General features: G+C 39.2%; 43 protein-coding genes (1 of these 43 only partly in view). 36 read left to right on the top strand and 7 right to left on the bottom strand.

The window, feature by feature from the left end; genetic code table 11:
* The 5 genes from HGH91_RS05410 to HGH91_RS31585 all read left to right on the top strand — a co-directional run.
* Window positions 1-1,407 (top strand): right-handed parallel beta-helix repeat-containing protein (locus HGH91_RS05410; RefSeq protein WP_168737404.1); only part of this gene is annotated, 1,407 nt, incomplete at its 5' end.
* 455 nt (window positions 1,408-1,862) lie between these two features.
* Window positions 1,863-2,255: a hypothetical protein gene (locus tag HGH91_RS05405; protein WP_168737403.1), complete on the top strand. Its 393-nt coding sequence runs from the start codon at window positions 1,863-1,865 to the stop codon at window positions 2,253-2,255.
* Between the two features lie 804 nt (window positions 2,256-3,059).
* Entirely contained in the window at window positions 3,060-3,515 is a 456-nt protein-coding gene (locus tag HGH91_RS05395; RefSeq protein ID WP_168737401.1) for a hypothetical protein, read from the top strand.
* Between the two features lie 41 nt (window positions 3,516-3,556).
* Window positions 3,557-3,856: a helix-turn-helix domain-containing protein gene (locus HGH91_RS05390; RefSeq protein ID WP_168737400.1), complete on the top strand. Its 300-nt coding sequence runs from the start codon at window positions 3,557-3,559 to the stop codon at window positions 3,854-3,856.
* Window positions 3,857-4,429: 573 nt separating this feature from the next.
* Complete coding sequence (locus HGH91_RS31585; protein WP_168737399.1) at window positions 4,430-4,666, top strand: helix-turn-helix domain-containing protein; 237 nt, start codon at window positions 4,430-4,432, stop codon at window positions 4,664-4,666.
* Window positions 4,667-4,795: 129 nt separating this feature from the next.
* Here the strand turns inward: HGH91_RS31585 and HGH91_RS05380 are convergent, their stop codons facing one another.
* The 3 genes from HGH91_RS05380 to HGH91_RS05370 are packed head-to-tail and all read right to left on the bottom strand — an operon-like array spanning window position 4,796 to window position 10,605.
* Entirely contained in the window at window positions 4,796-6,139 is a 1,344-nt protein-coding gene (locus HGH91_RS05380) for a RagB/SusD family nutrient uptake outer membrane protein (protein ID WP_168737398.1), read from the bottom strand.
* Window positions 6,140-6,155: 16 nt separating this feature from the next.
* A complete protein-coding gene (locus HGH91_RS05375) occupies window positions 6,156-9,371 on the bottom strand; it encodes a SusC/RagA family TonB-linked outer membrane protein (protein WP_168737397.1) in 3,216 nt (1,071 codons plus the stop codon).
* Window positions 9,364-10,605, bottom strand: coding sequence for a TlpA family protein disulfide reductase (locus tag HGH91_RS05370; protein ID WP_168737396.1), 1,242 nt, complete (start codon window positions 10,603-10,605; stop codon window positions 9,364-9,366). Before HGH91_RS05370 ends, HGH91_RS05375 begins: the two co-directional genes overlap by 8 nt.
* A 619-nt stretch (window positions 10,606-11,224) precedes the next feature.
* Here HGH91_RS05370 and HGH91_RS05365 point away from each other — a divergent pair.
* The 25 genes from HGH91_RS05365 to HGH91_RS05245 all read left to right on the top strand — a co-directional run bounded on the left by HGH91_RS05365 (window position 11,225) and on the right by HGH91_RS05245 (window position 35,526).
* Window positions 11,225-11,551: a helix-turn-helix domain-containing protein gene (locus HGH91_RS05365; RefSeq protein ID WP_168737395.1), complete on the top strand. Its 327-nt coding sequence runs from the start codon at window positions 11,225-11,227 to the stop codon at window positions 11,549-11,551.
* 333 nt (window positions 11,552-11,884) lie between these two features.
* Window positions 11,885-12,187: a hypothetical protein gene (locus HGH91_RS05360; protein ID WP_168737394.1), complete on the top strand. Its 303-nt coding sequence runs from the start codon at window positions 11,885-11,887 to the stop codon at window positions 12,185-12,187.
* Between the two features lie 39 nt (window positions 12,188-12,226).
* Complete coding sequence (locus HGH91_RS05355; RefSeq protein WP_168737393.1) at window positions 12,227-12,553, top strand: hypothetical protein; 327 nt, start codon at window positions 12,227-12,229, stop codon at window positions 12,551-12,553.
* Window positions 12,554-12,758: 205 nt separating this feature from the next.
* A complete protein-coding gene (locus HGH91_RS05350) occupies window positions 12,759-13,289 on the top strand; it encodes a hypothetical protein (protein ID WP_168737392.1) in 531 nt (176 codons plus the stop codon).
* Window positions 13,290-14,020: 731 nt separating this feature from the next.
* Complete coding sequence (locus HGH91_RS05345) at window positions 14,021-14,866, top strand: RteC domain-containing protein (protein WP_168737391.1); 846 nt, start codon at window positions 14,021-14,023, stop codon at window positions 14,864-14,866.
* A gap of 95 nt (window positions 14,867-14,961) precedes the next feature.
* Entirely contained in the window at window positions 14,962-15,495 is a 534-nt protein-coding gene (locus HGH91_RS05340) for a hypothetical protein (RefSeq protein WP_168737390.1), read from the top strand.
* Between the two features lie 43 nt (window positions 15,496-15,538).
* The gene (locus tag HGH91_RS05335) at window positions 15,539-15,877 is read left to right on the top strand and encodes a DUF4134 domain-containing protein (protein WP_168737389.1); all 339 of its coding nucleotides are present in this window, start codon (window positions 15,539-15,541) and stop codon (window positions 15,875-15,877) included.
* Window positions 15,878-15,881: 4 nt separating this feature from the next.
* The gene (locus HGH91_RS05330) at window positions 15,882-16,571 is read left to right on the top strand and encodes a hypothetical protein (protein WP_168737388.1); all 690 of its coding nucleotides are present in this window, start codon (window positions 15,882-15,884) and stop codon (window positions 16,569-16,571) included.
* A gap of 65 nt (window positions 16,572-16,636) precedes the next feature.
* Entirely contained in the window at window positions 16,637-17,338 is a 702-nt protein-coding gene (locus HGH91_RS05325) for a hypothetical protein (RefSeq protein ID WP_168737387.1), read from the top strand.
* A gap of 8 nt (window positions 17,339-17,346) precedes the next feature.
* Entirely contained in the window at window positions 17,347-17,661 is a 315-nt protein-coding gene (locus HGH91_RS05320; RefSeq protein WP_168737386.1) for a DUF4133 domain-containing protein, read from the top strand.
* Between the two features lie 33 nt (window positions 17,662-17,694).
* The gene (locus tag HGH91_RS05315) at window positions 17,695-18,126 is read left to right on the top strand and encodes a DUF1896 family protein (RefSeq protein WP_168737385.1); all 432 of its coding nucleotides are present in this window, start codon (window positions 17,695-17,697) and stop codon (window positions 18,124-18,126) included.
* 21 nt (window positions 18,127-18,147) lie between these two features.
* Window positions 18,148-23,706, top strand: a complete 5,559-nt coding sequence (locus HGH91_RS05310) for a helicase-related protein (protein WP_168737384.1) — start codon at window positions 18,148-18,150, stop codon at window positions 23,704-23,706.
* A gap of 25 nt (window positions 23,707-23,731) precedes the next feature.
* Window positions 23,732-26,269: a TraG family conjugative transposon ATPase gene (locus HGH91_RS05305; RefSeq protein WP_247651652.1), complete on the top strand. Its 2,538-nt coding sequence runs from the start codon at window positions 23,732-23,734 to the stop codon at window positions 26,267-26,269.
* A gap of 14 nt (window positions 26,270-26,283) precedes the next feature.
* A complete protein-coding gene (locus HGH91_RS05300; protein ID WP_168737383.1) occupies window positions 26,284-26,955 on the top strand; it encodes a conjugal transfer protein TraI in 672 nt (223 codons plus the stop codon).
* A 25-nt stretch (window positions 26,956-26,980) separates the two neighbouring features.
* Window positions 26,981-27,625, top strand: a complete 645-nt coding sequence (locus HGH91_RS05295) for a hypothetical protein (RefSeq protein ID WP_168737382.1) — start codon at window positions 26,981-26,983, stop codon at window positions 27,623-27,625.
* 26 nt (window positions 27,626-27,651) lie between these two features.
* Window positions 27,652-28,311 (top strand): TerB family tellurite resistance protein, encoded by a 660-nt coding sequence (locus HGH91_RS05290; RefSeq protein WP_168737381.1) that lies wholly within the window; start codon window positions 27,652-27,654, stop codon window positions 28,309-28,311.
* A gap of 22 nt (window positions 28,312-28,333) precedes the next feature.
* Window positions 28,334-29,428, top strand: a complete 1,095-nt coding sequence (gene traJ / locus HGH91_RS05285; protein WP_168737380.1) for a conjugative transposon protein TraJ — start codon at window positions 28,334-28,336, stop codon at window positions 29,426-29,428.
* 33 nt (window positions 29,429-29,461) lie between these two features.
* Window positions 29,462-30,085 carry a conjugative transposon protein TraK gene (gene traK / locus HGH91_RS05280; protein ID WP_168737379.1) on the top strand — a complete coding sequence of 208 codons (624 nt, stop codon included), beginning with the start codon at window positions 29,462-29,464 and terminating at the stop codon, window positions 30,083-30,085.
* A complete protein-coding gene (locus HGH91_RS05275) occupies window positions 30,082-30,498 on the top strand; it encodes a hypothetical protein (RefSeq protein WP_168737378.1) in 417 nt (138 codons plus the stop codon). Before traK ends, HGH91_RS05275 begins: the two co-directional genes overlap by 4 nt.
* A 28-nt stretch (window positions 30,499-30,526) precedes the next feature.
* Window positions 30,527-31,762, top strand: a complete 1,236-nt coding sequence (gene traM / locus HGH91_RS05270) for a conjugative transposon protein TraM (RefSeq protein WP_168737377.1) — start codon at window positions 30,527-30,529, stop codon at window positions 31,760-31,762.
* Between the two features lie 17 nt (window positions 31,763-31,779).
* Entirely contained in the window at window positions 31,780-32,397 is a 618-nt protein-coding gene (locus HGH91_RS05265) for a hypothetical protein (protein ID WP_168737376.1), read from the top strand.
* A gap of 27 nt (window positions 32,398-32,424) precedes the next feature.
* Window positions 32,425-33,252, top strand: a complete 828-nt coding sequence (traN, locus tag HGH91_RS05260; protein WP_168737375.1) for a conjugative transposon protein TraN — start codon at window positions 32,425-32,427, stop codon at window positions 33,250-33,252.
* A gap of 6 nt (window positions 33,253-33,258) precedes the next feature.
* Window positions 33,259-33,771 (top strand): hypothetical protein, encoded by a 513-nt coding sequence (locus HGH91_RS05255; protein ID WP_168737374.1) that lies wholly within the window; start codon window positions 33,259-33,261, stop codon window positions 33,769-33,771.
* Window positions 33,772-33,790: 19 nt separating this feature from the next.
* Window positions 33,791-34,498, top strand: coding sequence for a hypothetical protein (locus tag HGH91_RS05250; RefSeq protein ID WP_168737373.1), 708 nt, complete (start codon window positions 33,791-33,793; stop codon window positions 34,496-34,498).
* An 11-nt stretch (window positions 34,499-34,509) separates the two neighbouring features.
* On the top strand, window positions 34,510-35,526 hold the full coding sequence (locus HGH91_RS05245) for a hypothetical protein (RefSeq protein ID WP_168737372.1): 1,017 nt from the start codon (window positions 34,510-34,512) through the stop codon (window positions 35,524-35,526).
* A 314-nt stretch (window positions 35,527-35,840) separates the two neighbouring features.
* Here the strand turns inward: HGH91_RS05245 and HGH91_RS05240 are convergent, their stop codons facing one another.
* On the bottom strand, window positions 35,841-36,905 hold the full coding sequence (locus HGH91_RS05240; RefSeq protein WP_168737371.1) for a hypothetical protein: 1,065 nt from the start codon (window positions 36,903-36,905) through the stop codon (window positions 35,841-35,843).
* A 654-nt stretch (window positions 36,906-37,559) separates the two neighbouring features.
* Between HGH91_RS05240 and HGH91_RS05235 the strand changes: the two genes are divergently transcribed.
* From HGH91_RS05235 to HGH91_RS05225, 3 genes are read left to right on the top strand one after another with little or no spacing between them, the layout of a single operon-like run.
* On the top strand, window positions 37,560-38,897 hold the full coding sequence (locus HGH91_RS05235; RefSeq protein WP_168737370.1) for an AAA family ATPase: 1,338 nt from the start codon (window positions 37,560-37,562) through the stop codon (window positions 38,895-38,897).
* Window positions 38,881-39,132: an RloB domain-containing protein gene (locus tag HGH91_RS05230; RefSeq protein WP_168737369.1), complete on the top strand. Its 252-nt coding sequence runs from the start codon at window positions 38,881-38,883 to the stop codon at window positions 39,130-39,132. Before HGH91_RS05235 ends, HGH91_RS05230 begins: the two co-directional genes overlap by 17 nt.
* Window positions 39,126-39,509 (top strand): RloB domain-containing protein, encoded by a 384-nt coding sequence (locus HGH91_RS05225; RefSeq protein ID WP_168737368.1) that lies wholly within the window; start codon window positions 39,126-39,128, stop codon window positions 39,507-39,509. The genes HGH91_RS05230 and HGH91_RS05225 overlap by 7 nt, the downstream gene beginning before the upstream one ends.
* A 362-nt stretch (window positions 39,510-39,871) precedes the next feature.
* On the opposite strand, the gene HGH91_RS05220 is transcribed toward HGH91_RS05225, so the two are convergent.
* The 3 genes from HGH91_RS05220 to HGH91_RS05210 all read right to left on the bottom strand — a co-directional run bounded on the left by HGH91_RS05220 (window position 39,872) and on the right by HGH91_RS05210 (window position 42,494).
* On the bottom strand, window positions 39,872-40,951 hold the full coding sequence (locus HGH91_RS05220; protein WP_168737367.1) for an NAD(P)H-dependent flavin oxidoreductase: 1,080 nt from the start codon (window positions 40,949-40,951) through the stop codon (window positions 39,872-39,874).
* A gap of 78 nt (window positions 40,952-41,029) precedes the next feature.
* A complete protein-coding gene (locus HGH91_RS05215) occupies window positions 41,030-41,827 on the bottom strand; it encodes a nuclear transport factor 2 family protein (RefSeq protein WP_168737366.1) in 798 nt (265 codons plus the stop codon).
* Window positions 41,828-41,906: 79 nt separating this feature from the next.
* A complete protein-coding gene (locus tag HGH91_RS05210; RefSeq protein ID WP_168737365.1) occupies window positions 41,907-42,494 on the bottom strand; it encodes a Crp/Fnr family transcriptional regulator in 588 nt (195 codons plus the stop codon).
* A 332-nt stretch (window positions 42,495-42,826) separates the two neighbouring features.
* On the opposite strand from HGH91_RS05210, the gene HGH91_RS05205 reads away from it, so the two are divergent.
* From HGH91_RS05205 to HGH91_RS05195, 3 genes are all read left to right on the top strand, one after another.
* Window positions 42,827-43,402 (top strand): RNA polymerase sigma factor, encoded by a 576-nt coding sequence (locus tag HGH91_RS05205; RefSeq protein WP_168737364.1) that lies wholly within the window; start codon window positions 42,827-42,829, stop codon window positions 43,400-43,402.
* 79 nt (window positions 43,403-43,481) lie between these two features.
* Entirely contained in the window at window positions 43,482-44,426 is a 945-nt protein-coding gene (locus HGH91_RS05200) for a FecR family protein (protein WP_168737363.1), read from the top strand.
* 79 nt (window positions 44,427-44,505) lie between these two features.
* Window positions 44,506-46,726, top strand: the 5' portion of a protein-coding gene (locus tag HGH91_RS05195) for a TonB-dependent receptor (RefSeq protein ID WP_168737362.1). It continues 1,277 nt past the right edge of the window; 2,221 of the gene's 3,498 nt are visible here — the first part of the coding sequence; the start codon lies at window positions 44,506-44,508; the stop codon falls past the right edge of the window.

Here is a 46,726-nt window from a genome sequence, read left to right as displayed (position 1 = left end):
ATTGTGGGATACAGCGACACCTTTCTGGATCTGAAGATAGACAAAAACGAATATCCGTACGAGATAAAGAACGATACACTTTACTTTACAGGAGAGGAATGGAGAAGTAAGATTGGCACCAATTACAACAATATCTTCAATGCAGGTAATAAAGACCTCGTATACGAGACCACCGATAATCCTCTGGGGGAAATTTGGAACGCCACGGCTGAATTGCGTGAGAATGGGTTGGTACGGCTGCATTTCCCGCTTGAAAGGAAGCCGGAGCGCGGAACGCTGATTGCCCTTTACCACGACTATTACATCACCGATGGTATACAGCTGATGCAGAGCAGCCGGCTGTGGCTGGAGAAAATCAACATTTACCATGCCCTGAGTGCTGGGGTCAGCGCTTCCGAATGTGAAGACATCACCCTGAAGCAGGTGAATATCATAGCCAATGAAAAGAAAAATCGTGTATTCAGTACCGTAGCCGACGCCACGCATTTTAGTGGTTGTAAAGGCCGCATTGTGATCGACGGATGCACGGTAACCGGCGCGGGCGATGATTTTGTCAATATACATAGTATGTATGCCCCGGTAGTCGAAGTATTGAGCGATCATGAAGTGCTGCTGGCGCAGCATGATAGGTACATAGGCTTTGAGCAGGGCGAAAAAGCCTGGCGTGTGGATACAGCTACCATGCAGCGCAGGCAGATTTTATCCGTGGTAGGGCAGGAGGATGAATTGGAAAACGACGATGTTACAGGACACCGGATTAAGTTCAACGAGAATATCACCGGTATACTCAAAATTGGAGATCTGCTGGAAAATATAGACAAGAACCCGGATGTGGAGATCACCAATTGCCGCGTGATGAAGCGCCACCGCGCAAGGGGGATACTGGTAACCAGTCCAGGCAAAGTACGTATATCCAATAACTACTTCAATACTGCGGGCTCAGCCATCCTCATTGAAGGCGACCGGACCGTGTATTATGAATCAGGTGCAGTGAGGGATGTAGCTATTGAAAACAATGACTTTGAGAACAGTTTTACCTCCCGCTGGGGAGAAGGAGTTATTTCCATTACACCTTCTATTATTCCGAAAGATTCAGCCTCTCCGGCATATCATCACAACATCCGTATCACCGGGAACACCTTCAGGCATTTCGACCATGCGTTGCTGTACGCCCGTTCCGTAGATACACTGGTGTTTTCATCTAACAGAATGATATATACGAATACGTATCCGCCATTTTCCCGTAAGGTGAATGTGTACCTCGATGGATGCCGGCATGTAACTATTGGCAATAATATTTTTGACACAGCATTTCCGGGAAGGAATGTGTGGATTAAACGTATGAAGGAGACGGATTTGGGGCAGTTCGGAAGTAGCCCGTTGAAAGTATCTCCGGCGGAGGATTAGTCCGGCATACTAAACTTATCAGGATAAATTATTCTTCCTGCTAATTCCCCGGATAGTTTCGAACTTAATGAGGCTGTCTCAAAAGTAATTTTTACCCAATTTTATCCGGGTACCTGGTGGAGAGAGTTTTCGTTTACGATATTCTCAGTGCCTTCAGATTACTTTTGAGACAGCCTCTTTCTTTTGAAAGCAAATTTCTGCATTACAAGGCAGATGATTGTTTTTATACTTTCAGTACGAAGGTGCATCGTTTTTAAAATAGAAAATGTTATGCAATTGTGAATGTGAATCATATCATTGAAAGAACCATTATCTTGAGTACGTATAATAAAACCAGTGATGAGACGTGAAATTATTTGCAAAAAAAATGTAACAATCTAAATAGTACCTTTTCGTAACACCTGCGTTTAGTTAGAAAGAGTGTATGCTAACCTGTTATCAACCGTTTTATTTATATGGATCAACTAACCATGCGTAGTACGTTATTGGAATTAACAAAGGAGCCTTATACCCCTAAAAAATTTGTTGAATGGCTGAAATTTTATGAATCAATTCCTGATTCAGCATTACCTGTTACGCGTAGGTCAACTGCTGAGAATATTGCAGGTTGCAGTAGCTTTCACAAGATGATGCATTATTTACATTATATTCTTTTGGATGAAGAAATACAAATAACTGATGAGCTATACATCAAAAAATGCGCTGACATGTTTGCCAGGGCCTATGCTGCATCCGAAACATTTTTTTATGCCTATTTAAAACAGGTTAACGCGGAATATCATAATAGAGAAAGATCACCCGATAACATCGGCTTAATTGAGCTACAGACCTTGATAGAAAATTTATAATGAGAAAATATAATATTTGAGATGCAGAAAGTTTATATTATTACCTATGTTCTACTGATGCACTATGCAGCTTTTAATGGTGGGGAGGTTCCTCAAAAGAAAGTGGAGGAGAAATTTTCGGAGTTATCAGCTGCTTTACCTAGATATAGGCATCTAACTGATAGTAGTGTCGTATTTCATATACCTGGTAACGTTGTTTTTAAACAGAAACGTCTATCCGACAGTATAAGCGTATGCGATGTAACAATCGACTCTACGGAAGTAAAACATTAGTAGAGTAAGTCTACAGTTTTGTAAGTAAAACTTGTATTTGAATTGTATGGTAAAAAAGCGTAATCCCGTAGTTTATAAGGACGAACGAGGTGTTTCTCATCGTGGCATTTTTAATTTTTACTACAGTGGTTGGGCTGTTCAAACTTTCTTCAAAGAGGACCAGGCAATTCGATCTTTAAATATGTGGCTTTTATTTGATCAAGGAGGGATGTATTTGGATTTTTATGCGGAAAGAAAATTTGCTGAATTTCGACAACAGAATCCTGATGGTGCTTATCTGGACTTGCATATTTGGCCGAATTATAAACCCAGTATTGAATATCCTAGCAAACTAATGGTCGCCTTTAATACCAGTTCCATTAAATTGGAGTTTCAAACTTACCTGTACGAGAAATATGGCCTTATATATGGGATAAGGCAAAGGTATCGATAATGCCAGCGTCGATTATCGATGCAAATGATTCTTCATTAACCTAAACAAGAAATGTTACTGATGACCTATCAATAATTTTTTTTGCTAACATACATGTTATGTATTTCACTTCTCTCTTACATCTGGCACATGATGGTGATTATGTCTCCATCACTATTACATTGTTAAATGCAAAATCAAGTAAATGCTATGAGCATTTAAACATAATGGAGTCTAAAAAATGGTACATACTTGATCCGCTAAGGGTTCCCAATCTTGTTAATTCATTCCAGCTTGTGAAAGTAATAAAGGTACCGGTATATTTCAATTTTCAAGTTATATCAGATCATGATTTTTCAGTGGAATTATTATCAACGTTGATAGATAGATTTCAGCGTCCTGGTACAACAGATAACTTGGCAGAGTTGTATGGAGGAATTGTCCTGAATATAAATAGTAATGCGAAGGTTGTTCTTTCTACCAGGCAAGTTAATGCAGAACAACTGACATTACTTGAAGCAGAACTCAAATCCGAGTGTAGTAAATTTAAAATTCAGCCAACTCCAGATATTTAAACTCTATTTTGGACCAATGTGTTAAATATACTAATCAGGTTATGAACTTTGGGAAAGTCGTTAGGAAACTGAGAGAATATAGCCAGAAAAATCAACGGAATTTTGCTGACTATATTGGTATCAGTCAGACCAGTTTATCCTTCATTGAAAGTGGAAAAACAATACCAACCAATGCCACTTTGGATCGCATTGCGAGAAGGTTCAAAACTCGAAGGGCGCTATTGGTAATGGCAGCTTTCGAGGTAGATAAAGAGCTTTCTGCTAGTAAAAAAAATCAGTTTAATAACTTGTTACCAAACTTTGAAAGAGAAATTTGGTCCCTAATTTTTAACAGTAAGTAGGAATGTCCAAAACCTGCTAATAATACTCACCTGGTCCTCACGATCAGAGTGTATCGATGTTGGCAGTAGCTATACAATATCCCTAGCCCCCGATAGTAAGTTTCAAGATGTCTCCGAATTTCAGTGTCAAATTTCTCTCCTGGATATTTCCCATCCTCAAAATTAATCTGGGCTTCATCGCTCAGAATATATACCGCTAAAACCCCATCGACGTGAACGTGGAAAATTCTCTTTTTGGGGATCTTGACAATTCTTATGGGAACCTGTCCTATTTCTGTAGCAATATAGAATTTGCTGTTTTTCAATGTGGTGGGTACTTTTAGCGTTTTCATTGCGCGGTTTCAGGTAAGTTTAACTTTCCAGAGTTACTATAGGCGAAAGTATTCAGTTGTATAGTGGATTTTTAGTATATATCTTGCCAATTTTTCAAATATTAGAGTTTTATACCGTATTTGTAACTAGTTGTAAGTCAATATATTTTACCTTTTCCAGATTTCAATACTTATATTTATTGTTATTTCTGTTATATTTTAATATAACAACAATTAATTTCATTTGGTTCATTTTCCATAGATGAATCATGAAATTGAGGACATCCGGCTGTTAAACGCTATCAGGGAGGCCCTCTTGCATAGAAAAGAGCAAAGGAAATTGAGTTATAGAAAACTGGCAGCGGCTGCAGATGTTGAGGTTGGCACAGCGTATAACTTCATTAAAAAGAGATCAGATATTACCATGTTAAATCTTATGAAGTTGGTAAGGGCGCTTGATTTTACTCTCATTGAATTATTACAGACATCAAAATCTTAATATTGACCCGCAAGTTTCCTCGATACTACCAATAAGGTTTTGGTTAACCAGAACCTTACTTCCAATCTTTCATCACGGCAACCCTGAGACGAATAATGCCGCCTCATTTGTGGGAGGCGGCATTTTCATTTATCTATGGTTTTTCTGGATATGGGATTGAGCAAGTACGTCTATTGGAATTTGTTGGGCGTATCGCAAATCATTGTGTGCTAGTAAGTATTCTTTGCCTTGTATTTTTCGCTTTACTACTATATTGCCGCCATCGGTATTCAATCTCCTGATGTCTTCCCAACGAACCCCTCTAAACAGCAATTCTTTTATACGTTCATTCAATATTAACTGGAGGACGTTTCCTGAATTTGCGGTCCTGGGTGTGAATGAGCTATCATAACGCATTTTAAGGAAACTATTCAACACAGCTAATGCCTCATTATCCTGGCCTTCCCTTGCAAGGCATTCCGCCCGAATCAAATATACTTCGTCTGCTGCCAGCCCACAGAACATTTGAACTGATGCCGATCCATCATAGCTGCCGCGAAAAGCCCAGGTACTATCCACATTTTGGAAAAAAAACAGATGCCTACGTAGATCACCTGGTGGATAGAGGTTTACCAGATTGCTGTCAACTTTGCCAACCGTAGGGTCAAGTAGGGTACTATAGTTTCCGGTGAGGTGAAAAATAACTTCCGAATTATACCTCTCAAAAGGAGCATCGCGGTTGACTAAATTATAGTCCAAAATGGTTAATCCCTGATTTATGCAAAGAGCTGCATACTTTCCGGCGTCTCTATAATTGCCAATAGATAGGTTTATCCTTGCCATCAAGGCATAGCCAGCTGTTTTACTTGGACGTGTTTTAAATAGAACTTCATTGGGTAAATCTGGTAATGCCTTCTGTAAATCTTCCAGTATCACGCCGTAACACTCTCTTATAGTACTACGTGATGACTCAACATTGATGTCAGATTTGAGTTTAAGCGGAATGCCAGGTTCATCCCCATTTTCTGAACTAACTGTATATCCCTGGGAAAATTCCTGCAATAAGACGTAATGAGCCATGGATCTAAAGAATAGCGCTGAGGCTTTAATCTGCTTTTTTCGATCTGTATTTTTATCATCTATTTTTTCCAATCTCTCCAATACAAGATTTGTGTTTAGAATTATTCTGTATGTCAAAAACCAGTCTCCGGAATAACTGGCTTCATTATCAAATATGTACATTAGCCTATCAATTTGTGGTAGAGACTTCCAGTCATCATCAGTTACATAGTAGCTATCGGAGTAAACTTCACCACCAACAGGCCACAGTAGATTCATTGTCATTGCATCATCTAACATGGCTTGCAGATCGTTTAGTGAAGAGGGTACAACAAGGCTTTTGTCTGGTTTAATATCAAGATATTTTTTGCAACTGGAAATATTGATAAGTATAATAAGTATCAATCCAACAGCTGAAATTATTTTATATTTCATATAATGTCTTTAATAATTAGAATGATGTTTTTACTGCGATGGTATAGCTACGTGGTGGTGGCATTTTCCCATAATCTGGGTCGATTTTGAATTTGTTAGCACGATAGAGAACACCGACGTTGTTAGCATACAGTTGTATTGAGAGGCTCTTCAAAATGTGACCAGGTTTTATCTCTGGATGATATACTAGGCCAATATCCTTTAATCTCACAATGTCAGCCTTCTCAACTAACACTTCAGAATTTTGATAGAACTCATCCCTTGCATTATCGAAAGGATAGACCATTGCAGGTATTGTAGTTTTCGCCTCATCACCTGGTTGCTTCCATCTATCATAATAATCTGCATTCATGTACCAGTTTGCAAAGCCACTATAGTTTACTGATGGGCGACGAAAGTAATGGCCAATTTTCCAGGTAATAGTTGAACTGATACTCCATTTTCCATACGATATGTAAGGCTGTAGTGAACCATAAAATGGTGGCAGGCTACGTCCATTGTAGATGAGTTCATTTGTAGTAGTCTCTGATTTGATATTCCGATAATCTTCACTAGGCTTGCCATGCAGATAGCCAATAGGATTTCCTTGTCCTGAAAGCCCTGCCCATCTATATGAGAAGATTGCATCAGTTGGAAACCCTTCAATTGGGTTAATTCCAGAGTTAATGTAACTACTAGCCGAAGGATAGTGATATAGATAGTTTATAATTTTATTTTGACTATAACTAAAGATACCATCAATTGATACTTTCACCTTTCGGTTTAATGGCACTGTGTGAAAAGTAAAGTCAATTCCATGAGACGCAATTGCCGCCGAATTTCTATTTACAAACATGACACCCGTCGTTGGGTCAATTGCGGTATTTCCGATAAGATCGGTACTTTTTTTACGGTAGTATTCTATGCTTCCTGATGCCACTCCATTCCAAAAATCAAAATCAACTCCGATGTTCAATGTTCCTGTTTTTTCCCACCTCAAATTAGGATTAGGAGGTGAAACCAATGTAGCGAACGGTGCGTCAATAAAATTATCGATAGGAGTTCCATACTGAATGATTGGAAGCGCTGATAACGTATTCTGTAAATTTCCACCATAACCGTAACTTATCCGCAAAGCCAGTTCGGAAAGAATTTTTGTGTTGATAAAGGACTCTTGGTTTAGATTCCAGCGAAAGCCAGTTGACCACAATGGGACGCCACGTTTATTGGTATTTACTCCCAGGAGATTAGATGCGTCTTTTCTAATACTTGCTGATATTATATATCGGTCTTGGATATTGTATGCAGCATTACCATAGTAACTTGTGAATCTATAGAGCTGTCCAGTGTATGCTTGAGGGTTTGGCACTTTCTGCTGGCCCGCCAGGTTTTGGTAAGTTGTAAAGTAGCTTATATAATCTATCGGAGAAAAAGTGAGTAAATCTGAATTGTAGTTATACGTTCTACTTACCTCCCCGTCGGCCTTGGATTCCTTGACCTCGGCACCGACGATTGCTGTTAGCTCATTAGACTTTATTTTCTTTTGATAGTTCATTTGTCCCCGAATGTGAAAGGTAGTTGAATGACTAGTCGTTAGATCATAGATCGGTCCATTAGGAATATGTTGACTGTACTGATTATCCACAATCCCAGTGTAAATATTTATTAAGTTTCTAGTGAAATAGTTATCGGAGTTATATATTATGGGATTCTCCGTTTTTTGATCTTCCATTTGAAACTTAGTATCCAGGTTAAAGTCTTTGTTTAGTTTGATTTTTATGTCAGTGTATAATCTGATATTGTTATACTTGTTTATGTTGCTAATGGTATATAGGTCTTGCATTGGTACATATTTCCAAGGTAGTAGTGTACCTTTTCCTGTTGTGTCTTTAAATGTAGATCGGTAGTCCTTTGGTAGTGATGCCAAAGATGCGTTTTCGTTCACAAGTTTTGCGTATGGATAGTACCTGGTCTTTGTTCCCCCAGGGGTGATTTTATCCGGACCACCGTTGTCTTGCCGGGTAGAAGAGTGGGTATAAGCAGCACCTATTTTAATATCCATCCACTTCTGCATTTTATAAAGGTTTTCTGCCCTCATAGTTAGTCGGTCCATATTATTTTGTACAAGGGAACTTTGTTCGTTATCATATCCAATACTGAATAGATATGCGTGATTGTTTGATCCACCACTGATGTTCACAGCCACCTGGTTGTTCACAGCATTACGGAATAAGTAATCACGTAAATCTTTTCTGAAATTGTTGTTACGGAGTAAATCTATACGTTGCATCGCAATTGAACTGGATATTAACCCTCTTTTTGCGCTATCCAATAGTTCCACAACTGGTGATAGGACAGGAAATCTCCGTCGGTTGTTTAAATCATTATTATAAAATCCCTTTTGAAATAAATCTATTTCCAGGGAGATATAATCGGTAGATAGTATCGAATAGTCTTTAAGTAAGTTCGGTTTTTCCGATATAGTTGTGCTTGTTGAAATGTTTACTTTCATTTTACCATTAAATGCGGCTTTCTTAGTGGTCAATACAATTACTCCATTTGCGGCCCTAGCCCCCCATATCGATGCAGATGCAGCATCTTTCATGATGGTTATCGATTCTATATCGTTTGGATTAATACTATTGATGTTGTCCACCGGAAAATTATCGACAACAAAAAGGGGAGAGTTATTTGCAAAAAGAGTGTTTCGGCCTCTGATGAAAATCTTCTCAGAAGCACTGGTATTATCAAATAATAGTGTGGAAGTACCTTTTAGGTATTGAATTATATTCAGGTTGAACTGTCGGTCAAGTGCTGTCTTATTGATTCGTTCAAATGCCCCGGTAGCACGTTCAGAAGGAACAGATTGATACCCTGTTGAAACTTCAACTTGCTTTAGGGTAATATCCGTAGGAAATAAGGTGATTTTTATCACGTCTCCTGAATACTGTCTAGGTATAATAACGGTATCACTCATGAATCCTAAATTCGATACAAACAAGGTATCTGGTAGTCTAAAATCAGGCAGATTGAATTGTCCATCTTGATTACTAATGGTGATTTTTCCCTTGCTGATGCTTCGTATAGTGGCGCCAACAATAGGAGTCCCTGCCGTGGTAGTCACCCGTCCAGCTATTATAGTTTTTTTATCTTGTGCTGACAATTGATGACCTGTTAATAAAATGAATAGAACACTTATGCAAAGGAGATCAAAAAGCAGTTTGTGAATTTTATATATGGGTGTATTATTCATATTTGGATATTTTTTCTATTATTAGATATTCAGTGGGAATTGTCTGAATTTTGTAGCAAAACCCCAACTGGTTTAATTTTTGAATGAGCGACGGAGTATCTGAAATTTTCCCAATCACGTTTATAAATCCTTTCAAACGAGTGCTGTCAACAATTGGAGGCAGAGAATTAATGTTGTTCAGCGTATAAAGGAAGTCTCCAATTGTTCCATCTAACATCGATAAGAAAGCCCCGTCATCGCTACAATTTATCTTTATCTGGTTCTTTGTTGAATCTTTTATTTTGCCTGCATAGCCTGTAATTATAATGGTGGGAGTATCTTTAATTGTCAGGTATATATTTGTATTTGTATATTTCTTTAAATCCTCTAGCATATAATATTTCCTCGACGTTTCAATTGGTATTCTGGTATCATAGCAATATGTGTTTTTGCGTTTCCACTCTTCATAATACTGATAGTTACCTGATGGAATATATCTGGATTTATCTTCTACATATAGAATTATCCTGTTTTTTGTAAGTATCATTAGCCTATTGACTGCCATCATAGCTAATTCTGGAATGGTCCAGTTTATAGCAAACCGCCGGACTGTCTTTTTGATTGTATCAATTTGAACACCAGACCTGGTCTGTAAGCCCTTGGCATATGGTACAAATACACTATAGAATAATGGGACTTCTGATGGTTCTGTTAGCTGAGTTCTAACAAATGGATGATCATACGAATAATTTATTTCTGTGAAATCCAGTTCTGATGGCTTCTTCCCTTTTAAGTATAATTTTAGATTTGCATCGGTCAGATATTCCTTTGTTGATCGGAAAAAAATAGTACTATCTATTAGCCAGTAGATGTACGGTATTGAATAGTGTTGAAAGGTCCGATTCAATATTTTATCAGAATATATAATAGGCAGAGTTATGCCTATCTGCCGCCGCGTCAGGAAGTTTTGAATCGTCTTTATGTCCTCGGTGGTAACCAGGATAATTTGCACTGAATCATTATCCATTTGTATTTTTTCAAGTTCCTGGATATTTGATATGCAAGAGCTGCAGGTGGTTGCGAAGAAGTCCAGTATAACGTGCTTTCTGTTGAAGGACGCTAAAGACTGCATTTGTAGCTTCCCATTAATTAATACGTTGTTTGTGTGTGTCAATACTCCTGTTGATGTAATAGGTTGTCCTTCCAGGTATAGGTATGGCAATAGCATACCCAGAAGAAAAAATAAATTTTTCATGTTAGATGTTGATTTTGTAAGAAAAATGAGATGTGATTTGGTCAGGGGGCTACTCCCTTAGCCCCTAACAGTGGGTAGTACAGAGAAGAAAAGATTGGGCGAATAGAAATACGCCCACGCAGTTTCCTCGAATTTAACTCACAGCCTGTATGGCTGTAACAGCGGTATTACAATCGTTGTATTTAATAATTGGAAGATAAGGAAAAGCAACAATTTTACGGGGATACACAAAAAAAATACGTGGGTTAGTCCCCATCTACCCCAACAGGCTGCGACACCCCCAGGCTGAATGAAGACGCCCACGCAGTTATGCGCGAGCGTTTTTCCTTCATTCTCTCAGCCTGTAAATCCAAAGTCGCAGTTTGTTGGAGCTAAGATTGAAGCAAAACGCTTACAATTTTCAATTAAAACGGATTGCAAATTACATTATAATACTATACGTTGTACTTTTTCCACTAATAAAACCGAACTAAAATTTTTTTGTTGTTAATAATTATTTAGCCCCAAGGTAAATAAATTTAGCCACAAGAAAAAATATTTTAGCTCTATGGTTATATTTCATTGAAAACCATTTATTTTCAGGTAGTTACTTTTGCTTATAGGTAAATAAATTTAGGTTATGGGCAAAAAAGTTAAGGTTGAAGGTAAAAATGATGTTCCGAATATAGTGCTGAACCGGATTGCTGCTGCATTAAAAGAGAAAGGAATGTCAAATGAAGAGCTTGCCGCGAAAATCGAAGTTGCGCCTTCAACTCTTTCACAGTACGTAAACAATAATGTCCAACCCAGTATTCAGATGTTTTTTCTTATTGCCCTGGCAATTGAAGTTGACGTGAGGGAATTATTTGTATGGAACAAAGACCTGAGCGCAGGCGATAAAGAAAGTTTGAGGAAAGCGTTGTTAGCTTTTACTTATAAGTCCAAACGGACTAAACCCAAAAGATAATAATATGTAATAGCCACGCATTGGATTTATATTGATTAACGTTCGAATCGAAGCGATACTTGGTCAAATTTAAAACTGCGTTCATTTTCTGTTCATTTTTTAATCTCAGGGTTTTACAAAATATTATTTCTAAATTGCTGTTTCTTGTCCTTTGGTGGTATGGCCCCAAAGCTGCATATCATCTGTTATAAAAGGAATTTGGGGTTAACAAACAATGGATGAAAGGCCGGTTCTTGATTCTTCTCGAACTGGCTTTTTTATTCGTAAAAGCGCTGGTACCAGATAACACTTGTTTGGGTACTAGATTTACAAATCCGGTTAATTCATCGAATTATGAGAAGGCAACAAAAGCCATTTGCAATGGCGGTAATAATTAGCAATTTGAAAAGCTGTTTTTTCTTTGAACAGAAACATCTTTACAAGTTGCCAGCAACGGTATTTCGCGTAGATTACCCAAAATATCGTATAAATGATATACTATCCAAGATAGAAGTGGATAGTTGTTCTCAGGAAATTGTTCCAGCGCTGGTAATTGATGCGATAATAAAGGATACTATTATTTGGAAAGCAGAACAAAAAGAAAAGAAGGCTAAATATATCAAACAACCTTTACCGGATAGGTTTGGGTTCATTTAATTTTTAATTGATATTCAGAGTTTCAAAAAAAAATCACTCATGATTGATAATAAATTTTTACTTACAGAAGCGGAATTTATGACCATCAGATTCCTGGTTAGTTCAATTGTGGCGGTGTCTTTGTATCCTGAAGAAAGTAAACAGCAAGCTCTGTTTATTTTAGTACAACAGCAGCATCATTTATGGGCAGAAAAATCTGGTTTTTCGCTAGATGATTTTTTTAAGTTTTGTGATAACCCGGATAATTATCACGGATTTGTTTTTGATGTTGATTTAGCCGATATGGAGGAACATTTTAAGATAGTGAAAGAACATGAAGGAAGGCTCAAAGCCTCGATAAATCTATATAATCACAGTAATAATTAAATTTATTGAATTGCTGTTTGACGTAATGAGGGAACCTGAAGATGGATTAATACCTATGGCTGAAGAAGACCACTATGAAATAAAGTCTTATTTGTCTAAAAATAGCTTGTAGTTACTCCCAGTAAGTAGTGCGAATAATATCCATCATGGTAAGTTTCTTTTATTTTTTTTGGGGTTGAAACATTTTATTTGATAACTTTTCATTATGAAAATAAAATCAAGGTTTGGCTTCTCCCTTCTCTTTGGGTTATTCACTGTAGCATGTACTTCCAAAAAGGAATTATCTACTACAGATGCGGATAAGTTATTGCGTACTGTCTTTCCGAAGGAATTGACAGAGACTATTGCTACTGGTGATCCAGCAACACGACAGAAAATCGACAATACTTCATTGGAGAAAGATGGCTTTGTGATAGTACGAAGATCCAATAATATCGACAGCCCTTTTGTACTTTTTACAACGAAAGCTGTAGCGTTTCTGGTGAAAACAAAACCTGAATTAGAAAAGCAGTTCTTCCAGGAAGTATTAGTTGCCAGACAGGATTTAAATCGTATCATCAATATTCAAAAGACAGGAGAAAATACAGCTTCAGCTACCTATACGGTAAAGTATATTGATCTGTCCCCTTTTTTACAAATATCAAATCTCAAGATTGATACAACCAAAATCTATACTGCTAATTTTGCCCAGGAACCAAATGGAAGTTGGATAATCGATCGGACGCATAAGGAATAATGCTGGCCGATTAGTATGTTAACCGTACTATGAATAATACTGGATTTGATTTTATAGATTGAGTAGCCAACCAAGTACTTAATGTTACAACCTTTTTTACTCATTTTTCTTTTGTTTCCTCACGCGTGGTAATACCGACACTAAGGTGCGGTTATGTATTTCAAACCTAAATCTGGAAAATGCTCTAATGCAAGTGTGCGTTTCATACCAGTTTCAAAACACCTGCTACTTTGTGAAGTTTACTCTGATTTTAAAGTCATAGTCTATTAATGGATGCTTGCGAGTATTTCATTTATGTGGCCCTTGTGTGTACATCAGTCCATTTATCGTTTACTTCCAAAATGGATGTATGCGTGTATGTCATGTATGTGGCTTCCATGTATGCATCCATTTACTGATTTTTGTTTGACTATCATTTGATAAAAATAGACCTCTCCATAGATGGATGGATGTACGCGTATCTATATGATACCTGCGTGCATCCATCCTTTTTTGTTTTTTACATGTTTAGTTGTTTTTGTCTACCTGTCAATAGGATTGTGTGTCTATTAACCTAAAGGGGTGTACGTTTTTGTAGCCTATATACATAGTAGGTTGTATTATTATTTGTGTAATATAAACTGTTTTTCAATTTCTTAGGGGGCCTACTAGTAGGGATGGCAGGGAATCCCTGTTCTCAATAATTACACCTTTGCATAGAGAAGTATTAGTTAACCATTTAATCTACATGTATGGAAACTATCATTGTAAAACGAATAGAAGTTTTGCTGGAAGAAATGAATCAGAGTATAGATTCAATGGCTGAGAAAGAATCCGAATCGCGAGTTAGGGATGCTGCCGCTGTAATAGCTAAATTACTAGGATATATAAAGAAACTTGATGAAATAATTCTTTCCGGGTCCATAAGCGTTCATGAAGAAATCCACATATTCAAAAACCTCCGACCCTTATTCGATGGGCGTCTGGTACAATTCCAAAAGATGCTTGAGTTCGAGCAAGCATCAATGCATCTTGACATAATTTCCCGGAAGGATTTGATTCAAAGAATGACGAGAAGTATTGAGCAATACTTTCAGGATAACCTTGAGTTGATTTCCTATATAGAGCTGGGGCATAGTTATCTGGATAGTCTTTATTTTTCCAACAGTGGTGGGATTGGACCCATTTTAATGGATGATTTGTATCTGTTTTGTGATAAAAGAGTGAATACGGCTATGAGTTGCAAATTGGCCATTGTTAAGGGGTGTAGCTGGTTTTACTCATACCTCCATACTGTCAATGAAGAAGATGAACAGTATTTTAAATCAATGGATAATCGTGGAAAGAAACTAAAGTGGGTGTTTTCAAAGAATGATTTTGTGGAGTATGTGTACCTCATCTACTCCAGTGGGGCTTTTGGAAACGCATCAATTCGAGATGTAGCAGATGTCTTGGCGGAGGCTTCTGGAATTAAAATGCCCAATCCATATAGAATTTTCCAGGCTATAAGGATACGGAGAAATAGAACTCAATTCACAGATAGGGCTACTGGTAATCTTATAAAATTAATGGATGAAACAGATGAAAATCCGAAATGAATTTTATACAGCTGTATAAATGGTGTATAAGACAAGTGTTAGAATCGCTCACATTTGTACTGTCATCAAAATTACTAATGTAAAAAAATACAGTGATGTTGTCTAATGTGTCTTGGGGAGTATTTTTTACAGTCCTGGGTAGTGCGGGAGTGATCTATTACGCTGTGGTGCTTTTGTTGTATGGTCGTGTTGGGATGCGTAAAGATCACCCGCCTAAACCTGGGATTAAGGAAGAGGAAAATCAAAATAATAAACGGACTTGGCAGCTAGTTTCGAATAATGAAAGACATGGACTTTCAGAGTTGGAACCTGATGAATCAGTTCGAGCTGTTCGGGTCGATGAAGATATACCCTATATAGCTCCAAGCCAGGAGGAACTGGCCTTAGATGCAATGGCCTCCCTGGTTGATGTTACAGAAGAGATTATTACCGAAGGTATGCAGACCCGTGATATAGGGTCTATTCTCTATAAAATACAAATAGAAATTGCTCGATTCCCAGAGCTGTCTGAAAGTTCGTACCGAAGTATTGTTACCAATTTGGTTAGCCGGCAGTTGCAGTCAATTGCAGGAATAGAGGCGAGCGAATCTCAATTAAATATGCTGTGGACCCCACCTTCTGTTTTGTAGCTCTATTCTCACTCTGAAATTTCTAAAATCTAAATACTGGAAAATGAAAATTGTGACGTTGAAAAGCGGCTATGAGCTGCTGTGCAGAAAAAAGTATTATCTGATTTGGTGCTTGGTGAATCTGACAATATCAGTCATGGTAGAAGCTCAGGGTAAGGAAGGGATCAAGGCAGCGGAAACAGAAGTCAAAGGCTATTTTTCCACTGGTGTTGATCTTATGTACGCTGTGGGAGCGGTTAGTGGGCTGATCGGAGCTGTAAAGGTGTATCAGAAGTGGAATTCGGGCGATCAAGATACATCAAAAGTTGCGGCGAGTTGGTTCGGATCGTGTGTGTTTTTAGTGGTTGTCGCTACCGTCTTAAAGGCTTTCTTTAAAGTTTAAAACAATGGCAGAACTACCTGTGATTAATGTATGTGGAGATCTGATGGCAATAGATGTGAAGGATAATTGTATTTATAGTTTTATGAATCCTGAAAATAGATTGTCCTTTTCTCAAATGCAGTATATGCCTGGGGCATGCACCTATCGGTTCATGTATGATCAAGCGAGTTTGTCGTTTATCTCAAAGAATGATAAAATATGGCCTTTTTCCAAAACTTCAGGGTTAATTGAAATTCCACCAAAGGTTGTACTAGACCCATATACAGCATTGCGGTTACCGAAGGGTATGTTAAAGGAAGAAGAGTTTAATTACCCAGTAGTAAATGCTGAATGTTTTTATTCCAGGATCATCCCCAAGGTTTATATCTCTGATACCGAAGAATATTTTCTTGATACTGTAAACGGGCTACTAATTGGAGAAGGTATGAACAGACCGATTGAATTTAAGAATGCGCCACCACAGGTGGAAGTGAATCTAAGTCGTAATATTCCTTCAGGGAATATTTTATGGACAAGAGTGGCTTTGAGTTTTGAGGATATTTCTCGAATAGACCCCCATGGAACAGCTATATTAACTGCGGGTTACGAAAGATATTACGAGGCTATAAGTAAGAAAGGAACATTGTTAGAAAGTAAGGTTCGTTATAGAAATGGAGAAAAAGGTGATGAACAAAGTAGATCACTTAAAAGATGATTTTAATTGTGCATTGATACGTTAAGTTAAACCTTATCTCAATGTCTGTCTAAAATTATAGTGCTATGGTAGAATCGCATGTTGTTGATATTTTGGGAATTAAGATGGTGCTGGACGTTCCCAACGAATGCCTCCGCAGCCCCTTTTATCCTCATAAGATAATTTATTTCAGAGACATGCAATGGCCTCCAGGGAGTGATTCACCTTGCTTTTTTTTTAACGCACTTAGTCATTCCCTACATGAGGAAGGATTTTCTAAATGGCCTCTGCCTAGTCATGTAGAAGCTATAGAGTTACCAGAACGTATTGTAGACCTATTTGATAAAGGTTGTGAGGTAGATAAGCCTGAATTATTTGTGGGACGTATTCTGCCTAAAGTCAAATCCGTATTCGGTCCTGAGTATATTTTAGATTCTGTCCAGCTACGGTTTATTGGAGAACGGAATATTATACCCATACAATTGTCCGATCCGACATTTTTTAAAAGTCCTTCTTCAGGTCGTTTTAGACCATCAGTTACATTTACTGTTGAAGAGCCTTGTTTAATGGATAGCAAAACATTGTCTTTTTTGGACCCTAGTGGTGTATTTATCTTAATGAATGGGTATAATTCATTCCATTCGCAGATTAAGAGTTTAATTGAAAGGGAAGCTAATACTCGCCTAGTCAGTAAGAAACAAAGAGGTACTTCGGAGGAACTTGTGAAGTACTGGGCGGAAATCTTAAAAAAGAAACATGAATTTATTGCACGGATAAGTAGAAAATAGTTTGTTCAATGATGGTATTTGAAATTAATAAAGGTGTTAACAAAGAAATTGAGTTCAGAGGCTTAAAAGCACAATATGTAGCCTACCTCGCGGCTGGGTTAGTCGGTTTGTTAATACTTTTTGCGGCAGCATATATAGCAGGGGTACCAGTGTACATCATCATTCCTGTAGTTGGGATATTAGGTTTTTTGTTGTTTACCTATGTCTACAAATACTCTCATAAGTATGGGGCGCATGGACTGATGAAGAAAATGGCATTTGGAAGATTACCCACTGCTATTGTCTGTCGTGATAGAAAAGTTTTTACCTCACTAAGTAAGTAAGCGTGGTGAGTATGATTTTAATTCTGACTCTACATGAAGAGAGAATTATTTGATAACCTCTGGAGTTATCTGGTTTTAAATAATCCCAATGAACTGGTTACTGTGGAAAGCAAAAGAAATATTAGAGAAGTCATTTGGGAGAAAATTAACTCTATTGATGATTTGATCAAGCAAATGGAACGTGATGGGGTGCCGCAGATTACTATGATGGAGGTTTGTATGACTGAACTTGTTAGAGACTTCATCCCCTCCAGGTATCAGTATATCTCCGAGATACTTGAATCTGAGTTTGAAGATATGTATTGGGTCTTAGTGGAAACGGGTTCTCTAACGTATGAAATCTGCAATTTAATAAAGGAATGCGGAGACGTTTTTAATACCTTTTCGTTTTCAGTTGAAACTGAAGATGATCCATTTCTTAAATATGCGATTATAGGTACAATTGCCAGCTATTTAGGTGATTGAGGTTTTTGAAACTGTGTGATTATGGGGTACAGTGCTGTCGAAAAGTTTCGAGACAATATTGCTGCTATAAAGATTGCGCTTAGGTTTGATGGGGAAACAACCCTATCTCCATCCGATATAGGCCAACTGAAGAAGTATAGTGGCTTTGGCGGGTTGAAAGCTGTTTTATATGAACCTGGAACGGAAGATAGTTGGCGTCAGCAAAATGCGTCTGACGCTGATATGAAGCTACGGGAGCTTGTCAATGAGCTTCACGAGTTTCTTAAGATTGAGCTGACTTTTTCTGATTATAGATTAGCGATAACTTCCATCAAAAACAATATACTCACGGCATTTTATACGCCAGATATTGTTCCTAAGATATTATTCAATGTTCTCCGTGAAAATCGAATCTTTCCCAAGAAGGTATATGAACCCTCCGCTGGAGCCGGTGTTTTTATACAAGAATTTTTGTCCCAACTGTCACAAGGCGAAGTGAATGGAGACAGTGGTATTGATGTTGTAGCTGTAGAGAAGGATTTCATTACGGCAAAAGTATTGAGGGCTATTCTTTCAAATACTTCCGTGAAATGTGAGGTGATTAACTCGCCATTTGAATCAACCGGTATCAAACATAATCTATCGAGTGATTTAGTAGTTAGTAATATTCCTTTCGGAGATATAAAAGTATTTGATCCGTTAATAGAGAATAAAGACCTGACATCTTCCATTCATAATTACTTTTTTGCTAAAGGTCTGGACAAGTTAAAAGAGGGCGGTGTTTTAGCCTTTATTACAACAAGTGCATTTCTTAATACACCAGGGAATAAAGCTGCCAGGGAGTACCTTTTTAATAGTTCCGATCTGATAAGTGTTGTTGCCCTGCCGGATAACCTGATGAAGGATACAGGCAACACCGAGGCCAGTAGTCATCTCATCATTACGAGAAAGAATAACGCAAAAAAACAACTTTCAGACGCAGAGCGCCAGCTCATAGAAACTGTTAATAGAACCGCTGATTTAGGTGATTATCATTATAATTCCTTTGTAGATGAATATCTTTCCGATGTCGTGTTAGGTGAAATATCTGAGGGGAAAAACCAATATGGTAAGCCGATGCTTAATATTTGGCACTCCGGACCGATGGATACGCTAGGCATACTATTGCAGGATCGGTTGTTATTGGATTTCCAGGCAAGATATGAGCATACCTTTGTCGAAGCGAAAAGTATCGAGGAAAAACAGGACGGAAGAAAGTTTGATTTCCTGAAAGTTCCTGATGTATCTGATGAAGAGCCGGGTAAAGCTATTCAAGGTGGGTTGTTCTCAACTAATTTGTCTGGAGCTACAAATAGAGCGGTTGATTATATATCCCTCGCAGATGCAAAATCCGTTTCAAAAGAAACCGCTGAGATAGTTTCCATTATTAGGACCACAGAAAATCCCAATCACGAATCTTTTGTTCTAATTAAGGCTAGAAAGGAAGGTGCAAAAAAGTGGAAGCATAGGATATTCTCGAATGTTAAACAAATTAATTTACCACCGACTTGGTTAGACACACCAGACCTCATTTCTGCTGTAAAAGAACTTTCAGCGCAATTAAAGGACTATGGATACGATTATACGTATGAGGGGGACTTGACTCTGGAACATACATTTCGGCTAAAAAATGATGCGCCAGAGCCAATTCATCGGTTAAAGGTGTTTTATGAAAACGGTACGCTGGTTCACTTCCAGGGAAGGTTTGGAGTGTTGTCTAATGTTGATAAGGAAAACGATCAGGCTGTATTCACTGCTTTACAGTTTAATGATAATGATAGTAAGTTCCTGGAAAGATATATTCAAATGCGGGATTGCTACTATGATTTAGTAGCTAAAGAAACAATTCAGAAGGTTGAGCAAGTCAGCATTAGGGAAAATCTCAATGAACTATATGATGATTTTACTGGTACATACGGTAAGTTGAACACTTCAGGGAATAGAACGCTGATTTTGAAAGATGGTGCCCACGCTCTTACTCTTCTTTCTTCACTTGAGAAAAAAGATGGTGATAATCTACTCCGGGGAGATATACTCACTGGTAGTCTGGTGAAGAAAAAAGAAACCTATTTAACTGATGATCCGCATGAAGCTATGGCGGTATGCTTGAACGAAAGAGGCAGCATAGATCTGACTTATATAGCGACAATGTTGCAACAGGAGGAAAGTACGACGATAGAACTATTGGGAAGTAGTATTTGCCTTAATGCTGAAACAAATTCCTGGGAACCAACGGACAGATATTTGAGTGGTAATATTTTTGAAAAACTGGAAATAGCAGAAGGAGCGCTGGCAAATTCTCCCGATGATGTTTTTTTACAGCATAGTTGCGAAGCCCTCCGTCAGTCTCTTCCTGAGCCGATTCCATTTGACTTGTTAGATTTTAATCTTGGTGAACGTTGGATACCTATGAATCTTTATAGTGAGTTTATTTCCCAGGTACTTGGTGCTAATTGTGATGTGAACTTTCTTAGATCGGTAGATGTGTTTAAGGTCAAGATTAATGGATCAAGATCAAAAGCTGATGTAGAATATACTGTTAAGACCAAGGACGGGCGCAACAGCTCACCGGAGATAATTTTTGAGAACGCATTGGAGAATACCTCTCCATATTATACTTACTCTATTGAAACTCCGACAGGAGTAATTCGCTTGCCAGATAACGAAGCCATACAGTCCGCTCATCAGAAGATTGAGAATATCCGGTCCCAATTTTCCGAATGGCTTACACAACTGCCAGATAGTCGAAAACAAAGACTCCAGGATTTGTATAATAAGACATTCAACTGCTATAAGTTGAGAACCTATTCTGGTGATCACCTGAAGTTTCCTGGACTTGATAGACAACGACTAGGGTTAGGACTGAATGAACAAGGTGTCCCCGATTTATACAAAAGTCAACGGGATGCTATCTGGCGAATAATTCAAAATAGAGGTGCCATCATCGATCATGAAGTGGGGCTTGGAAAAACACTTCTTATGATTTGTGCTGCCAAAGAAATGAAACGTCTCCAGATCATCAATAAGCCGATGATATTGGCATTAAAAGCGAATGTTGGGCAGATTGTTGAATCATTTCGGCGCGCTTATCCAACTGCCCGCATACTTGCACCAGCCAAAGAGGATTTTAGTCCTTCAAGACGCAAGCAGTTATTTCATACAATAAAGAATAATAATTGGGACGCGGTAATAATCACGCATGACCAGTTCAGTAAGATCCCTCAGTCCTTGGAAATTCAAAGTCAGATCGTCGGAGAAGAACTCGATAACCTTCAAAAAGATTTAGATACGCTGGGGACATTAGGCGCGAAGATCACAAAAGAAATGAGGAAGGGATTGGAGAAAAGAAAAGCAAATCTTACTGCCAAATTATCGGAGATCACGAACAAGATCGAAAGTAAAAAAGATCAAGGTGTTTCCTTTGGCGATATGGGAGTTGATCACATTTTTGTTGATGAGGCCCATAAATTCAAGAACCTTACATTTACTACTAGACACAATCGGGTAGCTGGTCTTGGAAATATTGAGGGTAGCCAGAAGGCGTTGAATATGCTATTTGCCGTTCGGACCTTACAGGAACGTTTTAATGCCGACTTGTGTGTGACATTCCTTTCTGGTACACCAATCAGCAATAGCTTGACTGAAATGTACCTGCTATTTAAATACTTACGTCCTAAAGAGCTACTTCGGCAGCAGATCGGAAACTTTGATGCTTGGGCAGCAGTTTATGCAAAGAAATCAACTGATTTTGAGTTCTCCGTTACCAATGAAATTATCGCCAAAGAAAGATTCCGGCATTTTATTAAAGTGCCGGAGTTAGCGGTTTTTTACAGCGAGATTACTGATTATAAGACCGCAAAAAATATCGTATTAGATCGTCCAGAAATGGATGAGGAGTTAGTAAACATCGCTCCGACTGCAGATCAAGTTGCGTTTATGGACAAACTCATTCAGTTTGCCAAAACTGGCGATGCCACACTCATTGGTAGAGCGCCGTTAACAAAAGATGAAGATAAGGGCCGGATGTTGATCGCCACCAATTATGCGAAGAAGATGGCGGCAGACATGAGGCTAGTGTCAGATCATTACGAAGATGACCCTGGCAACAAGGTAAATGTTTGTGCCAGGAAAATTAATGAGTGGTACCAGAAGAGCATGGAACATAAGGGTGTCCAAATTGTGTTTTCAGATTTGGGAACCCCGAAACCCAATGAATTTAATTTGTATGATGCACTGAAAGAGAAGCTGATAAGGGATTTCGGCATACCAGGAAACCACATAACTTTTGTCCATGACTGGACCGACGCCACTAAAAAAGATTATATAAAAAAACTTAACCGTGGTGACATTAGGATTATTTTGGGCAGTACAGATAAAGCGGGTACTGGGTTGAATATTCAACGGAACGTCGTTGCCATGCATCATTTGGATATACCATGGAAGCCCAGCGAGCTTGAACAACGTAATGGCCGTGGAGTCCGTGCAGGAAATTGGGTCGCGAAAAACTACTATAACAATAAAGTAAAGAGCTACATCTACGCGGTCGAAAGAACGCTGGATAATTACAAATTTAGTTTGCTGAAGAATAAGCAGCTTTTTATTTCGCAAATGAAAAATTCGAGTCTCCATGTAAGGACAATTGATGAGGGTGCAATGGACGAACAAAATGGAATGAACTTTAGCGAGTATGTAGCAATTCTAAGTGGGGATACTTCATTGCTTGAGTTGTCGAAGATTGAAAAGAAGATTGCTTCATTGGAAGGCAGAAAATCCGCTTATCTACGTGATTTAGCCCGTGCCAAAAGTGATTATGAACAGGAAAAGTACAACCTGGTTCACGCAGAACCTATGTTGTCAGTTCTAATTGGAGACGAGCAGTTATATAAGAGCCGGTTGCAATTTGAAAAGGATGGTTCAAAAGTAAATTCGATTTCGCTAAATGATTTTCATGATCCAAATCCTGAAGCCATAGGAAATTACCTCATTGATATACGAAATAACATAGGTCTTACAAAAGAAGAAAGAGCGCAAGGCTTGATTGTTAAAAAAATCGGTGTACTGTACGGCTTTGATTTGTTTCAACGTACCGAGATTAAAGAGACAGAAGGTGGAACGATGTCTCAGACTGTTTTCTATGCCATGAGTCCATATAGTGAAATTAAGTATATGCAAAGCAACGGTCAAATCAATATCGACAACCCCAAGCTCGCTGCCAGATATTTCTTGAACGCTATTGACCGGGTAACTAATTTAAGAGAACAGCAGGAAAAAAAGATTTCTACTATTAAAAATAGTTTGGAATTACTTGATGGTATAATTCAGAGGAAGTTTGACAAAGACATCGAACTGGTACAGCTAAAGGCCGAGCATGCTGACCTCCAGAGAAAAGTATCTGAAAAGTTGAAAAGTACTAATAACCCAAATCCGGGAAAGGGTGATTCCGATGATGTCCAGGTTAAGTCAAATGACCCGCCGGAGCAATTACCTACTCAATTAAAGGGAGGCCATTTGCCGAGAGTAGTTGTTGACGATAGTAGTGCCTCAGTCAAGAAAAGAATATAATTGTTAATGATTAAGTGTGTGAGATATGTTTGTGCTGTTGATTATCATTATGATTGTACTTAGCGCGCTTGTACTCCAGATAATGCCGCCAAGGGACAAGCGAGTGTCGCTCGAAAAATGCTTTCCAATTTATAAAGTTAAAGACGGCAACATCCTGTCACGGGATGGTGATGTTACTGTAGGAATAAAGGTCTTTCTCCCAGAGATCTTTACCTTGAATACCGCCGATTATGAGAATATCCATGCAGCCTGGATAAAGGCGATGAAAGTGCTTCCCGCTGGCACAGTTGTTCACAAACAAGATTGGTTTGTTGAGTCTACTTATAAAGCTGATTTTGATGGCGGCGATCAGTCATTTTTAGGAAGAAGTAGCGAACGGTTTTATAACGAACGTCCCTTCCTCAACCATTGTTGTTATGTATTCATCACAAGACGGAACCCTGGCCGCCGACCCTCTAGTTCTGTTGTTTCAAACTTGCTTCTCCGGCGTACAGCAATTGAACCGGAGGTGGTAGATGAGAGATCTCTTGCAGATTTTTCCGACCGCGTTAGCCAGTTTCAAAGATTACTTTCAGATGGTGGATTTATTAAAAGCGAATTGCTGTCAGATGAAGATATTACAGGCACAGCTGAGAAAAGAGGCTTATTAGAACAATATTTATTTCTGCAATCTGAATCTAATCAGCATGAGCTAACTGACATCTCCTTTAAACCAGAATGGAGAATTGGTGAGAAATTCTGCCAGATGTTTTCCATTGCTGGAGTAGATGACTTGCCAGCTCTATGTGGGCCACGAATCACCTATGATCGCTATTCGACTGATAATACGAAGTTCAGTGTGGGATTTTCCTCTCCGGCAAATTTGCTTTTGTCCTGTAATCATATCTATAACCAATTTATAGTTATACAGGATACAGTTACGACTTTGAAGAATTTAGAGGCGAAAAGAAGACGTCTGCAATCATTGGCTAACTATTCCCGCGAGAACATGATCAGTCGTGACGCGACGAACGATTATCTTAATGAATCCCTTAGCCAGCAACGACAACCTGTTTCGGCGCACTTCAATATTATAGCCTGGACAGCAGATTGGAATGAAACGAAAGAAGTTAGGAATAAATGCGCTGCTGCTTTCTCACAAATGGATGCCGTCCCTAGACAAGAAATCGTTGGGGCGCCTCAACTTTACTGGGCTTCTCTTCCTGGAAATGCTGGTTCAATTCCTGGTAATGAAATGTTTTCAACATTCTTGGAACAAGCCTGTTGCTTTCTAAATTTTGAGACAAATTACCAAAGTAGCGTTAGCCCATTCGGATTGAGGTTAGGTGATAGAATTAGTGGAAGACCGCTCCACGTTGATATTAGCGATGAATTTATGAAGAAGGGGGTTATCACTAACCGTAATAAGATTGTGGTTGGAGGTAGTGGTTCTGGTAAATCCATGTTCATGAATGCGTTACTACGGAGCTACCATGTAAATGGCGCACATTCAGTGATACTAGACGTCGGTGGTAGCTATGTAGGCTTATGCAACTTATTGGGTGGATATTACTTTAGTTATACAGAAGACAACCCCATTCAGTTTAATCCGTTCTATATTGGCGCCGATGATACTTTAGATATTGAGAAGCGGGAAAGCCTTAAAACTCTATTGATAGGTCTTTGGAAGAGAGAAACGGAGACATTTAATAGGAGCGAGTATGTTGCTATTTCAAATGCATTACAGTTATACTATACTAAACTAGCAAACAATCCTGATATTTTTCCATGCTTTGATTCATTTTATGAGTTTTTGCAGGGTGACTATATGGATGTTTTGGAGAAAGAGCGTGTGCAGGGGAAGGATTTTGATATTACCAATATGCTGTATGTCTTGAAGCCATATTATCGAGGCGGTGAGTTCTCTTTTCTACTGAATGCCCGCGATAATTTGAATCTTTTGAATCAGCGGATGGTTGTGGTAGAACTGGATAATATAAAGGATCATCCGATTTTGTTTCCCGTTGTTACGTTGTTGGTAATGGAGATGTTCATTAGCAAAATGAGAAAGGTTAAGGGGGTCCGGAAGGTCATCGTTATAGAAGAAGCATGGAAGGCGATCATGAGAAGTGGTATGGCTGAGTTCATGAAGTATTTATATAAAACAGTCAGAAAGTTTTTCGGAGAGGCGATAACCGTTACGCAAGAGTTAACTGATTTGATAAGCAGCCCAATTGTTAAGGATGCTATTATCTCCAACGCAGATTGTAAAATTTTATTGGATCTAAGAAAGTTCACAAATAAATTCTCCGACATACAAAACTTGCTTGGGCTTTCTGATAAAGGAAAAGAATTAGTCTTATCTGTTAATCGATCCAATGATCCAACCAGACGGTATCGCGAAATATTTATTGACCTGGGTGGGCAGGTGATGAAAGTGTACCGTTATGAACCTAGTCCTGAAGAGTATTTCGCGTATACCACTGAGGAATCGGAAAAAGTAAAGGTGCTATCATATGCGGCTAAGTTTGATGGTGATATTGAACGGGGAATACAAGCATTAATCCGTGATTCGCAACTTTAAAAATAACTAAGTATATGAGGAAAATGACTATCGTGTGGTTGTTGTGCTTTTTATTTACGATTGCGCCCACAATGGAAGCAAAGGCTATTATATGGGTGGTTGTCAAAGCTGCGGCAAAAAAAATAATCATGGCAATTGATTTGCAAATACAACGTCTGCAAAACAAGACAATAGGACTTCAAAACGCACAGAAAAAACTTGAGAATGTACTATCGTCTCTTAAATTCAAAGAGATAAATAGCTGGATGGAAAAGCAGAAGACGTTGTACCAAAACTATTATGACGAATTGTGGAAAGTGAAAAATGCAATTGCCTATTATAGAAATATCAAAGGCATTATTACAAAACAGGTCGGCATAGTAGATGAGTATAAACATGCTATTTCACTTTTTAAATCAGATAAGCATTTTACACCGGATGAAATCAAAACCATGGAGCAGGTATATGAGGGGATTTTGTCCAAAACGTTGAAAAATATTGATGAGCTGACATTTGTCATTAATAGCTTTTCAACTCAAATGACCGACGCGGCTCGGTTGGAGATAATCAGAAGAGCATCTGATGCTGTTGATGAGAATTACCGGGATTTACGCGAGTACAACTCTTCTAATGTTTTGACATCTCTTCAACGTGCAAAAGATTTGTCGGAGGTAAATAGTCTCCGAATACTATATGGCTTAGAATAAATTTATTACCTATTCAACTTTTTTTATGAAGCGTCGCGTTTGTTTGCTCATATTCCTGTTAGCTGCTGCGACTACTGCTGCTTTCTCTCAATCTTTTTTTAGTCAGAAGAAAACACAGCTTAAATATATGGCAGCCCAACTTGCAGCCCTGAAAGTATACACTACGTATTTAGGTGAAGGGTATAAGATTGTAAAAGGTGGTCTTGATGCCTATCATGCTTTTAAGCGTGGTGAGTTCAATCTCCATAATCTTTTTTTTAAATCGCTGAAAAATGTAAATCCAATTTTTGTGAAGTACGCTAATATACCGGACTTGCTACACCAATCCGATAATATTTTGTCTGCTTCAAGAAAGCTAGTCAATAGAGCAAAGAACTCATCAACTTTTACTGTTGGTCAAATCCAATCTATTGATGAAACACTGTCCGGTATGTTTACCGCTATTTTGACTCACTTTTCTGATATGGCTGATGTCCTTTCCAGTGGTGTTTTTGAATTTACGGAGGATGGTAGATTGTCAAGGATAGACGGTATTATTGGTGATATAAATTATGTGTTACAGGATTTGACAACATTCAATTATCAGTTATACAACGTAATCCAAAATAATTCGATTACAAATCGCGAAGATGAGTTTTTAAAAACTCTTCATGGTGTTTATTCTGAGTGATTGATTTTTCTTAAAAGTTATTATTTATGAATGCGGTGTGTTTGAAAATGATGAGGAAGGTTTGCATTCTTTTTTTGATCCTTATGGCTACTGTTTTGCCTCTGAAGTCCCATGGACAAGTGCAAGAACTCGCCCAATTGGCTCTTGATATTGAGAAGTTGAGCCAGTTTAAGCGTATTCTTCAGGATATGTACCAGGGATATAAACTTCTGACGGATGGTTACGATAAGGTGAAAAATATTGCTAGTGGAAATTATCGACTTCATGAAGCCTTCCTAGATGCGCTATATCAGGTTAGTCCTGAAGTAAAAAAATATCACAAGGTTGCTGAGATTATACAATATCAAATTCAGCTAAGTAAACAATACAAAGATGCAATGAGAGATTTCCGCTCTAATAGTGGATTTTCCATCAATGAACTTGATTTCCTGGATAATATGTACTCAAACATATCGAAAGCGAGTTTGAAAAATCTTGATGATCTGTTGGCTATCATAACCCCTAATACCATTCGAGCATCCGATGAAGAAAGGATTAAGGTGATTGATGCAATACATTCGGAGATGTTGGAGAAAGTAGACTTCTTTAAAAGATTCACTTCATCCAGTATTATAATGGACATGCAGAAACGGAAAGAGGCGTCAGAGATAAAGGCAGTGGGGGCACTTTACGATCAGCGGAATTAACAGTTAATTAAATAAATGTGGTATGAAAAGGAATTTTGTGTTGTTGATTGTCTGTTTACTGTTTATCCCTTCCCTGGCTTCAGCCCAAGGAATTGCTGATGGTATTAACAGCCTACAGGCTGTTCTGGACAAATTGAAAAGTGATATGATACCGATGTGTGGTGATTTAATTGGGGTAGGACGCGCAATTGCAGGAATGGGAGCGACTTTCTACATCGGTCATCGTGTCTGGAAGCATATTGCCAATGGTGAGTCGGTTGACGTATACCCTTTACTACGTCCATTTGTACTTGGATGGTGTATTCTCAACTTTCCTGTTGTGATTAGTATCATGGATGGAATTTTATCACCAACTGTAATCGGCACTAAGCAGGTAAAGGACAAATCTGACCTGGCGATTAAAGAATTATTTAAGAAGAAAGAGGAAATGATGAAAAGATCCGATCAGTGGCAGGCGCTAGTTGGTGAAGGTGGTTCTGGTGATCGTGATTTATGGATGAAATACGCGCATAAGGATGTACAGACTGAGGATTGGAAAGAGAAAATTATGCACAATATGGAGTTTGTGGCAAGTAAGTTAGCATATAGAATGCAAAACTCCATTAAGCAGATTATATCAGTCATTTTACAAATTTTGTATGCTGCTGCTGCATTGTGTATAAATACACTGCGAACGTTTAATCTTATCGTTTTAGCTGTTTTAGGCCCAATAGTTTTTGGACTCAGTGTTTTCGATGGTTTTCACCATACTTTGACTGTTTACCTCAGTCGTTATGTGAATGTCTATTTATGGTTACCTGTATGCAATATTCTAGCCGCAATTCTGGGTAAAATACAAGAGAATATTTTGAAATTGGATTTAGAATCTCTAACGCGTGATGGTACAACCGTTTTTGGTTTATATGACACCGGGTATATCATTTTTTTGATCATTGGGATTATCGCATACACTACTGTTCCCAATATAGCTGAGTGGATAGTTCACGTCGGAGGTGGAAATGCGTTGCAGCATAAGGTGACTAGGATTGCGGGTAACACTGTTAACACAGCAACAACTGCTGCGACTCAGAGTGTTGGAATGGCCTCCAATTATATGCAATCCAAGATAGCAGGGTAATTATTTTTTGTGTGATTGAAAATGTGCGGTTTTATGTTGGAACAATTAAAGAATATTGATAGTGCGTTCAAGCACATCAGGCTGTTTAGCATTGTGTTGGTGCTTTCAGCTGTCCTCTTAGGCGGATTTGCAATATATCGTTGTACTGTTTATGCTGAAGCAGTTGGGAAAAGAATATTCGTTATTACAAATTCCGGAAAGGCTTTGGAGGCAATAGCAGCTAGCAGAAGGGATAATATGCAAGTTGAGTGCAGAGATCATGTTAAGGTTTTTCACGAGTTGTTTTTTTCTCTTCTCCCGGATGATAAAGCCATCGAAAATCAAATTTCAAAAGCACTCTATTTGGCAGATAAAAGCGCTAAAGTACAGTATGACAACCTGAAGGAATCCGGTTACTATAAGCAAGTTGTCGGTGGAAATATTTCCCAGGAACTTACAATGGATAGTATTTCCGTAAGTACGGTGGAGCAACCTTTTCATTTTACATTTTATGGGAAACAGAAGATTATAAGACCTACCAGCACTGTTCTGAGGGATTTGATCACAACAGGTGAACTGCGAGTGTTACAGGATCGTACTGATGCAAATCCCCATGGCCTGCTTATAGAAAAGTGGGAAATAGTACGCAATAATGACCTCCAAATTTTTAAAAGATGAGATTACCCAGATTTATTTTCAAGAATAAGAATGTAGAATCTCCAGTGGGAAATTGGATTTCAACTAAGGTTGATCTTTTATTTATTAAGGTTGCCGAATACTTGAACAGGAAACAGGCAAGTCTTTCAAGACGTCAGAAAATTCGCTGTCTCGCTATGTTTATTACTGTTTTTGGAGGCATGTCTATTTTGAGTTTAGTCCAGGTCTTGATTAGAAATACGCCAGGAATTGTAATTAAAGAGAATGTTGATATGCCATTAATACAGGATTCTGGCATCTATGGTAGTTCTAGTTCTGCTGCAGATTCATTATACATCCAGGAATATCTTAACCTGGTTGATAGTATTAGACGTACACCCAATGGACCTGATATTTTACAAAAAATGCAGGACAATTTATTTTTCAGTAAATGATGTTTTTCACTTCAAATATTTGTGTGTTATGGCAAGTGTGATTGCAGGAATAAATTTAAGTGATAGAAAATTAAAGCCGCTACTTTTTTTACCAGTCATTATTGTTCCGTTCGTGGCGCTACTATTTTATTCATTTGGTGGAGGAAATAGCCACTCCGAAGGACAGCAGAGTGCCAGTTCTGGATTGAACTTTAATCTTCCCAATCCGGACTTCCAAGGCGAAAAGCCTTCCGACAAAATGAGCCTCTATGCGCAACAGGAACAGGATTCAAGCAATTTGAAAATTGCAAGAGAATATGACCCTTACTTTAAAGCAGGGGATGTTGATACGGGAAAGCGAAGCGGTGTTGTAGAAGCGCCATTTTCTCCGACCACTGCAGCGGCGAATAACGCTACAGAAGAAAAGATTCGGGGGCGTCTTGCCGAATTGTCGAAACGTGTGGCAGAAGAACCAAACGTTTCTGGTAAAACCAGGACTGACGAAAGTAGTGCTTCAGTTGAAGAACATTCTATAAAAGCCCTTGAGGATGCTATGGCAAGCCTTCAAACGCAATCCGCCCCTGTTGATCCAGAGCTATCAACACTTAATGGGATGCTCGATAAAGTCCTTGATATTCAGAATCCCAGCCGGATAAAGGAGCGGGCAAGGCAATTATCAATGCAAAAACAAGATCACGTAGTTCCACTTAAAGTAGACCCCCACAGTGGTTTTACTGACTTGTTTCCGGCAAATCGCGACACGATCCGCAAAAAGGTGGTACACAAGAAGGCTTTTCTTGATATTTCATCATCAGAAGAACAGAGAATTGATAATGCAATTCCCGCCACTGTACATACAACAGCAACTATTGTAAGCGGTTCCACACTCAAATTGAGATTGGATGTCGATTTATATATAAATGGCATTCAGATCCCACGTGGAACATTCGTTTATGGGGTGGCGGCAATAGCAGGAGAAAGGCTACAGCTAACAGTTACCCAAATAAAGTATGGAGATAATCTTTTTCCTGTGTCATTGAAAATGTATAACAACGACGGAATTGAAGGGATACCAGTTCCAGGTTCTATTACCAGGGATATAGCTAAGACTGATGCCGACAATGCTCTTCAATCACTACAGCTTGCATCGTTAGACCCAAGTATTACAGCCCAGGCAGCTAGTGCTGGGATTCAATCCGTCAAAACCCTCATTGGAAGAAAAACCAAGTTGATCCGCGTAACGATTAAAGCTAATCATCCTGTCTTATTGAAGGATTCTAATTAATTATATAAATACTGTATATGAGCGAGTATATTCAGCAAACTTTGAAGGCAATATCATTGACAATTACAGATAAGGAACTTTCTTCTATTAAGCCATCCTCTGATCTCTTTACAATTATGAGAACAGAAAAGATAAAAAAAGATACGCTTTTTTTTCTGTTGTCCTTTTGTAAGAACTCATCTGGAGAGTACGAAGTTGATTCTTATAATGCAATATTGAAATTGCCAATTGAACTACCCAATATAAATTTTGGTGGCATCGCTATTTCCAGACTAGAAAAGCAATTGCAGGAAATCGATTGGGATGATCGATATTTTGAAAAATCAGCGAATCTTTTGTGCGCTGGATACAGGAAGGAAAGGGTTCATTTATTTGAAGCCGTTAACTCTGTTTTGATAATGGAGAAAATGGAGTATCCGGGAAATGTAATTGCCATTGCTTTGCAAATTAAATACTGGTTTAATACGGTATTTGGAAAAGTGGCATGTGGGGATTTTCGGCTTCTTTCTCATGCTAGACTATTTTACCCTACTCAGGTATTTAACCATTTATCTCGATTCCCTACCATGTATGAAGCTCATGCTTTTATGAAATTGGAATTGAAAATAAAAGGATTTCAACAACCTTCATTTTGATTTTTTAAACCGTGTAAATTTAAGTAGATGAAAAGTGTTAAAGTATTGTGCTGTTGGGTTTGTCTATTGTTCACATGTTTGAAGACTTACTCCCAAGAAGTGTTTCCAAAGGAAGTGAAAGTTTGTTTGAGCAAAACTACTCTTTTGGTATTTCCGGCAAACATAAAGAATGCTGACAGAGGATCTGCCAGCATTGAAATTGGCGAGATTAGTAAAGTATCCAATGTGCTGCGAATCAAAGCTAGTGAGGAAAATTTTATTCCGACAAATGTGAGTGTGTTTACTGATGATGGCCGCATTTATTCGTTTAATGTATCCTATACTAGCGATATATTTAAAAATATTTATGATTTCGCCGTTTCAGATGCTAACCAGTATGCAGATGGGGGATTGGAATTGTCGCAAAAGCGTGTAAGACAAATAGCTGGAGCTATACAATATATTTCCCCAACGTCCAGGAAACCGATGTCTAGTAACGGTAATGTTACCATTCGATTAAAGGGAGTCTATCTTGCTGGTGGAAAAATGTTTTTTCGATTTGGGATTCACAACGGCAGCGCAATTCCTTTCGATGTAGATTTTTGCAAATTCTTTATCGCGGATCGTACCAGGTCAAAAAGGACTTCACATATGGAAAAGGAAATACTTTCAACGTATTCAAATCTTGATTCTATGAATGCTGTCCCACCTGATGCCGATCTGGAGATAGTCACTGTTTTTGAGAAGTTCACCATTGCCGATGGGAAAAAATTTCATGTAGAATTTTTTGAAAAGAGTGGGGATCGACATTTGAAAATAAGTATTAAAGGCAAGCACTTGCTTAAATGTAAGCCCGTTGATAACCTAGTAAATTAGCGTCTTATGGAAGAAAATGGTGTGAGGCCAATTGATGCGATGCTGGATAGCTTGCACAGGCGAACCAATAACTACGTAAATATGTTTGGTCCTGAAATTTTAAAGGATAAGGCTTTTCTCAAAGCAAAGAGAAATGGACTAGAGAATATCAGGCGTAGCTTTGATGGTACAAAGAATAAAGATGACCTGGCCACTCTTAAAATTATTAATAACCAAATAAGAAAGCTAAATAGGGAGATATACCCCAGGTTTGGAATTGGAAGAGCTATAAATACTGTTCGGACTATAAATATTATTTCAAAAAAAATGTTTGATCTCGCAGCGGCTTCTGCTAGGAAGATTGCTAAGAGAAGACAGGCCAGAAGTGATACTCAACAGATGGACAAAATTATTTCCGATTTGAATGGGAATAAGGACAAAAAAGTTAAATCGGAGAACACCAAGAGAATTGATTTAAAACGTAGACATGCCAATCGGATAATTCTTTCTGGAGGTATCTCAAATGGTAAAAAGTTGTAGCAGTTAAAATATACCCAAAATGGAGAACCGCGTATTACAGGCTTATAATAGATGGAATAGAAAAGAAGAGGAATTTATGCACAGATATGGTAGAAGTATTACTAATAGCCTGGATTTTCAGAAACTAAAGTGGAGAGTGTATAATCATATTATTTCCCAATCAAAAAGGGTGTCACTTTCTTCGGATGAACGTGATGAATTGTCTATGGTCAAGATCAAGGCGGATGCTCTTATACGTGCAATCAATGGAGGGAGAGATCTTAGCTATATGCAGAAAATTGGTTTTAAAATTTCGGATATTCTGCATCCTGGCAACAGATATAGAAACATGAAAGATGTTTTCTTGGAATTTACCAATAGTAATTTAACTGTTCCATCCGCCAGCGAAGAAATCAAACCACGGGAATATTTGGGAAAATCAAATCCTGTATTTGATGAAAAACGACTCTTTAAAATCAATAGACAAAAGATTGATGTTAACAATTTGCCGCAAAATGTACTCGACGATAATGCTACAAGCCGAACACGGCTATTCAAGATTCAAAAGAAGGAAATGCACGTACACAATTCTGATTTGCGAGCAGTTTACGTTCGACAAGAAATAAAAAACAAAGTCCAAATTCCAGCAGCAGATGTCACCAATGACAAAAATATTATTAAGTTAAAAAAAAGAAAAACGGCCAAACCAATTAGCAATGACAAATTAATTGTTTCAGTTAAACTTTAAAACAAATAGTTATGGCATTAACAGGAGTTTTAGAAGATTCAGCAGATTTTGAAAGACAGATTAATAGTGTCGTTTCAAGTCTGGTTATAATGGGTTATCCCGAAGATAAGATTGAAAAGGTAAGAGATGACCTCTTCCAAGGTGTTGAAAGTGCCTCCTTTACTCACTCCGTATCTTCCGAGGATAAGAATAGATCGTTATCTGCAAAAGTTGAGGTGAAATGGACGCAAGATGCGGATCAAAATTTTTTCCTGGGAATATCACCGATTCATTCAACCTTAGTTGATAAATCAAAAGGCCAGAAAACGGAAGCTCTGATTTCTTCCTATTTCCGCCCGACAATGGAGGAACTATTGTCCCTGCTGGAAGGAAGAGCTGTTGATAAAAGGAATTTGACCAGAAAAATTGAGGTTGAATCAGTCAAGCCTGGAATGCGTACAGTGAATATTGTTGACGGCAATGGAGAAGTTAACCCTAAATTTGTACGCTTAAAATTTGACTCCTGGATACGTCTTGATCCTAACGCTAATATGCTTAACAGCGATAAGAACATCGAGTTTTTGGGTGCGATGTCATTGACCGCTGTTGCCAGCCGATTCGATATTCCACTGTTCAATAATAACGATAATAACCGGCGTGATGCAATAACATATCTAAGAAAGGGTATCATTATTGAAACAGAACATCCGAAAAAAGGTAAGATATTTATCGAGGCGGACCCACCACGGGGATTAAAGTTTTCCAATGCTAAAATGCGGCTGGACCATAAACAGTTCCTGAAAACGTCGGCTAGAGAAGCTTTGTCAAATCTTGTCAGCCTTGGAAATGGCGAAGGATTGTCCACTCCATCTAACAATGTGGCAGAGAAAAAAACTCCTTCTTTGCCGATCTCTGAAACTGCCGAGGTAAAAATTGATCCACCGAAAGCAAAGAATGGAGTAGCAAAAAAGACCGTAAAGAAAGCAGCTGGGAAGAGTGCAAAAAAGCAAGTAAGTGAAAATAGCAAGAAGAACGGGGTTAGGAGGTAAGGTGAGAGAGCCTCACAAACCCCCTCTCGCAAATTTAAGACTTCACCTGGTCTCCCAGCCATTCAAAGGAAAAAAAATCCCACCCGGTGCGCCTCAGCACTCTGCTAAACGCTCTCTCCGCGTCCACCTCAGCGCGCCTTCAGCCTTAGCCTACGGGTAATATTTTTTTTCCAATGAATGTCTTTATGGACCAGGTGAAGTATTGCTAGTCGCTACGGGGGTGTGGGAGGCGGGGGGGTGTCTGCAAGACGTAGCAGGACGCCCCCTTCTTTTAGCGCTAACACTGCCTCTCAACTTTTTTCGCTTGAGTTGCGTTAATTAAGATCTTCCAGAATATAATAAGTCTCTCTGCCCTTTTTTATGTTCTTCAGTACTTTTTCACCGTCATCGGTAGGTATGATTATCTCTTCACTTGCTGTTTTCATTAGCTTTCTGGCAACCGTGTCTGGCTTCATGTTTACAATATTTCCAATGGACTGGCATATATGGTCCCTGGTAGCTTCGTCGTTATTAGTGAAGAAGTCTCTTATAGCATTCTGAAATGTGCTGTTTATGCCGTTGGATTCGCCGGTGTCTGCAGATGCGGGTTTGGGAATTATTCTGAGTGATAAAGTGTTCCCATCAAATTTCGTATAAATCGGTTCGTTATCTTCTTCTGAATCACGTTGTTTCTTGATGCTTATTGTTAAATAGGTACTGCCAGTATCATCGAGATGCTTTTGTGATCGCAATACTGATGATGCTTTCTTCTCAAGCTGAGTTCCCAGGTGCCCTTCTGATTTTTCACTGCTGTTATTTTCATGAATCACAACCACTATCGATACTGGAAACTTATTCACTAGTAGATTGAGAGTATCTACCACAACTAATGAGCTAGGTAGTGAATTGAAATCAGCAGCGCAGTCAGTTATAATGTCAAATATTAGGAGCATCCTTTCCTTGTATACTTGGCTTGCATCTTTATTATTAAATACCATCTCCAAATACGATTGCACAATATTAATTCTATCGATCCTAGTTTCCATAACTAAAGAGCAAGGAACTAATTCGTCGGGTCTTTCAATATAACCTGCGTTTTTATATATCCTTTTCAGTGCAGCCGGGAATTGAGAATGGATTGTGCGTTCTGTATCGAAATAATGTACTTCGATAGGAGTACTGCAATGTCTTTTTAGACTTAGGAAATTGCCAATGTCTGTACCTTTTCTTGCAATAGCGGCGCTGGCAATTGACTCTGCAATGTGGCTTTTATGGCATCCCTTATTACCTTTTATTATCACAATAGTTTTCTCATAAATGATTGGGCGATCATTTATTGACATTAGAGGTTTTAGTTTTTCCACCGTGGGATTATTTGCCTGCTTTTTCACATATTCCATGTTAGCAAGAAAACTATTTAAAGGAGTCAGGCGATCATTGGCGTTAAAATCAATCATAGAATGAAATGGACTAACGAATCGAATATACTGTAAATTGTCAGAATTTTTATGGCAGGCAAAGATATTTGTTCAAAATGCGATTATTGTTAATTACTTCCACGTTAATGGAAGATTAACAATTTCCTCAACATTTCAAGGCCAGGAATAATAATATATTAGTAATATATATAATATATCTTCAAAAAATAAGCCAAACTGTTTGTTGTGTTACAATTTTTGCTTTTATTTGCATCGGTATTACTGATCGTAGTATTAAATAGTCAAATTGGTTCTTTAAATAATTTACAGTGAGAATATTACATATCTATAATATTTGCAATTAGAGTGCTGTCCTCTATCAACTGGTTCGAATTTTGTACCATAGGGATCACGAAGGAGAGTAAAAAGAAATACTCTTACGTAATTAAAACCTTGTAGAAGCTGATTCTACAAGGTTTTTTTGTTTTTGGTGATAATGCTGTGGAGTGATATGCAAGGATAGAAATTCTTGGAAAAATTATCGTTATAACGATTTTTTCGTTATAAATAGATAAAATGCTATCTTAGTTGGAGCGATAAGCGAATATTACATCCTATCTATTTAAAAGTCATTTCATGCTTATAAGATTTGTAGCAGAAAATATTTTGTCATTTCACCAAGAGACAGAATTTAATATGCTTACTGGCGAGGTCCGACGTTTACCCGAACACGTTCACAAGCTCACTAATTTAGATTTACTCAAATCGGCCGTTATTTATGGTGCAAATGGAGCTGGAAAGTCCAACCTAATTATGGCAATTGGCCTATTAAGCCAAATAGTAAAAGAAGGAGATATTAGAGTCATAGATAGTGATCTAAAATTTAAGTTAGCTGACACTAAAGGAAAGCCATCATCGCTGGAAATAGAATTTGTTGTTGGTCGAAAAGGATATGCATATGGTATTTCTATTTCCAACGAAGAAATAGTGGAAGAATGGTTGTATCGTTTATATTATGGTAAGAAGGCTGATGAACTTATTTTTGAACGGAAAAGGCAAAAAAAAGGGAAAACCAGTTTAAAATTACATCCTAAGTATATTAAGACCGGTAAGGATGAGTTATTAGTCAAAATCTATGAAGAGGATGTATTAGAGCATAACGTACCATTTATATTTTTGGTAAAAGATAAAAAGTATAAAGAAATAAGCGAAGCATTCCAGTGGTTTGAAACAAATTTGCTAATTATTTTCCCCAATACCAAGTATGCGGGATTAGTTGAACATTTTACAAAAGATCATGAGTTTAAAGAATTCACTAATTCTACTATGCATGGGTTTCATACAGGAATCCATGAAATAGATATACAAACTATTGATTTCGATCAGTTCTTTGGTGAAGACAATCTGTCGGAAAAAGAGCGGGTATTAAATAGAATAAAAGGAGGCGATAGAGAAGCTGTTGGAGACTATAAAAATGCCATTGCTCTTATAGAAAATGGTAAACCGGTTGTAAAGAAGGCAATAACATATCACATAGATAATAAAGGTGAGAAGGTTAAATTTGAGCTTTTTAATGAGTCCGATGGCACCTTGAGACTCATTGATTTTATACCTGCGATATTTTTACTTAATAAGTTCCCAATTACAATTTTGATTGATGAAATAGATCAGAGTATTCATGCTTCCTTACTAAAGGAGTTTATTAGTAAAATCCAAAAGGTAGGAATAAAAGGACAATTAATATTTACTACACACGAATCAAATCTATTAGATCTTGACTTGTTCCGCCAAGATGAAATCTGGTTTGCAGAGAAGAATGATGAAGGGGCCTCTCAATTTTATCCTCTGAGTGACTATGATGTTCGACCGGATCTTGACATTCGTAAGGGGTATTTGTCAGGGCGATTTGGGGCTATTCCATTTTTAGGGAATTTAAGGGATCTTAATTGGGAACAATATGCCAAGGAATACTAATAGGGGATACAAGAAAGGAAAACCACACAGGGACTTCAGAAAATTCATAATAGTAGCTGAAGGTGAAAGAGAGGATGATTATTTTACGTTTTTCAAGAATTTGTCTCAAAGGGTTATTGTTGAAATTGTTCCTAGAGATGGGGGAAAGTCGGCCGTGAAACATATGCAACAAAGAATTGATGAATATGCTTATAAAAGGGAATTGAGAAGGAGGACAATGTTTGGTTTGTGTTAGATGTTGACAAATGGCCGAAGAAGGATATATACTCTCTAATTCAAAGCTGTGCTGATGCGGCAAACTGGAATACAGCAATCAGCAATCCCTGTTTTGAAGTTTGGCTACACTACCATTTCTGTAAAGAAATTTCAGAAGACTTAAATACCCCAGCGAAATTAAAGAAAAACTTGCATACTGCTGTGAAAGGCGGTTATAATAGAGATGCTTTCTGTAAGATGATGGTTACGGCAATTAAGTACGCTACACACGCTGACTCTGACAAGGGGCACAGTTATCCTCAAATAAGGATAACAAAAGTGTATCAACTTGCCAACCAACTTTTAACTTTTTTGGGAAAATCATGTTTGCAAAAACATGGTATAAGTTTTACCTGAACTTAGAATCCATAAGGGGATAGTAAAAGGTGATCGGAATCATAAGCGCCCCACCGCATTACAAAGTTGGGGAACTACCTTATACATTTAGTTGAATAAGAAATGAAGTATTGAAAAGACGGATAGAAGAATTGGAGCGAAGGAATTTAGAAAATTTTTCAGACAGAAAACCAATATATCTCCAGTGGCTTACCGCGAATCGTTGCAGTAATCAGAAGGAACGAATGACATGGTAACATGGTCGAAAGGACGATCACAATACCTGCTTAGTTGAAACCCGCAGTCACGGTCACCGCTTTCCACGTGAAGCACCGGTAACATACTATACTTTTGAATGGTTCATGATGCTGGTTTTTTACCGTTCATGAATAAAATGCAGTCGTTTCCTCCACCAATGCACGCATTAGTTCAGCTGCCTTTCTGTGCTTTAACAACGGCGCTACTTGTCCGCCCCAAAAAAATACCATATCCCATTTCTCCTTGTCCAGTGAAGATTTCCTTAAAGAGGACGTGAATTGTGTTTGTAAAGGAAATGGCAGCAGTTGTCCTTCCTTGCCCTCTAAGCCTTTGGTAATTTGATTGGCGATCCCTCTACCCAACCTACCGGTGAATGCGCGCGTGAGTGACGTATATTTTGCCCTGTCGGAAAAAAGCATTTCCTTGTGAATAGGTAGCGCACCGGATTCATCGCAAGCCAGAAATGCCGTGCCCACCTGAACGGCATCTGCTCCCAACGCTAACGCCGCTGCGATGCCTTTACCGGTAGCGATGCCACCTGCGGCGATTACCGGAACTTTTACTTTTTCCCGGATTAATTGTAACAGCACAAAACTACCTGTCGTAGATGATTCGGCAGAGGCCAGGAAGGAGGGACGATGACCGCCTGCCTCAAAACCCGACGCAATGATCATATCTGTCCCCGATGCTTCCAGGGCGATAGCTTCATCCAATGTAGTGGCAACGCCTACGGTGATGATACCGCGCTTGCGACATTCTTCCAGGATATCCGGTGACAGTGTGCCGAACATATAACTGAAAACTTTCGGGCGCAAATCCAACACTACCTGTAATTGATTTTCAAATCCTGAATGGAAAGGAGCGGGCTTCTCCGGCAAGGGTAGCCCTACTTCATCAAAAAAAGGTCTGAACAACTGTGCTGTTTTCTCATACTGTTCATCGCTAACAGTGCCATTCCCACCGGGAATATCCGTATCAGACACCCAAAGGTTCAGATTATAACCTTTATTGGTAGCAGCTTTTATCTGCCTGTCTATTTCAATAATCTCCTGCTGCGTATTCGTATATGCGCCAAAGCCTCCCAACCCACCCGCATTGGAAATAGTGGCAACCAGGCTGGTCGATGAAAGATTGCCGCCAAACGGACCTTGAAAAATAGGGTAGTCAATCCCAAGAAGTTTTGTTACTGCTGTATTGTTCCACATAATTTAATCACTTTATGATCTTTAATCAAATATGACAACCTAGACCTATTGTGTATTGTTTCAATTTCTACACAACTCTTAATTGCTTATATCTGTCAAAAAAGTGGTCGCTATTTTATCATTTTTGATCTTACCTTTCACAAACTCGAAGAATGCTTTGGCATGTGGAGCTGCTTTGTGCAGCTCAAAAATCTCGCTGCTTTGATATACCTCGTAAACAACAATCGTCTGGGGTGAATCGGATTGGGTATTGATCAGAAACAATTCAACACCAGCCTCTTTTCGGGTTTCAACGGCCATTACACTGATTGCTTTTTTAACATCGGTCTCGAAACCCGGAAGTACTTCCATGGTAGCAATCAATCTTAGCTTTTTATCCGCGGACTCATTGGTTGTTGACCTGTCATTCTCCGGATCTGCGACATTTTTTGCAACGTCGCTGATCATTTTATTAACGATAAGCCAGTTGCCGTTTAGCTTGTGAAAAGACAAATATTCCTGATAAAGAAAATCATACATCTTTACCCTTACTTCGGCCACCGCGATGGAGTTGGTAACGCGGATGTTCAGCACTTCGCCTTTAAAAGTTTTGCCTGAATCTTTAGGGCTTTGCCTGCCTGCCACGCCGGTTAAATATTCGTCCAGCGTTTTCGCATAGGGCTGGTCTTTTACATCCCCAAAAAGAAGCGTTCCGGGATGATAAATCTTCCGGAGCTTTCCTGTATCACCAGTATAGATACCTGTAAAATAATCGTTCTCCAGTACTTGAGATACCTGTATTGCATCTTTCTGTGTTGTTTCCATTGTATTGTAGTTTTGTGCCTGGGAACCCCACCACCAAAAGGGCAAAAAGGCTGTTATCAATAATGCTTTCATATACCTATATTTTCTGGTAGTAATGGTGTTTTGTATTACAATACAAAGTAACAACGGGGGAGGAAGTATATTACGTGACCTATATCACATTCTTATGGTTGTTATACAAACGGCTGAGTGTTTCCCTGGAAACGCCCAGGTAGGCGGCTATAAGGTGCTTGGGAACGATGCTGTAAAGCTGTGGATATAACTGCATCAACTCTTCGTAACGTGTTTTGGCGTCATTGTTCATAAAAGACAGCAATCTCTTATGTGCGGCCACATAGCCTCTGTTGGTTCGCCAGCGGAAAAAGTGGCCTACCTGGGGGATCTCACCGCAAAGCTTTTCTCTGTCGTCGTTTGAAAGGATAAGCAGGTCAGCATCTGTAATGCAGTCTACGTTCACAGTGGCCCTGGTTCCCGAATATAACGCCTGGTAGTCGGATGCCCACCATGTTGACATGGCAAACTGGAGAATATGCATCTTAACATCATCGTTGATGTAGAATGTTTTCAGGCAACCGGCAACAACAAAATATTCACAATCAACTTTATCTCCTTCCCTTATCACCATTTGTCCTTTTTTGAAAGAAATGGGTTTAAAGTGACTATAAAAATGTTCAAACTCCGCCTCCGTAAGGGAGGCTAATTTGGCCACGTGGGCCTTTAAAAGCATAGCAGTATCCATAGTGTATAAAGATACGCTTTTCAGGATTGATTCGTTTTTATCAGCAGGGCGCTTAATGCAGTTAAGAGCCGCATACCGGAAGTATACCGCCCTGATTTTTTTGTATGAATGAATACAGAGGAGTTCTTTTAAAATTTCAGCCGGAACGGCTACACTGTCAACTTCATTGTCACTTTTCTAAAGCCTTCACTGTATCTTTCGCATAAGGTTAACGAAACGATAATATTGCCTCAATAAACCGCTACTATATTGAAAAGCAACGATTATAGAACGCACCTCCATCGGAAACCTCCTCTATTTGAAGCGAAAAATATTTACTTTGCGGCAGTTTTATGAGCGCCAAACGTACAACTGAATGGAATGACACTGATCTGTTGCATCGTATCCAGCAATCGGATATGAAAGCATTCGATCTGTTGTACAACAAATACTGGCATCCGCTGTTCAGCTTCGCCAATAAGTTACTCCGGTCTTATGACGATGCACAGGATATCGTACAAAATGTATTTGTTTCTGTTTGGGAAAGGCGCAACACCATTACCATACAGCAATCATTTGAAAGTTATCTCTTCCAGGCGGTGCGGTTTCAGGCGCTTAAAAAGCTGGAATCACTGTTAAGTTCACCCGAACAAATTGACCGGGTCCAGGAAGACCTCCTGCCGGTATTTAATGATATCCTGAATCGCCTGCAGGAGCAGGATTTAGTTAAACAATTACAAAGGGAAATTTCCGGTCTTTCTCCCCGTACCCAGGAGATATTCTTACTCAGCCGGCAGTACAAACTAAGTATTGTTGAAATTGCCCGGAAATTGGGGATTTCAGAACAAACGGTCAAGAATCAACTGCATATAGCCTTAAAAGCCTTGCGGCATAGCATCGCCATCGCCCTCATTTTCTACTCCCACTGATTTGGTAACAATTCCTTAACCTGGTTGTACCGGTACTACTTACCCTTTTTCAGCACATACTATTAGAGAATCGTCTGCAATGAATCTGCTGAAGTTAAAAAAGATTGTCAGTAATTATTTGTCCGGCCACGCTTCGACAGAAGAAACAGCCGTCATTGAACAGTGGTTTAAAGAGGCCAGGGTAGCTGCTGATAAAGAAACAGATCAGGGCCAGTATGATGAAAGAAAGGAGAGGGCTTTAAGTAATATTAAGACCATTATTAAGACCGGCTCCATAAGGAAACCACGCTACCTGAACTGGGCAGCTGCGGCTTGTTTGACCGGCATTTTATTCGGAGGGTATTTGTTTAGAAATGAGCTAACAGATTTGATGGCCACTCCGGTCATGTATACGGTGGTAACTAACCAGTACCAGGTCAGGGAGGTGATATTACCAGATAGTTCCATCGTGGTGCTGAATGTTAACAGCCGGCTCCGTTACCCCGCAAAATTTAGCAGAGACAGAAGTGTAACGCTCAATGGTGAAGCTTTTTTTGACATCAGAAAAAATCCGGATGCCAGGTTCACCGTGAAAGCATCGCATCTGAACGTAAATGTATTGGGAACATCATTTGTTGTTTCGGATGCGGGCGCCAATGAAATGGCCAGCGTGGAGGTCAAAACAGGCCGCGTACAGGTAGCCATTTCCGGTGGGCCGGCAACGCAGCCAGCTATACTGTCTCCCGCACAACAATTCACCTATGCGGTGCAACGCAGGGAAGGGAAAATAGAAAATAATGTAGCTGTCAATACAGCATGGACTTCACAATTGCTGGTATTCAGGAATACGCCGTTAAGGGATGTATTTGCTGCAATAGAGGCCAGTCTGCCTGTTAAAATCGTTTCCGGCAATACGGAGATTAACAAACGGACTTTTACCGGTTCTTTTTTGAAAGAGGATGATATTACTGAAATTCTCAACATTCTATCCCTTTCATATGGGTTGAAAATAAAGCAAACCGGCAACCTGGTTGAGGTAAACTAATTCCTATAATACAAGCACAATAGTTTTTAAATCATGATGAATGATATAGGAAAACCTATGTCCATAACTAAGCAAAAAAATGAAAAAGAGGTTTGTCAATCAATTTTACCGGCTGTTATCGGGAAAAAAGCTTTTTTCCCTGCTGCCCTTGTTCCTGTTGTACTCCCTGTTTTGCCACGCGCAGGAAGGAGGCAAAGCCACAAAATATAATATTTCATTTTCAGGGAATACATTGGAAGAATGTATAGATGCATTGCAAAAACAAACCGGCATACGGTTCTTTTATGAAGCACTGGAAGTAAACAAAGTAGAAAGACATTATACCAGGAGCTTCAACCAGGCGACTATAAACACAATTGCCGATTATCTGCTGGCCAACACTTCACTGGTATATGATATCGTGGATAATAAAAAGGTGGTGATACGCAGGAAGATACCGGCTACAAACACCCATACACTGGATAGTGCCAACAGTTCCGGTGAATCACATACTATCAAAGGTCGCGTGGTAGATTTTGAGACTTCGATGCCACTGGCCGGCGCTTCCGTTAAGCTGGCGGGTGCCTCCAGGTCCGTTGTCAGTGATAGCAAAGGTTATTATGTCATCAGCGGAATAAAGACCGGCGAATATACGCTGGCGGTGACCTACATTGGTTATTCGGCTTTTGCAGAAACGGTAAGGCTCACCAACAGCACCACCTTCGACATACGTATGCAGGCCGGTGGCGGATCGTTGGGAGAAATCGTGGTGAGTGCAGCCGGAAGGAAAGTGCACAACGTAGCCCATACCACAGACAGGAAGGTATTGGAGACTATCAAAAGCGCACAGTCGGTGGTGTCCGGGATCTCCTCCCAGCAGATCGCTATGGGCGCCGATCGCAATGTGGCGGAAGTGGTGAAGAAAATCTCCGGCGTTTCTATTAAAGATGACAAATTTGTCATCATTCGGGGGATGAATGAACGGTACAACCTCACCTATCTCAATGGCAATATCGCGCCCAGTACGGAACTGTATTCTCGCGCTTTTTCGCTCGACTTGCTTCCCAGCAGGATTATCGACAGGATCATGGTGTACAAGTCTCCCGCACCGGATCTGATGGGAGATATGACAGGCGGCGCCGTCAAGATATTTACGAAAGACGCGAAAACAGTGAAACATGTTGATGTGGAGCTGCAAATGGGATACCGGACAGGTACCACATTCAACGGTCAATTCATGACTTATCATGGAAGTGGCACCGATTTCCTCGGCTTTGACAATGGCGTGCGGAAACTGCCAGCTGTTGTGCCGGGCTACGGCGATTTTACCAGGGCCGGCATTTCTCAGAAAGAGTATGCCCAAAATTTTAGTCCTTATTTACAATACGGTTATAAATCGGCCCTGCCAATGATACAGCTGACTGCCAACTACTACAATACCTTTAAGATCGGCGGTAAAAATCTGGGTATGCTGAGCTCCCTGAGTTATAAGACAGAAAGCCAGCAGTTGGACATAGACCGTGCCGGCAGCTTCTGGAGCAGCGATGGTAATGGTAAGCGGACGCATGAAACCACCCGTGAATCCCAAAGCATGGAAACCGTACAAATAAACCTGCTACAGAACTTTACCTACAAGCTTCGGGACAGCAGTCGCCTGTTTTTTAAGAACTACTTTTTGCAACAGGGACAGAGTACTACCGTAGTGCGTACCGCCAGGAACAACCAGTATGTTGCAGGAGATTCCTCTACCGACCTTGGGCATCTTACAGGAATAAACTGGAAGGAACTCGTTTACGGCTACAATGTATATGAGCGCAATATTATTCTGGGATATACCCAACGGTTTTTATATGCCGGGAATGTTGGCGGAGAGCATTATTTTACGAGAGGCAAACAGCTGCTGGAATGGAACCTGGGTTACACCTTCAGCCGCCAACAGATACCGGACCAGCGTGTAATCCGCTTTAACCAGAACCGGCAGGATGGCGGTGGCACCAGGGGATTTGGGCAAAGCGAAGACCTGAGCTGGGTAGCTTCCTATCGTTATATCAAAGGACCTGACGATGTAGAGAACAAGAACAATAACCTGGAACGGGGCATGATATCCCGCACCTGGTCGCGGAACAATGAACAGGTGTATAACGGTGCTATTGATTACACCAATAAGTTGACCTCCTGGATGACTTTCAAAGCTGGTACCTATCAGCAATGGAAGTCAAGAGTTTTGTTCCGTCGCGCCTACACGCTGAATGAGGGCGATCTGAACTCTGCCGGCTACCCGGAAAGCGCGAACGCCAACATCGGCAGCAGCGGCCATTATA

This window comes from Chitinophaga eiseniae (assembly GCF_012641265.1).
In the GTDB taxonomy this organism is placed as follows: Bacteria; Bacteroidota; Bacteroidia; order Chitinophagales; family Chitinophagaceae; genus Chitinophaga; species Chitinophaga eiseniae_A.
The sequence above is the reverse complement of the archived record's forward strand: the minus strand, read 5'-3'. Positions and strand labels throughout refer to the sequence as shown.

What these genes read in the sequence shown, in the direction of transcription:
- HGH91_RS05250 (WP_168737373.1), top strand. Translation starts at nt 33,791, where the DNA reads ATGGAGAACCGCGTATTACAGGCTTATAATAGATGGAATAGAAAAGAA.
- HGH91_RS05340 (WP_168737390.1), top strand. Translation starts at nt 14,962, where the DNA reads ATGTTGTCTAATGTGTCTTGGGGAGTATTTTTTACAGTCCTGGGTAGT.
- HGH91_RS05315 (WP_168737385.1), top strand. Translation starts at nt 17,695, where the DNA reads ATGAAGAGAGAATTATTTGATAACCTCTGGAGTTATCTGGTTTTAAAT.
- HGH91_RS05245 (WP_168737372.1), top strand. Translation starts at nt 34,510, where the DNA reads ATGGCATTAACAGGAGTTTTAGAAGATTCAGCAGATTTTGAAAGACAG.
- HGH91_RS05220 (WP_168737367.1), bottom strand. Translation starts at nt 40,951, where the DNA reads ATGTGGAACAATACAGCAGTAACAAAACTTCTTGGGATTGACTACCCT.
- HGH91_RS05305 (WP_247651652.1), top strand. Translation starts at nt 23,732, where the DNA reads ATGTTTGTGCTGTTGATTATCATTATGATTGTACTTAGCGCGCTTGTA.
- HGH91_RS05235 (WP_168737370.1), top strand. Translation starts at nt 37,560, where the DNA reads ATGCTTATAAGATTTGTAGCAGAAAATATTTTGTCATTTCACCAAGAG.
- HGH91_RS05290 (WP_168737381.1), top strand. Translation starts at nt 27,652, where the DNA reads ATGAATGCGGTGTGTTTGAAAATGATGAGGAAGGTTTGCATTCTTTTT.
- HGH91_RS05320 (WP_168737386.1), top strand. Translation starts at nt 17,347, where the DNA reads ATGATGGTATTTGAAATTAATAAAGGTGTTAACAAAGAAATTGAGTTC.
- HGH91_RS05370 (WP_168737396.1), bottom strand. Translation starts at nt 10,605, where the DNA reads ATGAAAAATTTATTTTTTCTTCTGGGTATGCTATTGCCATACCTATAC.
- HGH91_RS05380 (WP_168737398.1), bottom strand. Translation starts at nt 6,139, where the DNA reads ATGAAATATAAAATAATTTCAGCTGTTGGATTGATACTTATTATACTT.
- HGH91_RS05240 (WP_168737371.1), bottom strand. Translation starts at nt 36,905, where the DNA reads ATGGAATATGTGAAAAAGCAGGCAAATAATCCCACGGTGGAAAAACTA.
- traN (WP_168737375.1), top strand. Translation starts at nt 32,425, where the DNA reads ATGAAAAGTGTTAAAGTATTGTGCTGTTGGGTTTGTCTATTGTTCACA.
- HGH91_RS31585 (WP_168737399.1), top strand. Translation starts at nt 4,430, where the DNA reads ATGAATCATGAAATTGAGGACATCCGGCTGTTAAACGCTATCAGGGAG.
- HGH91_RS05230 (WP_168737369.1), top strand. Translation starts at nt 38,881, where the DNA reads ATGCCAAGGAATACTAATAGGGGATACAAGAAAGGAAAACCACACAGG.
- HGH91_RS05350 (WP_168737392.1), top strand. Translation starts at nt 12,759, where the DNA reads ATGAAAATAAAATCAAGGTTTGGCTTCTCCCTTCTCTTTGGGTTATTC.
- HGH91_RS05255 (WP_168737374.1), top strand. Translation starts at nt 33,259, where the DNA reads ATGGAAGAAAATGGTGTGAGGCCAATTGATGCGATGCTGGATAGCTTG.
- HGH91_RS05375 (WP_168737397.1), bottom strand. Translation starts at nt 9,371, where the DNA reads ATGAATAATACACCCATATATAAAATTCACAAACTGCTTTTTGATCTC.
- traJ (WP_168737380.1), top strand. Translation starts at nt 28,334, where the DNA reads ATGAAAAGGAATTTTGTGTTGTTGATTGTCTGTTTACTGTTTATCCCT.
- HGH91_RS05200 (WP_168737363.1), top strand. Translation starts at nt 43,482, where the DNA reads ATGAATCTGCTGAAGTTAAAAAAGATTGTCAGTAATTATTTGTCCGGC.
- HGH91_RS05360 (WP_168737394.1), top strand. Translation starts at nt 11,885, where the DNA reads ATGAGAAGGCAACAAAAGCCATTTGCAATGGCGGTAATAATTAGCAAT.
- HGH91_RS05345 (WP_168737391.1), top strand. Translation starts at nt 14,021, where the DNA reads ATGGAAACTATCATTGTAAAACGAATAGAAGTTTTGCTGGAAGAAATG.
- HGH91_RS05395 (WP_168737401.1), top strand. Translation starts at nt 3,060, where the DNA reads ATGTATTTCACTTCTCTCTTACATCTGGCACATGATGGTGATTATGTC.
- HGH91_RS05210 (WP_168737365.1), bottom strand. Translation starts at nt 42,494, where the DNA reads ATGGATACTGCTATGCTTTTAAAGGCCCACGTGGCCAAATTAGCCTCC.
- HGH91_RS05215 (WP_168737366.1), bottom strand. Translation starts at nt 41,827, where the DNA reads ATGAAAGCATTATTGATAACAGCCTTTTTGCCCTTTTGGTGGTGGGGT.
- traM (WP_168737377.1), top strand. Translation starts at nt 30,527, where the DNA reads ATGGCAAGTGTGATTGCAGGAATAAATTTAAGTGATAGAAAATTAAAG.
- HGH91_RS05325 (WP_168737387.1), top strand. Translation starts at nt 16,637, where the DNA reads ATGGTAGAATCGCATGTTGTTGATATTTTGGGAATTAAGATGGTGCTG.
- HGH91_RS05390 (WP_168737400.1), top strand. Translation starts at nt 3,557, where the DNA reads ATGAACTTTGGGAAAGTCGTTAGGAAACTGAGAGAATATAGCCAGAAA.
- HGH91_RS05330 (WP_168737388.1), top strand. Translation starts at nt 15,882, where the DNA reads ATGGCAGAACTACCTGTGATTAATGTATGTGGAGATCTGATGGCAATA.
- HGH91_RS05405 (WP_168737403.1), top strand. Translation starts at nt 1,863, where the DNA reads ATGGATCAACTAACCATGCGTAGTACGTTATTGGAATTAACAAAGGAG.
- HGH91_RS05275 (WP_168737378.1), top strand. Translation starts at nt 30,082, where the DNA reads ATGAGATTACCCAGATTTATTTTCAAGAATAAGAATGTAGAATCTCCA.
- HGH91_RS05310 (WP_168737384.1), top strand. Translation starts at nt 18,148, where the DNA reads ATGGGGTACAGTGCTGTCGAAAAGTTTCGAGACAATATTGCTGCTATA.
- traK (WP_168737379.1), top strand. Translation starts at nt 29,462, where the DNA reads ATGTTGGAACAATTAAAGAATATTGATAGTGCGTTCAAGCACATCAGG.
- HGH91_RS05295 (WP_168737382.1), top strand. Translation starts at nt 26,981, where the DNA reads ATGAAGCGTCGCGTTTGTTTGCTCATATTCCTGTTAGCTGCTGCGACT.
- HGH91_RS05355 (WP_168737393.1), top strand. Translation starts at nt 12,227, where the DNA reads ATGATTGATAATAAATTTTTACTTACAGAAGCGGAATTTATGACCATC.
- HGH91_RS05335 (WP_168737389.1), top strand. Translation starts at nt 15,539, where the DNA reads ATGAAAATTGTGACGTTGAAAAGCGGCTATGAGCTGCTGTGCAGAAAA.
- HGH91_RS05300 (WP_168737383.1), top strand. Translation starts at nt 26,284, where the DNA reads ATGAGGAAAATGACTATCGTGTGGTTGTTGTGCTTTTTATTTACGATT.
- HGH91_RS05205 (WP_168737364.1), top strand. Translation starts at nt 42,827, where the DNA reads ATGAGCGCCAAACGTACAACTGAATGGAATGACACTGATCTGTTGCAT.
- HGH91_RS05265 (WP_168737376.1), top strand. Translation starts at nt 31,780, where the DNA reads ATGAGCGAGTATATTCAGCAAACTTTGAAGGCAATATCATTGACAATT.
- HGH91_RS05365 (WP_168737395.1), top strand. Translation starts at nt 11,225, where the DNA reads ATGGGCAAAAAAGTTAAGGTTGAAGGTAAAAATGATGTTCCGAATATA.